Raw genomic sequence first — 57,671 nt, 5'->3', positions numbered from 1 at the left:
AGAGGAATGACATTGTCTATAACAACCTGCTGGCCGACTGCTGCAGCCAGGATCATGTAAGTGCCTGCCTCAATGCGGTCCGGAATAATGGAATGGCGGCAGCCATGCAGGTGATCGACACCATCGATCCGGATTACATCTGTACCCGCACCTTTTATTTTGGCTCCCATGCTTGTAAGCAAAGTGGCCACATCGATAATTTCCGGTTCCTTAGCCGCATTCTCAATAATCGTCTGTCCTTTAGCCCTTACAGCCGCCAGCATAATATTAATCGTTGCGCCAACACTCACCACATCTAAATAGATTCGTGCTCCAATAAGTTCATCTGCACGTAGGTAGATGGCTCCTTGTTCATTGGTCACTTTTGCGCCCAATGCTTCAAAACCTTTAATATGCTGGTCAATCGGTCTTGGCCCCAGGTTGCATCCTCCAGGCAGGCCGATAACCGCTTTTTTAAACCGGCCCAGCATCGCACCCATCAAATAATAAGAAGCCCTCAGCTTCTTTACCTTGCCATTGGGCAATGGCATGGCAATCATTTTTTCCGGATTGACCGTTAATGTATTATTCTCATCGAGTTCGGCTTCACCGCCGATTTCTTCAAGCAATGCTCTAAGTAAGTGAACATCTGATATATTAGGCAGCTGATCTATGATGACTTGGGATTCTGCAAGAATGGTAGCTGGGATTAACGCGACTGCACTGTTTTTGGCTCCGCTGATATGAACGGTTCCTTCTAGGGGATAACCCCCTTCTATCATAAGCTTTTGTTCCATGGTCTGCTCCCTTCTCCATCAAGCATATCTGACGGTGGTCTTTTGTTGTAGTATTCTCGGACAACTGGAATATCATGCTAATTAAATCTCATTTAATGGAAAAAACCAAAAACAAGCACCACAAAAGGTGGTGCTTGTATAGGTCTTATTCAGATCTATCCGCGGTTTTTAACAGCTTCCCAATCGCTAAGGAAACGCTCTATACCCTGATCTGTTAATGGGTGGTTAGTGAGGCTCTTAATAACTTTAAGCGGGATTGTAGCGATATGTGCACCGCCAAGAGCCGCTTGAGTTACATGGATCGGGTGACGAACGGATGCAGCGATGATCTGGGTCGGAAGTTCATGAATCGCGAAGATTTCTGAGATCTCAGTAATCAGCTTCAACCCATCTTGTCCAATATCATCAAGTCTTCCAAGGAATGGTGATACATAAGTTGCTCCAGCTCGTGCTGCAAGCAATGCTTGGTTTGCATTGAAGATCAATGTAACGTTTGTTTTGATGTTCATGTCGCTGAAAGCTTTTACTGCTTTTAGACCTTCAGTCGTCATGGGCACTTTAACAGTAACGTTTGGAGCAATTGCAGCAAGTTCTTTACCTTCTGCAACCATTTCCTCAGCATTTAAAGATACGACTTCCGCACTTACAGAACCCGGAACAAGCTCAGCAATTTCTTTGATTCGGCTGTGGAAATCCACGCCTTCTCTTGCTACAAGTGTCGGGTTGGTTGTAACCCCGGATAAAATACCAAGGTCATGTGCTTCCCGGATTTCATCAATATTTGCTGTATCAATAAAAAATTTCATGATTTAATTCACTCCTAAAAATTTAAGTGTTGGGCAGACGTTAGTCTAAAATCTTCTTTAGTCTTTTCCACACAACAACTTTCATACCCGAATTTAATGCTTTTAACACTTTTTATTGTAAATGAAACCGCCTATCATGTATAGGCGGTTTCATAGCAGTCAGCAAAAAAAGCGAATACCATTTTTGCTTCTGTATATTACTTACGCCTTGTTTGAAGAACCGAACTCGCGCATTTTACCTTTAACTGTTTCCTGGATCGCATCACGGGCTGCAGTAAGGTATTTACGAGGATCGTATTTGTTTGGGTTAGCAGCAATAAATTCTTTTACTGCATTGAAAGACGCAATTTGGTTTTCAGTGTTTACATTGATTTTTGCTGTTCCCAAAGAAATCGCTTTTTGGATATCGTGGGTTGGGATGCCTGTCCCGCCGTGAAGCACAAGAGGCACACCAGTTAATTCGTTAACTTCTTTCATGCGGTCGAAACCAAGGTTTGGTTCCCCTTTGTAAGGACCATGTACACTTCCAAGTGCAGGAGCAAAGCAGTCCACACCAGTTTCACGAACAAGCTGATCACATTCAGAAGGAATGGCATAAGCAGCTTCAGCATCATCCACCACAAGGTCATCTTCCTGTCCGCCGATGCGGCCAAGTTCTGCTTCAACAGATACGCCGTGGAAGTGAGCAAGCTCAACTACTTTTTTAGTTAATTCGATGTTTTCTTCCAATGGGAAGTGAGATCCGTCGATCATGACAGAAGTAAATCCAGCATGGATTGCTTCTGCGCATTTTTGGTAGCTGGAACCATGGTCAAGATGGATAGCAACCGGAACGGTAATTTTATATTCTTCCATGAGTGCTTTAACCATGCTGACAACAAGCTTAAAACCACCCATGTAACGAGCAGCACCTTCTGATACCCCAAGAATAACTGGAGAGTTTTCTTCTTGAGCAGCTTTTAGGATCGCTTGGGTAAATTCAAGGTTGTTGATGTTGAATTGACCGACTGCATATCCTTCGGCTTTTCCTTTTTCGAGCATTTCCTTCATTGAAACTAAAGGCATCTTTCATGTCCTCCCTTTGCTTTTGGCACAAAAAAACGGAAAAGAACCATCTTCGTTCACTTTCCGAAAATGCCATATGTTAAACATGCATAGTATATTTTCAAATCCATTATAGCATACCAATAGCGCTTGAAAACCGCAATAAATCAGGCTTTTTGCGTGCAAGCGCTACCATTGCCGATATGTCAATGTTTAAAAGAATTTTGTATTACCCGGCATTAATTGGTAATTCTTTCCTTACAGCTGCCCGGATCTCATCAATGTCAAACGGCTTTGCAAAGTGAGTAATTGCCCCAAGCTTGATCGCTTCATGGATCATGTCCAGCTCACCGTATGCTGTCATGATGATGACTTGTATGGAAGCATCCAGCTTTTTAACTCTGCGAAGAATTTCCAACCCATCCATTCCCGGAATTTTCATATCCAAAATCACGAGATCAGGACTTTCTTTTTGAACGATCGCCAAAGCTTGCACGCCATTTGCTGCCTGAAATGTCTGATACCCTTCCTTTTGAAAAATTTCATTAAGAAGAATTCGAATCCCGTACTGGTCATCAACAATTAGTATTTTACCCAACCTGCTCACCTCTGCCTTATTTTTCGTTCAACATTCTTATTCTAAACCTTATTCGGCAAGGTTTGCCAAATTCCTGCTGCTTGAAGTGAAATAAAAAAATGAATGAGATATACTACATTCATACAAAAACCTGTAAAAAGGAGATTTTATGCAAAAAATATTTTCGACCCAGCTTAATGGTATATTCACAAAAATACAGCAAGAAAGCGAGTATGCGATTGAAGATGCAGCGCGTTTACTTGCCCAGACCCTAATCACCCGGGGTACCGTTTATTTTGCGACAAAAGATGAGATGAAAGCAATCGCTGCTGAAGGATTGAACGGAGCTGAAGCTTTTCCTGCTGCCAAAGAGCTATCAGATACGGATATTCCTGAGTTGACAAGTACAGATATTGTCTTGGCAGCAACAGGCTATCGGGACGATGAGGGACTGCTTGGTCTTATACGTAAAGTGAAAGACCAGACAGAAACTCCTGTCATCCTTCTTGCCACCCGAAAAAAAGAGGGAGCACCCCAAGAAGAGGAATGGGATTCCTATATTCCTTTACATTTGAGAGGCGGACTCGTTCCTTTTGAAAATGGCGGACGTTCCGGCATTCCCTCTGCCATGGCGGGCCTTTTTGCTTACCATGTGATCTGTTTAACGGCAAAAGAAATATTGGAGGAGTATGAATAAAAAAAAATTAAAAACTTTGAAGGATATTGTCGCTTATTCGCGAAATTTTGAATAGAGGTGGGACTAAGGTCCTAAACTTCCCCAGCCCTTTTGTGTATGGCACCTTTGTTTCCTCATAAGTCATAACCTCATACAAACTCCACCGAAACTCGTGCCTGCAACAGGATTCACCAAGCAGGTTGGCACAACCGAAGCACGTGGCCCTTTACCAACTGTAGTTTCCCCTCTCAAAAAACTGCAGCTTACCTCCAAAGGGCCAACGGGCTGATCAACAGATAAAAAACCCCCGGCTCTACAGTGGCCGGGGGTTTTTCGTATACGATTTCTTACTTCTTCTGTTGAAGCGCTGCTCCAATAAATTCACGGAATAAAGGCTGCGGACGGGTAGGACGTGAAATAAATTCAGGATGGAATTGGGATGCTACAAACCAAGGGTGATCCTTGAGCTCGACAATTTCCACCAAACGTCCATCAGGGCTTGTTCCGGAGAAGACAAAGCCTTGCTTTTCCATTTGCTCACGGTATTCGTTGTTAAATTCATAACGATGGCGGTGACGCTCGTAAACCACTTCATCCTGATACGCATCATAAGCTTTTGTTCCTTCATTCAGCTTGCAAGGGTAAAGTCCGAGGCGGAGCGTTCCTCCAAGATCCTCGATATCTTTTTGTTCAGGAAGCAAGTCAATAATAGGAAAATCAGTCGTTGGAAGCAGCTCTGTAGAATGAGCATTGTCCATTCCTAGCACATTACGGGCAAATTCTACAGAAGCAAGCTGCATGCCAAGACAAATTCCAAGATAAGGGACCTTGTTTTCGCGGGCAAACTGAATGGCAAGAATTTTCCCTTCAACACCACGATCACCAAATCCGCCAGGAACAAGGACTCCATCTACATCTTTTAGAATATCGTTGACGTTTTCTTTTGTCACATCTTCTGAATTGATCCATTCGATATCAATATCCGCATCATGATAGTATCCTGCATGCCGCAACGACTCTACAACCGAAATATAAGCGTCCTGAAGGGCTACATATTTACCTACCAGCGCAATCTTCGCTTTTCCGGAAAGGTTCAGCACACGGTCGATCAGCGCTTTCCATTCGCCCATATCGGCTTCCCGGCAATCCAGCTTCAAGTGCTCACATACAATCTGATCCATTTTCTGTTCCTGCAAATCCATTGGAACACGGTACAAGGTGTCTGCATCACGTGCTTCAATGACTGCTTTTGGATTGATGTCACAGAACAGCGCGATTTTTTCCTTCATATCATCGGAAACAGGCATTTCCGTGCGGACAACAATGATGTTTGGCTGAATTCCAAGGCTGCGAAGCTCTTTAACACTGTGTTGTGTTGGCTTGGTTTTCAGTTCACCTGCCGCTTTAATATAAGGAATGAGCGTACAATGGATATACATGACATTCTCAGAACCTACGTCACTTTTGATTTGGCGGATGGCTTCCAAAAAAGGCAAGCTTTCGATGTCGCCGACGGTTCCGCCGATTTCGGTAATCACAACATCAGCGTTTGTTTCCCGTCCGGCACGGAAAACGCGCTCTTTAATTTCATTGGTGACATGAGGGATAACCTGAACCGTACCACCCAAATACTCTCCTCGTCGTTCCTTACGCAAAACGGTAGAGTAAATTTTTCCAGTTGTAACGGAGCTGAATTTATTCAAATTGATATCGATAAAACGCTCGTAATGGCCAAGGTCAAGGTCCGTTTCCGCACCATCATCCGTTACAAACACTTCTCCATGCTGATAAGGACTCATCGTTCCAGGATCGACGTTAATGTACGGGTCAAACTTTTGAGTTGTAACCTTGACGCCTCTATTTTTTAGCAAGCGGCCCAACGATGCCGCTGTAATTCCCTTTCCAAGAGACGAAACCACTCCGCCTGTTACAAAAATATACTTTGCCATTCTTTATTCCCCCTCTGGATAATCACTAGTAAGTATTTCCTTCCGCCTCTGTTTCAAGCAGAATAAACGAATAAGAAAAAAAGAAGCTATAAAATAAAAAAAAAACAAAAGTGACTCCTCCCCAATTAATGGGGGCACTTTTGTTTTTATCTGCAATAATCGAATTATATATACGTTTAGCCCAAAAATGATTCTATCGACTTTCGCGAAACTTGTCAAGAACTAATAAAGAAAACCGGCGTGCATCTGCACAGCCGGTTCTGCTAACTAGCGGTCTTCTTCGTCTTCCTCTTCTACTTCGTATAATTCCTCTTCAGCGGCTTGGTCTTCCTCGTCCTCTATATCTTCATCCAGCTCTTCATCGCTGTCTGCGATATCGCCGAAGTCCTCATCCAAGTCTTCATCTTCATCTTCATCTTCATCGTCGTCATCGCTGCTGCTTGCTTTGGCAAACTCATCATCCACCTCAAGTGCATCAAAGTCTTCATCTTCGAAATCTTCATCGTATTCATCGAAGTCCTCATCTTCAGCAACGACTTTTTTGCGCTTGGTCGGCTTGTTTGTATTCCCCAGTTCTTCCTCACTGCTTTCGATCGGATACCAGGCTTTGAGGCCCCACTTATTATCTCCAAGTGAAACAAATCGCCCATCGATGTTCATATCCGTATAAAAATGAGAAAGACGACGCTGCACTGCAGCGTCAGAAATACCTTTCAAATCTTTAATGCGCTGTACAAGCTCATAAAAAGAAATGGTGTCTTTTTCCTCTTTCAAAATTTCAAAAGCAATTTCAACCATGGCCATTTCCATGATTTCTTCTTTTGAACGCGTTTTGATTAAACTCAAGTTGGCACTTCCTTTCAAATCAATAAATCTATTTATATTATGGATGCATACGTTTAGTTCTAGAAGAATTATACTCTTCATTATAAACAAATCTTCCAAGGATATGCTAGATGAATGATATCTTTTTTTCCAAATCAGTGCAACTGGTTAAAAAAATAGAAAAAGAGGATGCTATTGTCCTCTTTTTCCGATATTCGTTTACATATTTCTACGGTATTTGCCGCCTACTTCATATAGTGCACTGGTGATTTGGCCAAGGGAGGCTGCTTTGACGGTCTCCATCAGCTCTTCAAAGATGTTTCCGCCGTTGAGTGCGGTTGTCTGAAGCTTGCGAAGCGCCTCTTCCGAGCGGTCTGCATTTTTCTGTTTAAAATCATTTAAATGAGCGATTTGCTGCTCTTTTTCTTCTTTTGTGGCCCTCGCCAGCTGCATGTTAAACTCTTCATCTTTCGGCGGGTTAGGGTTCAGGTACGTATTCACACCGATAATCGGAAGCTCTCCGTTATGTTTTTTCATTTCGTAGTACATGGATTCTTCCTGAATTTTTCCGCGCTGATACTGGGTTTCCATGGAGCCCAAAACGCCGCCCCTCGTATTGAGCCGTTCAAACTCCTGCAAGACGGCTTCTTCTACGAGGTCTGTCAGCTCTTCGATGATAAAGGAGCCCTGAAGGGAGTTTTCATTGCGGGCAAGCCCAAGTTCCTTTGTAATAATGAGCTGGATAGCCATAGCTCTTCGCACCGATTCTTCCGTTGGCGTCGTAATCGCTTCATCATAGGAATTGGTGTGAAGCGAATTACAATTGTCGTACAACGCCATCAAGGCCTGCAGCGTCGTACGGATATCGTTAAAGTCAATTTCCTGGGCATGAAGCGATCTACCGGAGGTTTGCACATGATACTTCAGCTTTTGGCTTCGTTCGTTTGCTCCGTATTTATTCTTCATGACAGTGGCCCAAATTCTTCGGGCTACGCGGCCGATGACTGCATATTCCGGATCCAGTCCGTTGGAGAAGAAGAAAGAGAGATTTGGCGCAAAATCATCGATCTTCATGCCGCGGCTGAGGTAGTATTCCACGTACGTGAACCCGTTGGCAAGTGTAAAGGCCAGCTGGGTAATCGGGTTCGCTCCCGCTTCCGCAATGTGATAACCCGAAATGGAAACGGAATAATAGTTTCGTACGTTATGATCAATAAAGTACTGCTGTATATCCCCCATCATCCGAAGGGCAAATTCCGTTGAAAAAATACACGTATTCTGTCCCTGGTCTTCTTTCAGGATATCCGCCTGCACGGTCCCGCGGACGCTTGCTAGTGTTCTCTCTTTTACGTCCAACAGTTCCTTTTCATCCGGCTTGCGTCCATGCTCTTCCTCAAATTTTCGCAGCTGCTGTTCAATGGCTGTATTCATGAACATGGCCAAAATAATGGGTGCCGGCCCGTTGATGGTCATTGAAACGGACGTGCTCGGTGCCGTCAAATCAAAACCGTCATACAGCTTTTTCATGTCGTCCAGTGTACAGATGCTGACCCCGCTTTCGCCTACTTTTCCGTAAATATCCGGGCGGTAATCCGGGTCCTCCCCATACAGGGTCACTGAGTCAAACGCCGTGCTCAACCGTTTGGCGTCATCGTCCTTGGATAGATAATGGAAGCGGCGGTTCGTCCGCTCGGGCGTTCCTTCTCCGGCAAACTGCCGCTTCGGATCCTCCCCTTTTCGTTTGAACGGGAATACACCTGCTGTATATGGAAAAGCGCCAGGTACATTTTCCTTCATGGTCCACTTGAGGATCTCTCCCCAGTCTTCATACTTGGGAAGGGAGACTTTCGGGATGTTTAAGCCAGAAAGACTTTTAGTCGTAAGCTCCGTTACGATTTCTTTGTCTCTGATCTTCGTTACAAATTCCGTGCCGCTGTACTGTTCCTTCAGTTTTGGCCAATTTTCAAGCGTCTTTTTAGAAAACGGAAGAAGGTTTTCTTCCACTTGCCTTCTTGTTTCCTCCAGTACCGGGATCACTTCACCATCGCTGTTGATTTCCTGAATGGTTTCAATGGAGCCTTTCAGCTGATAGCTCTTGCGGGCATATTTCACCTGTTCATCCATTGTTTTGTAATAATCCCTGATCGTATAAACCAGGTCATTTAAGTACTGGCTCCGTTCGCCGGGAATGATGACATTTCGTTTAGCGACGATTTCTTCTGCCAACGGCTTCAACTGCCAGCCCAATGAGCATTTTTCATTCAACGTTTCAATTAACGCCCGGAATAATGTGTTTGTCCCCTGGTCATTGAACTGGCTGGCGATCGTCCCATAGACCGGCATGTCATCCAGTTCTTTTTCAAACCACTGGCGGGAGCGCTGGTACTGTTTTCTCACATCCCGAAGCGCATCCTCTGAGCCTTTGCGCTCATATTTATTAATCGCAATAAGATCGGCATAATCAATCATATCGATTTTTTCCAGCTGGGAAGGTGCACCAAATTCACTGGTCATCACATACATGGATACGTCTGAAATATCGACAATCCCTGCATCCCCCTGGCCGATACCGCTGGTTTCCACGATCACGAGGTCATACCCTGCAGCCTTGACGATCGACAGCGCATCCCTTATGGCTGCCGACAGTTCGGAGCGTGAACCACGGGTTGCCAGACTCCGCATATAAACCCTTGGATTGTAAATGGAGTTCATGCGGATACGGTCACCCAGCAAAGCACCCCCTGTTTTTTGCTTGGTCGGATCGATGGAGATAATGGCCACTGTCTTGTCTTCAAATTCATTCACAAAACGGCGGACCAGTTCATCCGTCAAGGAGCTCTTACCGGCCCCTCCTGTTCCGGTAATCCCGAGGACAGGTGCGTTTTGCTGTGAGGTTTTCACCTGCTGAAGCACTTCTTCAGCCGTGGCTGCCGTTTCTTTCGGAGCCATTTCGCTGTTTTCAGCCACTGTGATCAAACGGGCAACTGCCCTGCTCTCTTTTTCAGGAAGCTTCTCCAGTTCATCCGTAATCTCGGTAACCGTCTGAAAATCGCATTCCTGCAGCATCAAATTAATCATGCCCTGCAGACCGTTGATTCTGCCGTCTTCTGGCGAGAAGAGGCGGGTCACACCATAGCTGTGCAGCTCTTTTATTTCCGGCGGAATAATGACACCGCCTCCTCCGCCAAACACCTTAATGTGGCTTGCTCCCCGTTCTTTCAAAAGGTCGATCATGTATTTGAAGTACTCCACATGCCCCCCTTGATAGGAGGAGATCGCAATGCCCTGGGCATCTTCCTGAATGGCTGCGCTTACGACTTCATCCACCGAACGGTTATGCCCCAGATGAATAACTTCGGCACCGCTCGACTGCAAAATGCGCCTCATGATGTTAATGGACGCATCATGCCCGTCAAACAGGCTGGAAGCGGTTACAAAACGGATATGGTTTTTTGGCTGATATACTTCCGGACTACTCATTTACCCCTGCTCCTCTCTGACACTTTATACCCACTCAAGTGAAACTTTTATTTTTGACTCCATTTAACAGCAGATGGGTCTGCATTTTTGTGTACTCTTCCAAACTATATTCTTTTCTGAGGCTCCAGCGGCGGAACGTCCACATTTGGCCATGGACCAATATGTTGTGAGCCAATAGTTTGACTTCCTCTTCGCACAGATCAAGCTCCCCCTGCTCCACAGTCTGCTTGATGAGCTCCTCAAAAATCTCCGTCATTTCCAGCTCTTTTTTCAATACATAAGGCAATGCTTCCCGTGACAGTGATTTGACTTCCTGATACATGACCAGCACTTCATCCTGCATTTCATCCACCACGTTAAAATAAACAGCGATCGCTTTTTTTACATGATCAATGCTGCCTTCTGTCATTCCGATCTGCTCGTTGAGCTTTTCCCTGACCCCTTCATAGATGCTGTCACAAACCAAGTATAAAATATCTTCCTTTGACCGGATATATTCATAAAGCGTGCCGATGCTGAAACCGGATGCTTTTGCAATTTCCCTTGTTGTCGTCCGGTGAAAGCCATTTTCTTTAAACAGATTGACCGCTGCTTTGACCATTTCACCCCGCCTCTTTTGGATGAGTTTTTCATCCTTAACCAGCGAAGGTACTTCCTTTCTTGCCAATGGGGTCACTCCTTTCCGTCCTGGTTTTTATCCCATCGTTCAAGGATCTTCCCTGCGGCTGTATACGGATCGAGCCTTCCATCCTGCACGTCTGCTAGCCACCGGTAACCATCCGCCTCTTCTTTTAAAAGAAGAGTCCGCATCAGTTCATAGTGAACGACTTCAATCACTTCCTGTTTCAGGCGGCGCGCCCGCCTCTCTTCTCCCTCACCGCTCGTCTCCAGATAGGTACGATGTGCTTTCAGCTCGCCCCATACCTCTTCAAGGCCTTTGTTCTGTACGGAAATGGTCTGGACCACAGGAGGCCGGTAAGGCGCATCATGCTTAACCAGATCAAGCATGGCATCAAGTTCGGATAGCAGTTTGGGCACACCAGGAAGGTCCGCTTTGTTCACAATGAACAAGTCGGCAATTTCCATAATCCCTGCTTTAAAGACCTGGACCACATCCCCGCTTCCCGGGTTTAAAACGACGGCAATACTGTCAGCAATCTTCATGATATCAAGCTCTGATTGGCCGACTCCGACCGTCTCAATCAAAATGACATCAAAGCCGAATGCATCCATCAGCCGAACGGTTTCCTTTGTCGTTCTCGCGAGGCCGCCGAGGCTGCCCCGTGTCCCCATGCTGCGAATAAAAACATCAGGATCTGTAAAGTGCTCACTCATGCGAACCCGGTCTCCCAAAATCGCACCTCCGCTGAACGGGCTGGTCGGATCAACCGCCACAACCCCGACCGTCAGGTTTTGCCTGCGAAGATAAGTGATCAGCCGGTTGACCAGAGAGCTTTTGCCCGCACCAGGCGAGCCGGTCAGACCTACATAATGGGCCTTCTTTTGCATCGCATGAATATCTTTTAACAAATCCAGCTTTTCAGCGTGATCGTTTTCAACGTGGGAAATGGCTCTCGCAAGTGCCCGTTCATCTTTGTTTTTTATGCGTTCGGCCAAAGGATGCATGGTTTCCTCCTTAATCTTTCAGCAGCATTTTGGAAATGACCAGCCGCTGGATTTCCTGTGTTCCTTCATAGATTTGTGTAATTTTCGCATCACGCATATACCGTTCAACAGGATACTCTTTTGTATACCCGTATCCACCGAATACTTGTACAGCATCGGTTGTAACTTCCATCGCGATATCGCCGGCATACAGTTTGGACATGGCCGATTCTTTTCCATAAGGCAATCCCTGACTCTCACGCCATGCCGCCTGATAGGTCAGAAGTCTCGCAGCTTCCACCTTGGTGGCCATATCAGCCAGTTTGAAGCCAATCCCCTGGTTCTGGCCGATCGATTTGCCAAACTGCTTTCTTTCTTTGGCATAGTTGACTGCCGCGTCCAATGCCCCCTGTGCGATTCCGACAGCTTGTGCTGCGATGCCGTTGCGCCCGCCATCCAATGTCATCATGGCGATTTTAAAGCCCTCGCCTTCTTTGCCAAGCATGTTCTCTGCAGGGACTCTGCAGTCCTCCATGATCAATTCAAGTGTTGGCGAAGAGCGAATGCCGAGTTTCTTTTCCTTTTTGCCAAAAGAAAAACCTGGTGCTCCCTTTTCAATGATAAAAGCGGAGATACCGCGGTGCCCGGCAGTTGGATCTGTCATGGCAAACACCACATAAATCTCTGCCTCACCCGCATTGGTAATGAAAATTTTAGAACCGTTGATAATATAATCATCACCGTCTTTTTGGGCAGTGGTTTTCATGTTGGATGCATCGGACCCCGACCCTGGTTCAGTCAGGCCATAGGCCCCCATTTTCTTGCCTTCTGCCATCGGACGCAGAAACTTCTGCTTTTGTTCTTCTGATCCAAATTTAAAAATGGGCCATCCCGCAAGCGATGTATGGGCCGATAAAGTTACCCCTGTCGATGCGCATACTCGGGAAAGCTCCTCAACCGCAATCACATAGCCAAGATAGTCGCCGCCAATCCCGCCGTATTCTTCCGGCCAGGGAATGCCTGCCAGCCCAAGCTCCGCCATTTGGTCAAAAAGATGCCGGTCAAAACGCTCTTCTTCATCCCGCTCTGCCGCTGTTGGCTCTACTTCATTTTTCGCAAAGTCCCGCACCATTTTACGGATCATGTCGTGTTCTTCAGAAAGTTGAAACTGCATGTTCTCATGCCTCCCGGTTTAATCTGCTAATAGTTGCTTGCTCAGTACGATTCGTTGAATTTCACTCGTTCCTTCATAAATTTCACAGACCTTCGCATCTCGAAACAGCCGTTCTGCCGGATATTCCTTCGTATAGCCATAGCCTCCATGAACCTGTATGGCATCAATGGCTACTTTCATGGCCGTTTGTGAAGCGACAAGTTTGGCCATGGACGCTTCTTTTTTGCAAGGAATGCCGAGATTACGCAAGTGTGCTGCGCGATAGGTCAGCAGTTTGGCCGCTTCCACTTTTGTAGCCATATCTGCAAGCATAAAGGCGAGGCCTTGCTGGGCACCGATCGGTTTTCCAAACTGCTTGCGCTGTTTTGCATATTCAACGGAGTATTGAAGTCCTGCATCTGCAATTCCCAGCGACTGGGCAGCAATGCCGATTCTTCCTGCCTCCAGATTGCTCAGGGCTATTTTAAAACCTTCGCCCTCTTCTCCAAGACGGTTTTCCACAGGCACTTCTGCCTGCTCAAAGATAATTTCACAGGTATTGGACCCGTTCAGTCCCATTTTCTTTTCTTTTTTTCCTATGGAGAAGCCCGGGGTATTTTTTTCAACCACAAAGGCGGAGATTCCCCTTGATCCTGCCTCCGGTGAGGTGGAAGCGAATACGATATACGTATCTGCAGCCCCTGCGTTTGTAATGAAAATTTTGGAGCCATCCAGGATGTACTTATCGCCTTTTTTAACCGCTTTTGTTTTGAGAGCGGCCGCATCAGACCCTGCTCCCTGCTCGGTCAGGGCAAAAGCTCCGAGGTATTCACCTGTCGCAAGCTTTGGAATAAACCGCTGCTTTTGTTCTTCATTTCCGAAATAGAGAATCGGGTTGGTTCCGACACTTGTATGCACGGAAAGGATAACCCCAACCGAGGCACTTACCTTCGACAATTCATGAATGGCGATGATGTAAGAGGTGTAATCCATGCCTGCGCCGCCATATTCCTCGGGAATGGGAATGCCCATCAGGCCAAGACCTGCCATTTTTTTTATAATCGCTGTTGGAAACTGATCTTTTTCATCCATCTCATCGATGATGGGTGCAATTTCTTTCTGTGCAAAATCCCGCACCATCTTTTGCATCATTAGCTGTTCTTCTGTAAACGTGAGATTCACGTTTCATTCCCCCTGTCACGCTTTTCTGCCCTTAGTTATACGTGTAGAACCCCTTGCCGGTTTTCTTTCCGAGCCAGCCTGCCTTTACATATTTACGTAAAAGCGGACATGGGCGGTATTTATCGTCTCCAAACCCTTCATGAAGGGTTTCCATGATATAAAGACAGGTGTCGAGGCCGATGAAGTCAGCCAATGTGAGCGGTCCCATTGGATGGTTCATTCCGAGTTTCATAATTTCATCTATGGCTTCTGGTTCTGCCACACCTTCATATAGGGCAAAAATAGCCTCATTGATCATCGGCATTAAAATCCTGTTGGAGATAAAGCCGGGGAAATCCTGCACTTCCACTGGAACCTTGCCGATTTTTTTGGTGATGGATTCTATCGTTTCGTATACTTCATCGCTTGTTTGCAGCCCGCGGATAATCTCTATGAGTTTCATGACCGGTACCGGATTCATAAAGTGCATGCCGATGACTTTCTCCGGCCGCTTCGTAACCGCTGCAATTTCAGTAATCGGAAGGGAGGAGGTATTGCTCGCAAGGATCGCATGCTCCGGTGCCATCTCATCAAGCATTTTAAATACCTGCGTTTTCACATCCATGTTTTCCACAACAGCCTCAATGATCAAATCGGCTTCCGCAGCGTTTTGGATGCTGGTGGATGGAAGGAGACGGTCTAAAACACCGTCCCGGTCTTCCGGCGTCATCCGGCCTTTGTCCACCTGGCGCGACAGTTGGGCTGCGATCGATGCCACTCCCTTTTGGACGTATTCTTCCTTCAGGTCGTGAAGGTACACTTTAAAATTGGCCATGGCGCAAACCTGCGCAATGCCTGAGCCCATTTGTCCTGCTCCGATGACCATGATGGTTTGAACGTTCATGAATAAATCCCCCTTTTCATTAATTCACTTCAAGCAGGATAGCGTCGCCTTGCCCGCCTCCAGAACAGATCGATGCGATTCCGAGTCCGCCGCCCCGGCGTTTTAACTCATGAATCAATGAAACAATGATTCTTGCCCCGCTGGCGCCGATCGGGTGTCCAAGTGCCACCGCTCCGCCGTTTACATTCACCTTCTCCAAATCCAGTCCGGCAAGCTCCGCGCTTGTCAGCGCAACAGCCGCAAATGCTTCGTTAATCTCAAACAAATCAATATCATCCAGGGACTTCCCTGTTTTTTTCAACAATTCATTGATGACCAGACCCGGCGTTTTCGGGAAGTCCTTCGCTTCCACCGCAATGGCGGTGTGTCCAAGAATGGTGGCCATGATTTCTTTTTCCTCTTTTTCTGCCCTTTCCTCTGACATGAGAACGAGCGCCGCCGCTCCGTCATTTACGCCCGGTGCATTTCCGGCCGTAATGGATCCATCAGCAGAAAAAACTGGAGCAAGCTTGGATAACCGTTCAAGAGAGGTGTCCTTTCTTGGTGCCTCATCGGCTGAAACAACGACCGGATCTCCCTTTCGCTGAGGGACCTCCACTGAAATTATTTCTTCTGCAAAGGTTCCGTTGCCCGTAGCGGCAACAGCCCTTTGATGACTGCGCAGTGCCCACTCATCCTGTTTTTCTCGGGAAATTTCCATTTCCTTTGCCACGTCGTTTCCATAGGTACCCATGTGTACGCCTGTAAAAGAGCAGGTGAGGCCGTCATGCGTCATCAAGTCTTTCACCTGGCCATCCCCCATTCGGTAGCCCCAGCGCGCCTTTGGAAGAATGTACGGAGCATTGCTCATGGATTCCATTCCACCTGCAACAATCAGGTCTTCATCTCCCGCACGGATAATCTGATCTCCCATGGTGACACTTCGCATACCGGATGCACAAACTTTGTTGATGGTTTCTGTCTTTACTTCCCAGGGCAGTCCTGCTTTTTGAGCAGCCTGGCGTGAAGGAATTTGCCCCTGTCCGCCCTGAAGGACACAGCCCATGATCAGCTCACCGACCTGATCTGCCTTAACATCCGCTCTCTTTAGCGCCTCCTTAACGGCCACTGCGCCAAGATCGGAAGCCGACATGGTGCTTAATCCTCCTCCAAATTTTCCAACGGGTGTTCGGACACCACTGACAATTACTGTTTTCGCCATTCTGATTGCCTCCCTTATAGTAAACGCTTTCAACTTGTACTGAGCGAACGCTCGGTCGCCCCTTTTCCAAGGAGTAACCTGCAGCCCATAGGACAGCAGGTTTCTCTCTTTTTATAACTCGCTTCAAAAGCCTGGTGGATGGGAGGTTAATCTCCGTTTCAGGCTGCTCGCTTTCCTCGGGCGAGCGCTGAGCCTGGGCGGCGTAATCGCCTACTTCCCCGTCGCTTGATCCTGGGGACCGGCGAAACGCCTTCCTGGTCTCATCTATCCCGCTTTTCCCGTAGGACAAGGAAAGCTTCGGCAGCGAGACATCGCACGAAGTAAATGTGAAATTCATTTTCGAGGATCTCGCACCTTCCACTCCAATTAACTGATTCTTGAAGCTTCTTCATAAGAATGCTCCCCAAGCAAAGGACTACGAAAATTTATTGAACGACTGCTTTTTCAGGCTGGAAGAGGGAACGTTCGAGAATCTCAACGACATCAAGCGTTTGTACCTGGTCTTCCACTTCCTTGGCTTTGGTTCCGTCACTGAGCATGGTCAGGCAGTACGGGCAGCCGCTGCCAATCATGGTCGGGTTCACCTCAAGCGCCTGTTCGGTACGGGCCACGTTGACACGCTGGCCGGCTTTCTCTTCCATCCACATCATGCCTCCGCCCGCGCCACAGCACATGCCGTTTTGACGATTGCGGTTCATTTCAACGAGCTTTACGCCCGGGATGGCTTTTAAAATCTCACGTGGTGGTTCATAAACTTCGTTGTAGCGGCCGAGGTAGCAGGAATCATGGTACGTAATGACCTCATCGACCTCAAACTTCGGTGTAATTCTGCCTTCTTTGATCCACTCTGCCAAGAGCTCGGTATGATGATATACCTCTCCATCAAAACCGAATTCAGGGTACTCATTTTTAAACGTATTGTACGCGTGCGGATCAATCGTAATGATTTTCTTCACATTGTGCTTTTCAAACAGTGCAACATTGCTGGTGCAAATTTCCTGGAATAAGAACTCATTTCCGATTCGTCTTGGTGTGTCTCCTGAGTTTTTCTCCTTGTTGCCAAGGATGGCAAATTTCACACCTGCTTCATTCATGATTTTAGCGAAAGCAAGGGCAATCTTCTGGCTTCGGTTATCGTAAGCTCCCATTGAGCTGACCCAGAATAGGTATTCAAACTCTTCTCCGGCCTTCTCCACTTCTTTTACGGTCGGAATGACAACGTCTTCGCGAAGCTCCCGCCAGTTCTCTCTTTCTTTCTTCGAGATTCCCCACGGATTTCCTTGTTTTTCGATATTTTGAATGGCGCGTTTGGCGTCAGCATCCACTTTACCTTCCGTTAGAACAAGATAACGCCGCATATCAATAATCTTATCCACGTGCTCATTCATAACGGGACATTGATCTTCACAGTTTCTGCAGGTTGTACATGCCCAGATCTCTTCCTCGGTCATGACCTCCCCGATCAGTTCGATGTTGTAATCAAATTTAAAGGCTGAGCTGCCTTCAGTGGCTGCAGCCATTTCTTTCGCTGCAGCACCTTTTCCTGCTGCTTCAAAAGCAATTTGATTGCCTCTCGTATTTGAAAAAGCAAATGCAGGCATCCACGGTGTGCGTGAGGTGACAGCCGCTCCTTTTTCAGTAAGGTGATCTCTTATTTTTATAATCATATCCATCGGCGAAAGCATTTTGCCTGTCCCGGTCGCCGGACATACATTGGTACAGCGTCCACATTCCACACAGGCATACAGATCAACCAATTGTTTCTGGTTAAAGTCTTCCACTCGGTTAACCCCGAACACTTCCTGCGTTTCATCCTCAAAATTGATGGAGGACAGCTTTCCTACCTTATCCTTTCGCCCAAGCCACACATTGAGCGGGCCGGCGATCAAGTGAGCATGCTTTGATTGCGGAACATAGACGAGGAACGTCAGCAGGAACAGTAAGTGAACCCACCAGGCGATAAAAAACACAGTCACAACGGCAGGCTCCGGCAACCCTCCAAAAAGATACGCCAGGCCTGAAGCAATCGGTGCGGTCCAGTGAAGCTCGAGATTGTGCCAAAGAATTTCCATGGCATTGCCAAGAAGTACCGAAAGCATGAGACCGCCAATGAAAAGCAGTACAAGACCTGCCTTAAACCCGCGTTTCAGACGGACAAGCTTTTCCACATATCTGCGGTAAAACGCCCATACGACTGCAACCAGGATTACAAACGTAACGATTTCCTGGAAAAACGTGAAAGCAGGATAAACCGGTCCCAATGGCAGGTGCGATCCAGGAGCAAGCCCTTTCCAAATAAAATCAATCGCACCAAATTGAACGAGGAGAAATCCATAGAAAAACATGACATGGATCACGCCGCTCTTTTTATCTTTTAAAAGCTTTTTCTGACCGAACACATTGACCAGCACCGCTTTTATGCGTTCCTGGACAGTATGGTCGAATTCCACTTTTTTCCCCATTTTGATGAATTCGTACCGCGTTTTGACCACATAGGTAAATAAATAAATGGCGTAAGCGGTTACAAGAATAAAGGCAATCCAGTTTAAAATCAGCAGGCCGTTCATCATTATGCTCCCTTCACCTTTGTCTGTAGCTTTCCCCTTTTCCATGGTACATCTTGATTTATTATTCAAAAAGGGTTGAATTTTCTGAACCCATTATATCATAAAAAAAGAAATGAATGAGCATTCAGTCAATTTTATTTAAAAAATTTTTTCTCTTCCTTTTGGATAGACTAAACACCACTGATCCTATGAAAGGGAGGAAGGGTTATCGTGATTGCTGTTATTGTTCTTATCCTATTACTGCTTCTGGTCTTTTTTATCTGGCTCGATTTACACCTGGGAAGAAAAAACGTTCAGCGGCATGACATCAAAACGCCTTCCTCCTGCAGCGGGAAGGCGGCACTGCTGACCACAGGCACACAATTTTTCGATACATTGTTCGAGGAAATTGAAAAAGCCACCCATCATGTGCATGTTCAATTTTATATCTATCACGAGGACAGCATCGGTCAAGAGATGTCCTCTCTTCTGAAGAAAAAGGCAAAAGAAGGCGTCAATGTCCGGCTTCTGGTGGATTATATGGGCAGCTTTTTTCTTAAAAAGAAGGCAATTAAGGAACTAAAAAAAGCCGGTGTTCAATTTGCCTACAGCTTTACGCCGGGCTTTCCCTACTTTTTTTATAAACTGAACCGCAGGAATCACCGGAAAATTACAATTATCGACGGAAGCAGGGGGTTTATGGGCGGATTTAATGTGGGGGATGAATATTTGGGCAGGGATCCGAGGCTCGGCTATTGGCGGGATTATCATTTGCTGCTTAGCGGACCGGTCATCCATACCTTTCAACAACAATTTATCATGGACTGGGAGGCAGCCAGCGGAGAAAAATTCAACGGCAGCGAGTATTTTCCAGAGCTTGAAAAAGGTCCAGTCAAAATCACCACCCTTTTTTCAGCCAAGGCTATTTATTCTTTTTGGCTGCAGCACATTAATCAGGCTCAAACCAGCATCACCATCGGCTCTCCCTATTTTATTCCTGACCGACCGCTTCAAAATGCGCTTCTACAAGCCATCAAGCGAGGAGTAGAGGTTACGCTGCTTGTGCCCATGAAGTCAGATCATCTGCTGGTCAAGGAAGCTTCGTATTTTTATTTTAAAGATCTGCTGAACGCAGGCTGCAAAATTGAGGAATACTATGAAGGTTTTTTTCATGCGAAAGTATTTTTGGTGGATGACAAAATTTGCGATATTGGAACAACCAACTTTGATCAGCGAAGTTTTTTTACCAATTCAGAGGTCAATTGTATTTTTGAAGACCGACATCTGATCGAGGAGGCAAAAAAGGCGATCAAAGAAGATTTGGACCGTTCGGAAACCCTTACTATGACCGTCTGGGAGCGAATGTCCTATTGGAAAAAAACAAAAATCCTGTTTGCTAAAGTTTTTTCACCTTTTTTATAAGTTTTGTTTACTGTATTCGGATTAGGTGAATGAGTTAGTAATACTCGAGTTAAGGAGCTGCTCTAATGATCGCATCTTTCGGCTACGTATCTACCGCTCTTACCCTTTTTGATTCATCGCCATCCAAAACGATGACCTTTGCCACCTGGTCCAAACTGGAAAAAGAAGAACGAGAACAGCGGCTGATACAACTAACAAAAACCAACTTAAAAAATACACTGCGGATTGTTCATTATAATATCGCTTCCGAATTCCCTTTGTACCGGATGTCGTCTTCCATTGTTCCGCTCGCCACTCATCCCGAGGTTAATTGGGATTATTTGAAGTATACCCGTGAGGAATTCAGGGCCATTGGTGACCTTGTGAAAGCCAATGGTCTTCGGGTGAGCATGCATCCTAACCAGTTCACGCTGTTTACCAGTGAAAGAGAGCAGGTCACCAACAACGCCATAAAAGACATGGAATATCACTATGCCATGTTCGAAGCCATGGGACTGGAAAAGGAAGCACGGATCAATATTCATGTTGGCGGAACTTATGGAGATAAAGACTCATCCATCGCCCGATTCTATGAAAATATCAAAAAACTTCCGGCACCCGTAAAAAAAGCGATGACGCTTGAGAATGATGATAAAACCTATACCACTGCAGAAACTCTGGATATCTGTGAGAAGGAAGGCATTCCAATGATGTTTGATTATCATCATCATATGGCCAATCCAAGCTCTGTGCCTTTAGAGGAGCTCCTTCCGCGTTTTATCGACACGTGGAAGGGAACCGGACGCCCCCCAAAAGTTCATCTTTCCTCACCAAAAACAGAAAAGGCCTATCGCAGCCACCATGACTTCGTAGGCTCTGATTATGTGCTGCCCTTTTTTAAAATGGTGAAAGCCTATACCGATGAGCTCGATGTGATGATTGAAGCCAAACAAAAGGATCTGGCTCTCATTCAGCTGCTTCAGGATTTGAGCAAGGTGCGGGGCATCAAGCGGTTGACGGGCGGCACGCTCCTTATCTAATCTCTGTCAGCCATTGTGACAGCTCACGGTTGAAGTATTGGTGCTGCTTTACCGGGATTTGGTGAAACGCCCCTGGAACAATAATAGTTTTCACATTAGAGACAAGTTTTTGATACACCTTTCGATAAGGCAAAAAATAAAACGAACGTGATCCGTAAAATAACAGAAGCGGCATCTCTAAATGGGATAATCGCTTTGTGCAACTGTAATTCAGGCTTTCTTCATAAAGGCGGCTCCAAAGTTTGGGGCTGCCTTTTTTACTTTCAGCCTTAATTTCCCTGCCGTCCTGAGAAGTGACTTGATGGGTCCATGACAACCCGTTCACCAATATGCCGGGGTGGTGTTCTGCCAAGTAGATTCCAAGCCGGAATTCTTTTTGCAGCAGCCATGAAGCCACTTGGGGAAAGCCGCCTGAAAGTACAAGTCCCTTGACGCGTTCAGGATACCGCAAGGCAAATTCCTGAGCAATGGATCCTCCGGCCGAATATCCACAGATCACCGCTTTTTCCACACCGCATTGATCCATCAATGCCAGCAAATCCTCCGCCAGCATAGGGATGGTTACCATATCACTCGGGCATGGCGTGTTTCCGTGTCCCCGCAAATCGTACGTAATCACCCGTGAAGAACAGCTAAAAAATTGATGCTGATACTTGAAGATCCGTGAAGTGAGCGCCGGAGGGTGAATAAAGACTACCGGCTGGCCCGATCCTGATTCTTCATAAAAGGTACGCACTCGTTGTTCCATTGCCGTCTCCTCCTTGGTCTTACCTTATGAAATGGGAAAGAGCCCATTGGTACAGCTGATATCCAATGTAAATTCCAACAATACCGGCGATGCCTGAAAGTGCAGGCGGTGCAGGAATCGGCAGTTTGAACAAAGCAAAAATGATGCCAACAGCCGCTCCGGTAATGAGTGATAAAATGACAAGTTTCACGTTCCATTCCTCCTCTGTTTTATCGTGCACTCTCAGCAGAGGGTTTATCCCCATTCCCGAATGCGGGCAATAAAAAACCGGCTGCGATGACAGCCGGTTTATAGCATTTATGGTTTACATTTTTTCCGGTGCGGAAACCCCAACAATGCGAAGAGCATTTTCAATCGCAATTTGCGTAGCTTTCATCAGGGCATACCGGGCAGTTGATTTTTCTTTGTTATCGGCATCCAGCACACGTTCTGCATTATAGAAGCTATGCAGGGCGGAAGCCAGTTCGAAAACATAATTGGTCATTCGGTGTGTCAGCATTTTTTCGGCTGCTTCTTCAATCGCTGCCGGAAATTCTCCAAGCTTTTTCAGAAGTTCAAACTCTTTTTCAGAAGAAATCTGGGAGAGGTCGAGCTCTCCATCATAGGATAAGCCCATTTCTGCTCCTTGGCGCAGCATGCTGCATACGCGGGCATGTGCATATTGAACGTAAAACACAGGGTTTTCGTTCGATTTTGAAACGGCAAGGTCCATGTCAAAATCAAGATGCGTATCAGAGCTTCTCATCGCGAAGAAGTAACGGGTCGCATCAACGCCAACTTCTTCCATTAAGTCTTTCAGCGTAACGGCTTTACCTGTCCGCTTGCTCATTTTCACTTTTTCCCCGTTTTGGAAGAGGGATACAAGCTGAATGATCAATACTTCAAGCTGTTCACGGTTATACCCCAGCGCTTCAATCGCTGCTTTCATACGCGGAATATAGCCATGGTGGTCGGCTCCCCAAATATTGATCAATTTTTCGAATCCGCGGTCAAGTTTGTCCTGATGGTACGAAATATCAGGCGTCAAGTAGGTATAAGATCCATCATTCTTAATCAATACACGGTCTTTGTCATCTCCGAAATCGGTCGTTCTGAACCAGGTTGCACCGTCTTTTTCATAGACCACACCTGCTTCTTTCAGCTTCGTGAGTGCTTTGTCAATTTTGCCGGACTCGTACAATGAGGTTTCAGAATACCAGACATCAAAGTTCACCCGAAATTCACCGAGGTCGATTTTGATTTTCTCCAGCTCTTTTTCGAGACCATACTTGCGGAAGAAATTAAACCGTTCCTTCTCGTCCGCAGTTGCCCACTTATCTCCGTATTCCGCAGCCAGGTCCTTCCCAAATTCAATGATGTCTTTTCCAAAATAACCATCCTGAGGCATTTCCTTTTCCTGCCCCAGCGCCTGAAAATATCTCGCTTCGATGGAATAGGCCAGGTTATTGATCTGGTTTCCTGCATCATTGATATAAAATTCACGGGAAACTTCAAACCCGGCAGTATCTAGAATATTGCACAGGGAATCACCTACAGCCGCTCCACGCGCATGGCCAAGGTGAAGGTTGCCCGTCGGATTCGCCGATACAAACTCGACCTGTACCTTTTTGCCTTGCCCGTAATCCGTTCTTCCGTAATTCTCTCCTGCTGCAAGGATTGCAGGGATCAAATCAGTTAAATAGGCATTGTCCATATAAAAGTTGATGAATCCAGGTCCCGCAATTTCCAGCTTGCTGATGGACGCTTTGCTTTTATCGAAGTTTTGAAGAATTTCCTCCGCGATCACTCTTGGCGCTTTTTTTGCGATGCGCGCCAGCTGCATGGCCATATTGGTCGCATAGTCCCCGTGTGATTTATCCTTTGGCGTCTCCAAAACAACTTCAGGAAGCTGCTCTCTTTCGGCCAATCCGGCTTTTATTACCGCTTCCTCAATCTCCTTCTTTAAAAGGAGCTTTACCTGATCTACAACGTTCATACTTCTGCCTCCTGAAATTTTATTTTTATTGTATATCTTCCTGTATCCTCTCCCTGTAATACAAGCCCGTAAATCAGGGTTAAGTCGCCTTTTTTTGCCTGCTGATTCCAGCGGAAATTCATCTGATGTGTGGTGGTCTCCATCCACAGCTGGCCATAAGGCGTATCATACATTCCCTGGGTGGTCTGTCCGATCAGAAACTTCTGCTTCATGGTTACACTGCCGCTTCTCAGGATCACAATGCCTTCATGATTCAATTTAATCACATTGTTGACCGATCCAGCCCCCTCTATAACTTCGGAATACCTGAGATAGGTGTTGTCTCCTTTTTTATACAGCGTCCCTTCAGCCTCCCCTGTATGTACGTCTTTTTCATGAGCATGCTGTATGACGGTTTCAAGTGTTAAATTGACCGCAATACCTGCACCTTGTCCATCCATATCGGATCCGTCCTTTTAATTTAAAATCTATTACAAAAAGAGAGCTTTCAATAGCCTCTGCATCACGCTTCATTATATATAACTCAACTATTATAAAGGATTCTTCCCTAATTCTTCAACCTTACCCTGCCATTTAAAAAGAAAAAATGCACTTCTCTATACGAAAAGTGCATTAAGCGGCCGGAAGTATGATCCTTACGATCGTCCCTTTGCCCGAATGACTTTGAATATCAATTTTTCCCTGATGCTCCTGGATGATTTTAAAGCTGGTCATTAACCCGAGCCCGGTTCCTTTTTCTTTCGTGGAATAAAACGGTTCACCGAGCTTTTCAAGGCTCTCCGGCGGTATGCCGCATCCCTGGTCCTGGATTGTCACTTCAATTTCTGCTCCTTTTTGCACGCAGTCGATATGAATAATGCCACCATCCGGCATCGCCTCTATTGCGTTTTTCACAAGATTGATGAAAACCTGCTTCAGCTCATTTTCCACGCACTGAACGAGGGACATCCTTTCCTCCAATTCGCAAACAATATGCACGTTATGAATGAGCGCCTGGCGGTCGAGCAGTGCGACAACGTAATGGATCAGCTCTTTAATGTCTTTATTCTCTACTGTCTTTGACTGGGGTTTAGCAAGAATCAAAAGCTCCGTAATTATCTGTTCAATGCGGTTCAGTTCATCGAGCATAATCCGGTAGTATTTGTCACAGTCCACGATGCCTTTTGATTGGAAAAGCTGTATAAATCCTTTCAACGCGGTGAGCGGATTGCGGATCTCATGGGCGACCGAAGCCGCCAGCTGGCCAACGATGGAAAGCTTATCAGAGTTTCTCAACAGTTCTTCCGCTGCCAGCCGCTCGGAAATGTCACGGGTAACCGCGATGATTTCAATCACTTCTCCTGTTTTCTCATCCTTGATTCCGCGGCAGGCAGCTTCCACCCATCGGAATTCACCATTTTTATGTTTCAGCCTTAATTGATAGTTGCCAATCTCTTTGCCATCAAGCAGCTGCTTATGAGCTTCCAGTGAACGGCGTATATCATCCGGATGAAAGAGGGCAAACGCTTTCTTCTTCAACAGTTCCTGTGGTGTATATCCAAGCAACTGCTCGCAGGCAGGGGAAACATACTGCATATTTCCATCAATCGTATGTGTGGAAATCATGTCTGTCGAATTCTCTGCGAGCAATCTGTATCGCGATTCGCTTTCCAGCAATTTTTCGTGGGAAGAAACCTGGTCTGTGATTTCCCGTCCAAAGACCAGCAGATTTTTTCTTTTTCCTTCCTCAGTAAACATAGGTATTTTGTACACGTCAAATACCCGGTCACCTGAAGGCATCCGGATTTTTTCGAGACACCGCTTCAATTTCCGTTCCTGCCACACGGTTTCGTCGGTTTGAATGCAATTGTCAAATACAGGTTTAAAGCAGGGAATCAATCGTCCAAGGTCAGCATCTGTTTTTCCGATAAATTCGACATGGGAGTAGCCAAACAGTTCACCTGCAAATTTATTGGCATAGACAAACTTGCCCTTTCCATCCTTTATCCCGATAAAATCGGGCACGACATGGGTCAGGCTGACAAGCAAATCTTTTTGGGGATCGCACTGGGTTTCCAGATCGTCATCCTGCATGCAGGGTTTGAGAATGCAAACCAGATAGTCGCTGTCCATACCAAGCTCATCAAGTTTGACAACCACCTGCTGCAAATTTTCCGGTATGACAACCCGTTGTTCCTGTAATTGCCGATTAAAGTCTGGAAGGAGTTTCGAAATCGGAAGGCCTTCCATCTCTGTTTTGGATTTTCCGGTCAATTGCTGTGCTGCCACATTCATCTCCTGTATCAAATAGTCCCTGGTTAATACCAACACGGCATCGGACAATTGATCAATAAATGGCATTGGAGATTGTATAAGCTTGTTTTCCATTCTTCCCATTCCTTTCCACGTCCGGCGTTCATTGGTTTAACTATACCAAAATTGACACAATTCTGTAACTTTTTTCGACAAAAAAAGACGAAAGCCCGGTCATCCGGTTTTTCGTCTTTTATCGAAACGTTACTTTTTATTCACCCATCCCAGCAGGATTTCACGAAGGAATTTGCTGGCTGCGATTGGGGTTTGCTCGGAAGGATCGTAAATCGGAGCGACTTCGACCAGATCCGCTCCAATGACCTTTACATCCGATTCAGAAATCAGCTGAATGGCTTCAAGAAGTTCTTTTGACGTAATTCCACCTGCTTCTGCTGTTCCTGTTCCCGGTGCATGAGCGGGATCAAGGACATCTATATCAATGGTGACATAAACATTGCGGCCCGCCAGTGTCGGCAATACCTTACGTAACGGCTCTGCCACATCAAACTTGTACATGTGCATGCCTGACTCTTTGGCAAACTGGAATTCTTCTCTCATTCCGGAACGAATGCCAAACGAATAAACATTCTCAGCTCCAATCAGGCCGCACGCCTTGCGGATCGGGGTAGAGTGAGAAAGCGGCTCGCCTTCATATTGTTCACGAAGGTCAGCATGTGCATCAATGTGGATGATAGCAAAATCATCGTATTTTTTGTTCAATGCTTTAAAAATCGGCCAGGATACAAGATGTTCCCCGCCCATTCCCAGAGGAAATTTTCCGGCATCCAGCAGGGTTGTGATGTATTCCTCAATAAGATCCAGGCTTCGCTGCGGATTTCCGAACGGAAGCGGAATATCTCCTGCATCAAAATAGTTCACTTCTTCCAAGTGCTTGTCCGCATAAGGACTATACTCTTCAAGCCCAAGGGAAGCTTCGCGGATTCTTGCCGGACCAAAGCGTGAACCAGGTCGGAACGATACCGTCCAATCCATAGGCATTCCATAAAGTACAGCATCAGCTGTTTCAAAATGGGGTTTGCTTAAAATAAATACGTTGCCGGAATAGGCTTCGTCAAATCTCATGGCGTGATATGCCCCTTTCTCATTCTGCAGACCTTTGTTGCTCTTGTGAGTAGTTGATTTTTATTTAATAAGATCTGCAACGAACTTTGGAAGTGCGAAGGCTGCTTTGTGAAGTTCTTTTGTCCAGTACTTCGTCTCGATGTCATGGAAACGTTCTTCGTTAACTTCTAGTGGATCGTATTGCTTTGAACCAATCGTAAATGTCCAAAGGCCGCTTGGATACGTTGGGATGTTCGCAGTATAAAGACGGGTAATCGGGAAAATCTCGCTTACGTCTTTGAATACTTTAGAGATCAGTTCAGGCGTAAACCAAGGGTTGTCCGTTTGCGCTACGAAAATTCCGTCCTCTTTCAACGCTTTGGAGATTCCTTCATAAAATCCTTTTTCAAACAGCTTTGCTGCAGGTCCTACGGGCTCGGTGGAATCAACCATGATGACATCGTATTGATTTTCACTCATTGCGATATGCATGAAACCGTCATCCACTTTAACTTCCACTCGGGAGTTTTCCAGCTCACCCGCAATTTCAGGAAGATATTGCTTGGAATACTCGATCACTTTTCCATCGATTTCAACCAGTGTCGCTTTTTCAACAGAAGGATGCTTCAATACTTCGCGGATTACGCCGCCATCTCCGCCACCAACAACCAACACCTGTCTTGGGTTTGGATGGGTGAACAAAGGTACATGGGCAACCATTTCATGATAAACAAACTCGTCTTTCTGGGTGGTCATAACCATGCCGTCCAGAATAAGCATGTTGCCGAATTCTTCTGTTTCTACCATATCAAGCTTTTGGAATTCTGTTTGCTCCGTCACATATGTACGTTTGATCTTAGCAGTAATTCCAAAGTTTTTCGTCTGTTTTTCCGTGAACCATAGTTCCACAGTCATCACTCCTCTATTTGAAATGCCAGGCATCGTTGTTCTTTTAACAAACATTACGATTATAGCATTTCCTTTTTTGTTATTCCACACGCAATTTATGCTAAACCCTGTATGAGCCTATGAAAGGCCGCCTACTTTGTTCCTGTTGTAGGATTGCCTGATTCAAAGGGCTTGATCAGTGCGTGCAGTGTTTCGATATGCGGAAGGCTGAGCCCGCTTTGTTTGGCCAGACGGAGCGCTCCTCCCTGTAGATGGTCGACTTCAAGATTCAAGCCCTTTCTCCTGTCCTGATGCATGGAGGAAGTTGCTTCAAAGGAGAGACCACTCACCCGGCTCATCGTTTCCTCGATATCCTCGTCCCTTAAATCGATATCAAACGTGTTTGCCAGGGTTGCCATTTCATGAAGCACCGAACGGAACAGCAGCAGCGTATCCTCCTGTTCTCTTATTCTTCCGATTGGCAGGTTGGCTGCCGTTGTTACTCCTGAAAAAGCAGTGATGAACATATATTTTTGCCAAAGACTTTTACTGATCATGCGGCTCAGGTTCCCCTTCATGTTGCTGTTTTGCATCACTTGCTCCAGTTGTGCGCACAGATTTTCCTGAGATGGATGGAGCGGCCCGTAAACAATGTCATGCGACTCACTCGTATGTACGACATGCCCTTTTTCATCAAGGGTAGCAATGATAAATGCCAATCCGCCAAGCACCGCCTCTTCACCTAGCTCCTCCTGCAATCTGTAAATGTGTTCGATCCCGTTTAATAATGGCAGTACACGCGCTCCACTGGCAACAAACTTTTTTAAAATGGGAAGTGTTTCATTTAAATGATAGCCTTTCACCGAAAGCACCAGAAGATCACATGCTTCTGCCTCGTCTGGATCGACGATCAGCTTGGGGTGGTCCAGTTGATAATCCCCGGCTACACTATGGATGATCAGCCCTTGCTCCTCAATTTGCTTTTTCCTTTTTTCCCGTACCAAAAAAGAGACGTTTTGCCCCGCCTCGGCCCATCGGCCACCATAATAAGCTCCAAGCGCTCCTGCTCCAAACATTACAATATTCATATTATCACCCTGCCTTTGTTATAGTCAGAAATTTCTCTCTTTCATAGTAACGCAAAAAACCTGCGATACCCAAAAGAACCGCCCGGCCGGCAGCTATCTTTTTCCCATTCTTTTTGGAAGTTGAATGCACCCCCTCACAAGTTGGCATAATGGGAAGACAATAGTAAAAGGTCCTTTGGGTGGTCGGCGCACTCTCTTTAGCAAGCTGCAATCAATCGTGCACAGGCTTTGCACGAAAGGGGGTGATGCCTCTGACGATATTTGAAGCGCTGATGTTTGCCGTCGCTTTTGCGTCGCTGATCGTTTCTGTTTTGTCGCATAAAAAATAGACCGCCCTCGAGCCCCAACTCACGGAAACGGTCTATCTTTTTTCGTTTGATTAAAATGGTAGCCGATCATCCTGGGGAAAACCGACTATTGCCCGCCGCTGGCCTGCATGCCAGCGGTTTTATTTTGCGGCATTTCTGCTTTTCTCATACTACTTTTTTCAAAATTTCCCGGCGGGAGTCCGTTTTATATGCGGCTGATCAGGTCTTCCGCACGGCGCTTCGCTTCAAACATCACTTTTTCTTCATCCATTGTCAGCAGTTCACGATGCTTCATGATCAATTTTCCATCTATCATGACCGAATCCACATCCTGTCCTGCGGCTGCGTACACCAAAAGGGAAGGATCCTGGTGGGCAGGCACAAGGTGGGGCTGGTTCATGTTCATAAACAGCAGGTCAGCTTTTTTACCAACCTCAATGCTTCCGGTTTCTTGCCCGATTCCAAGAATTTCTGCTCCATTTCTCGTCGCCATTGTCAATATTTCATGGGCGTTCAGTGCGGAAGCATCTTCCTGCAGCAGCTTCTGCATCCAGGCGGCAGCTTTCATCTCCATAAACATGTCCAGTGTACTCGCACTGCCCGGTCCATCTGTTCCGAGACCCACTTTGATTCCTCTTTTGGTGAGCTCCACAAGATCTGCTGTGCCGCAGGCGAGCTTTGCATTGCTCACCGGATTATGAATAACTCCGCCTGTGAGCCCTTCCAGTATGGACAGGTCGTCTTCTGTAAAATGCACACCATGAGCGAGGTTGACACTGGTGTTTTCAAAAAAGCCAGCCTCCTGCAAATATTGGACCGGACTCATGCCATGGCGCTCCTGGATCATGTTCCGCTCATCTGCCGTTTCTGCGAGGTGGGTGTGCAGTGGTACATTTTGTTCTTTTGCCAGTATTACTGCATCCCGCAGAAAGTCCGGCGGACACATATAAGGAGAATGAGGCGCAATCATGACGGTGATTCTTCCTTCGACCTTTCCGTGCCATTTCTTCACAAGATTGCGAGACTCCTCGATGCGGTCACTGTAATTGGAATCCATGGCGATCATGCCCCGGGAAAGAGAAGCGCGAATGCCTGTTTCCTGCACAGCGGCTGCAATGGTATCCATATCGATGTACATGTCCGCATACGCCGTTGTTCCGCTTTTTACCATTTCAGCCATGGCCAGCATCGCACCCCAGTAGCGGTCATCACTTGTCATTTTCATTTCCGCAGGGAGCATTTTTTTATTCAGCCACTCCATTAACGGAAGGTCATCACTATAACAGCGAAGCAGCGACATCGGCGTATGCTGATGCCCGTTGACAAGGCCTGGGAGGATCAAATAATCTTTCACATCCCATACTTCATGCTGGTCATATAACGGTTCAAGGTTTCCGATGTCTTGAATCGTATTTCCTTCGATGAGCAAATCCTCCTGCCGTTCGCTCCACGTTCCGTTGTTTTCTATTAAATAGCGCGCATTCTTCAGAATCAATGTATAACCCTCCTGCTTTCCTTCGTTCGTTATGGAACTAGTATAACATTTCCCCCTCTTCCCACGTTTAGAAGAGCTCTCGTTATCCCATACTAGAAACAGATAATCATAAGGAGGGGTTTCCGTGTCCTGGCTTAAACACTGGAAGGAGTACAGCAGATTACAAAAAGTAAAATTGGCGGGCAAACTGGCTGCCATTTTGTGCGCGGCCATGGCTGTTTGTCTGACGGGTGTACTTCTTTTGGCTAAATGGATGGGGCCTCCTCCTTTGCTCGTGCCGCAAACCACTGTGATTCATTCGAGCAGCGGGGAAGAAATCGGCGAAATCAGCAACTCCGGGCAAAAACGGACATGGGTGCCGCTGAATAAGATGAGCCCTGCTTTGATTGAAGCCACGCTTTCCATTGAAGACAAAAATTTTTATGAACATCACGGATTTGATTTTAAACGGATTGCGGCAGCCCTTTTGGCGGACCTGAGGGCAGGAGCAAAAGTACAGGGAGCAAGCACCATCACCCAGCAATTCGCACGGAATCTCTTTTTAACACATGAGAAGACCTGGCTCCGAAAAGGGATGGAGGCGTTTTATACCATCCGGCTGGAGATGAATTATTCCAAGAATCAAATCCTTGAAGGCTATTTAAATACCATCTATTACGGTCATGGCACCTATGGAATCCAGAGCGCCTCCGCCTTTTATTTTGGAAAGGATGCGAGCCACCTCAGTATTTCCGAGGCTGCCATGCTGGCCGGAGTGCCAAAAGGTCCCGGCTATTACTCACCGCTTTATCATGAGGACCGGGCCAAAGAGCGGCAGGCGATCATTTTAAAGGCGATGGAGAACAATCGCTACCTGTCCAAAAAAGAAGTACAGGAAGCTGCCGCTGCGCCGCTTACCATAGTGGCCGAAAAAGAGGTGCAAAAACCTAAAATTGCGCCGTACTTCCAAGCCGAAGTGATGAAAGTCCTGAAAAAAGAGTTAAAAATGGATCCCAAACAGATCGAGCTTGGCGGCCTTCACATCTATACAACGCTCGATGTCTCCATGCAAACGGCGGCTGAAAAGGAGATTGAAGAGAGGATCGATCCAGATTCCTCAATCCAAACGGCTCTGGTGTCCATGGATCCTAGAAATGGTGATGTGAAAGCGCTGGTGGGAGGAAGGAATTATGCCGAAAGCCCGTTTGACCGGGCCATCCAGGCCAAACGCGCCCCCGGCTCTACGTTTAAGCCATTTTTGTACTATACGGCGCTGAAAAACGGCTATACACCGTCGACTGCCATTAAAAGTGAGCCCACCTCTTTTGCCATGGGAGACGGGCAGCAGGATTATGAACCGAAAAACTACAATAACCTGTATGCCTACGACTTTATTACCTTGTCTGAAGCACTCGCTCTATCGGACAACATCTATGCGGTAAAAACCAACCTTTTTCTCGGGCCGAAAAAGCTGGTCAAGGCAGCACGTCAGTTTGGCATCAAAAGTCCGCTGGCCAGTGTGCCGTCCCTTGCGCTTGGCACAAAAAACGTAAGCGTGATGGAAATGACCAATGCGTACAATCTTTTTGCCAATGGCGGCAAAAGGGTGGAACCTGTTTTTATCAAGGAAATTACCGACAACAAAGGCCGCGTTCTTTATGAGCATCATTACAAACAAAAACAAGTGCTCGACAAAAAAGCGGCATTCGTTATGACCGATCTGATGAAAGGCATGTTTGATGAAAAGCTGAATGATTACGCCAAGGTTACCGGCGCGAGCATTGATCAATATTTAACCCGCCCGGCTGCGGGAAAATCGGGCTCCACACCGACCGACAGCTGGATGGTCGGGTTTACGCCACAGTTGACGACAGGTGTATGGATTGGATACGACCAGGGGAAAGAGATCAACCGGATCAATGACGGCAGCTATTCGAAGAAAATTTGGGTGCATTATATGGAAGATGCTTTAAAGGATGAACCCTCCATGGCGTTCAAGAAGCCAAAAGGGGTAGTAGGGGTGATGGTCAACCCGAAAAACGGGAAGCTTGCGACGAAAAATTGCCCGATCAAAAGAAAAACGTACTATATTAAGGGAACAGAACCCACCGAATACTGCAATGAACATGCCGGCGACCTTCCCATTGGCTCAGACGGACTCGATCATAAACGAAAAGGCTGGTTCCAGAAAGTCTTCCCTTGGTGGCATTAAGGGGTGGAGTTCAAGTGATTAATACGGTGCGTGGCTGATTAGTTGCGGTGTTGGCCCAATTAGTTGCGGTTCGACACGATTTACTTGCATATAAAATGCAAACACAAAATAAACAGCCCGGGTGCTCACGAAGAGCTCCCGGGCTGCTTATTGTCCTAGCAACATTGTGTGTGCAATGCTAGCTTCAGTTTACTGTATGAACGAGAATTGTCACAAGTTATTTATAAAATGTTCAAAAAGAGTTCATAACTCTTCCAATTTTATGGCAATAATTTCCTGACTTCGGCAGAAGAGCGGTTGAATATTCCTTCATCGTGGTTCTTTAGAAATTCTCCAAGCAATCTTTTGGACTTGTCATCCATATCGTCCACGATCACATGGCCTTTCAACGATTTATCCATGCGGTTCACGTGCTCCGGCAGGCTTTTATAGCCCCTGCGCGCCTCCGCATCAATCTGCATTTCACAAGCGGTCACACCATAGTAGTATGGGCCTTCTTCATTTCTGTTGATCGTTACCCATACGAGCCAGTATGGACGCGGGTTTGGCGTATTGGCGCGGTCAGGCGTAAATTTAATCCGCTTTTCAATATCACTTCTGGCATGCATGGCACCCATATCAACATAGGCGTCTCCATCTACAGGATCGACGATGACCGGAGTCATATGGTCCAGGCTTAACGCACCTACACCGTAGCCGCCATGGCCACTGGTGGAATCACCGCTTAAAATGGTAAATCCCATTCCTTTTTTATTTTTATCTGGATTAGATCCGAAAATATCTTTCATCATAAACCTCCCGAGATCATATCAGTTCTGTTTTTATTTTACCACAAATCTCTCCATTTTAAGTCCTTGAGCCGTTCCCGCCTGGTATCACAGACCTTAAAAGGGGTAAGAATACATAAGGATAAAGAGTATAAATGGGTTGCATCGAAACCTAAAAACGAATAATATAATTAAGTATTTAAAAATCGTTCGTATTTTTGGAGGTACTTCCATGTTTTCATCTTTCTTTAAACTAAAAGAACGCGGAACCACCGCAAAGCAAGAAGTGATTGCCGGGATCACAACTTTTTTGACCATGGTCTATATCGTTGTCGTCAATCCGATCGTGCTTCATTCAGCGGGTGTTCCGTTTAATACAGTCTTTATGGCAACCATCATCGCTACTGTGGTCGGAACATTGTGGATGGCCCTGTTCGCCAACCTGCCGATCGCCATTGCTCCCGGTATGGGGCTGAATGCCTATTTCGCTTTTTCCGTGGTAGGAACGCACACCAACATTTCCTATCAGACGGCTTTTGGAGCGGTTTTTGTCGCCGGAATTATCTTTGTTATTTTGTCGCTGACACCGTTTCGCGAAAAATTGATTGAAGCCATTCCCGCTAATTTAAAATACGGGATTACCGCAGGAATCGGCCTTTTTATCGCGTTTATCGGCATGCGAATGACCGGTATCATTACCGCCCATAAGGAAAATCTGGTGGCGCTCGGTGACCTTCATTCACCATCTGTCATGCTTGCTTTGGCAGGTTTGGCGATTACGCTCATTCTGATGGCACTTAATGTAAACGGCGCTCTTTTCTTCGGAATGATCATTACTGGAATTATTGCATATTTTACGCATCAGTTAAAATTTAATGGTTTTATGTCTGTCCCTGCAATGCCGAAAGAATTATTTATCTTCGGCAACCCGGTGACCGCTTTTGCCGATGTGTTTCAGTATGGACTGTTTGCAGTGGTTTTCTCCTTCCTTCTCGTTACCATTTTTGATACGACAGGAACGATGGTAGGTGTCGCTGAACAGGCTGGTTTGATGAAAAATAACAAAATGCCCAAAGCACGTGAAGCACTTCTTGCCGATTCTGTAGCAACAACAGTAGGGGCCGCGCTCGGGACAAGCCCGACAAGTGCCTATATTGAATCAACTTCAGGTGTTGCAGTCGGCGGCCGTACTGGATTAACTTCGGTAACCGTTGCTGTACTGTTTATCATTGCCGCCTTTTTCTCGCCGCTGGTAAGTGCCATTTCCGGCCTTTCAGCCATCACAGCACCGACATTGATTATTGTTGGCAGCCTGATGCTCGGAGCGCTTGGTAAAATTAATTGGGAGCAGCTGGACGAAGCGTTCCCAGCGTTTATCATTATTTTGACCATGCCGCTGACATCAAGTATCGCAACTGGAATTGCGTTTGGCTTCATTTCTTACCCGCTGCTAAAAATTGCCCGCGGAAAATGGCGTGAAGTTCCATTCCTCGTTTATTTATTTGCTGTTTTGTTTTTCTATCAGCTCGCATTTTTACCACATTAAGAGAAAAGCTGAAACGGCCGTTCAGCCACAAGTGCTGGAGCGCTTCCCACGCAGTCCCTTTGCCGGCCACAAACATAAAAAGAAGCCTGCTGATCACCATTCGGCAGGCTTTCTTTTTATGCAAAAATGCTAGTTGATATTCAGTTTTCCTTTGGCTATCTCACTTGCCGTGTTGCCGTAATCGTCTTGCGCACTGACTTCCACCGTTGCTCCCGTCGCCCTTACGTTGGACGTTGCTGTGTAGTACCTCTCATAGTGGCCAGGGGACGTTTCGCGCATTGGAAGCTCAGCGGCGTACCTTGTAGCTGCCTTTGTGTTTGTCAAAGGCATGTGGATCACAAATGCCATCGTCAAAAGGAATAAAGAGCTATTGCATGATACAACCTTCAAGTTGGCTGATAAACTTGTAGCCTTCCTGAATTTCCTCTTTCGTATATTTTTGCTTGGCTTTTAACGTATGAATCTTGTCTGTAACTTCCTCTACAGGCAGATGGTAAAAGAACAGAATCGTAGAAACCAATTCCAGGAACCGGGAAGATTGTTTGTTCATCGTCCTGATGCATTCTCCGAGCTTTGGTATGGATGTTCCGTAGCTTGCCAAAAAGCCTTCTCCCTCTTCATTCAGGGAATAGCGGTATTGCGAATATCCGCTCACCTTTTCTTTTTTCTCTAAAAGATAGCCCAGATTGCAGAGCTCCTCTACGCGCAGTGTAAGCTCCTCGGAATAGGGTCCGTAAAAGTGAAACTCGTATTTTTCCTGAAAAGGAAAGTTAAGCTTCTTTGCAATATAAATCATTTTTTGCAGCTTTTTTCGGCCAACGACTTCTCCTGCTTCCTTAATAACGGTTATGACCTTTAAATGATCATCAAACACATTTTTTCCCCCTAACGTAAATCCTTATCATCCATTTTTCAGTATGTGTTTTATTTTTTTCTTTAATTGGCTGTCATCTATTTGCTCAATCAGATCTGCCGGATAATACAGCTTGTGGTCGGTTCTTCTTTTTCCGGAAATGGCTTCCACCACATCCGATTCCCTGGAAAGTTCACGTACTTCACCATTGGCTTTTAAAAGGTTAATAGGCAGCCTTTCCTCTTTTTCCCCCGGACGGTAAAAGTCATAAGGCAAATCGGAGGAAGAGTCGATCACAAGGTAGTATTTTGGGTCAATTCCTGCCTCTTCCAGAAAGTCGGACAGCTTAAGAACTTCCGAGACAGAAACCATCTCCGAGTATTTGAAAAGCTTTCGGTCAAGGAATCGTCGGCACAAATCACGAAGAATGCCGTCTTCCTCCTCCAGCCATATCTGGAAATAATACTGCATGACTCCCTCATCCAGCTTTATGTAATCTTCTAATGTAATTTCCCCTTCAAACAGAGAGCGGAAATGAGTGAGATTTTGCTTGAACGTGTAGCCTTCCTGATATAAATCTTTTGCCCGGTGAAGGATTTTGCTTAAAATGACCTCAGCGCTCCGTGTAACCGGATGAAAATAAACCTGCCAGTACATTTGGTAGCGGCTCATGATGTAATCCTCAACGGCATGCATGCCGCTCGCCTTGATGACCGCTCCGTCTTCCATTGGCCTCATCACCCGCAGAATCCGTTCCAGGTCAAAATTCCCGTAACTCACACCGGTAAAATAGGCATCACGAAGAAGATAGTCCATCCGGTCGGCATCGATTTGACTGGAAATCATGCTTACCACAAGCTTATCATGATAGGTCTTTTCTATGACTTCCGCTACTTTTTTCGGAAAATCACTGCCTTGCAGACGGAGTACCTCATTCACTTCCGTGTCGCCCAGCAGAATCGCTCTTGTGTAATCTTCATGGTCCACCCCGAACACTTTTTCAAAGGAGTGTGAAAAGGGACCATGTCCGATATCATGCAGCAGGGCTGCACTGAGCACCAGCATCCGTTCTTCCTCATTCCAATGTGGACGATTATGAAACACTTCGATGATGCGTCTTGTAATCTCATATACACCTAAAGAGTGGCTGAACCGGCTGTGCTCAGCCCCGTGAAACGTCAGGTAGGTCGTGCCGAGCTGGCGAATCCGGCGAAGCCGCTGAAATTCGCTCGTTCCGATCAGTTTCCAGATCAGTTCATCCCTTACGTGTATATAACGGTGAACCGGATCCTTGAACACCTTTTCTTCATTTAATTGACCCATTTCTTTCGCCATATTTTAATAAATGCTCCTTCAGCCGCAATTAGTTTATATTTAAATTTCTGCTAAAAATAGAAAATCCCTTCTCAGGAAAAATTGTCGAAAGAAGGATAATCGTGTAGGTTATTAGAATGTTTTCATGTGAAGTATACCCTATTCTACGTGGTTTCGAACCATGAAACAACAAACAAAAGAAGCGGTTTGTGACATCTTTATTTCTTTTTCGCTTGCATGCTTTCTTTTTCTTCTGTAATCAAAAAAGAAAGCTATTTACGATTAGTCGTTGTTGTTCTTGGAGGTGGTTGATTTCCGTTTCGGGATGCTCGCTTTCCGTGGGGCGTGCGCTGAGCCCACCAGGCGCAAGCGCCTTATTGGTCTCACCTGTCACGCTAGTCCCACTGGAGTCTCGCACCCTTCACTACTATCAACTTGTCAGAGAAGCTTTGTTACAAAATTCTTTTAGAACAAATAAAAAAAGAAGGCATGGGCGCCTTCTTTTTATTGGGTATCTACGACTTGGTCATCGATGTCTTCTTGTTTGTAGGCGTCGACCATTAGCAGGATGGCGGTGATAATGTGCATGATCATTCCGACGAAGGGGATCCAGGCGATGCAGGAGGTGACAATTCCCGTGATGCTTCCGTGTTTTGCCGTTCCTTCTTTTGAAGCGAAGATCAGGGTTACGATATGGAGGGCGAGAGCAAGGGCAAGCGGCGTCCAGGCAAAGGAAAGGACAATTGTCCCGCCGACAAACGGAATGCCAAGCAATGCTTCATATCCCCCCGAGATCCATTTTAACGTTTTCGATAAGTTTCTATTCAAAGAATTTTCCTCCCATTCTCTTCATTCGCTCCATTCACTATACCTATGCATACGTAATTACATTCCAAAAAGTTGCAATAAAATAGTATGACATGGAAGCATGGCTCACTGTTGCGTTATACTAAGGAGTGAACGATAGAATCAGGAGGTTAACTCGTGGATCAATTTCAGAATGACCAAAATGGGCAGGCATGGAACGAAAAGTCGTACGAAGCCTGGACCCATCGATTTGGCGAGCCGGCAAAAGCAGCCGCAAAAATAAAAAAAGACCCTCTTAAGCGGTTGAACCCGCTTGAATCATACATTGGAAATGTTAAAGGCAAAAAAGTCTGCAACCTGCTCGGTTCTCACGGCAGCAAAGCGGTAGCCATGGCCTTGCTGGGCGCCGAGGCAACCGTGATCGATCTGTCAGAGCCGAACGAACGATATGCGAAAGAGCTGGCAGAGGAGGCAGGAGTGCCGCTCAGGTATGTACGAAGCGATGTTCTGGCGCTGCCAAAAGAAGAACTGACCGGGGATTATGATCTGGTATTAACGGAAAACGGAATTCTGCACTATTTTACAGATCTTGTACCGTTTTTTACAACCGTCCATGGCCTGCTTGCTCCCGGAGGCAAATTTATACTGCAGGACTTTCATCCAGTATCTACCAAACTGATCACCTCACAAGGGAAAAGCCAGGCGGTCAGAAAGCATAAAGTAACCGGTGATTATTTCAGTGCAGAACTTGAAACAGTGGATGTTTCCTATTCCAAGTTCCTTCCCGAACTTCGTTATGCGACAGAAGAAGAACGTAAGCCGTATCAAGTGGCGATCCGGAAATGGACGATCGGTGAAATTGTCACCGCGCTCGGGGCTTCCGGTCTGTTTATTACCGAGCTGAAGGAAGAGCCGCATCCCGGCGATTTTGACCATGGTATTCCCAAAACATTTATCATTGAAGCGGAGAAAAGATGAAACATGATCACATCACTGTTATTTCAGCCAAAATGGCGTATTATCGACCAATCAAGTCTGGGGCCTTCCTTTGACGCATTGTCTTCCTTTGCAATGGATGACACCCTGTGCACGACCGTTGGGAATGAGGAATCCTCTCCCACTGTCCGCACGTGGGTTCACCATCACACGATTGTTCTCGGAATCCAGGATACGCGGCTTCCTCATCTGGAAGAGGGAGTAGCCGCACTTAAATCTAAAGGCTATCGGGTCATTGTCCGCAATTCCGGCGGCCTTGCCGTTGTTCTTGATGAAGGCGTATTGAACATCTCCATTATTCTGCCCGAAAAGGACAGCAGCATCGAAATCAATAAAGGCTATGACACGATGGTGGAACTGATTCAAAAAATGCTGCTTCCATATCACGTTTCATTTGAAGCGAGGGAAATTGTCCATTCTTATTGCCCCGGAAGCTATGATCTAAGTGTGGACGGCAAGAAGTTTGCAGGCATCTCGCAGCGCCGGATCCGCAATGGAGCAGCCGTTCAAATCTACTTGTGTGTCAATGGCAGCGGGTCTGAACGAGCGGAAGCGATCCGGAAATTTTACGAACGGGGCCTACAGGGGGAAACAACGAAATTCACGTACCCTGACATACATCCTGAAGTGATGGCATCCCTGTCCGAGCTCACCGGCCAGCCTTTAACGGTCAGCGATTTGATGACCCGCCTTCTCTATGTTCTGCAGGAGGAGAGCAGCCATCTCGTTTCCTCACCGCTGTCCGTTAATGAAATTCAGCTTTACGATTATAATTATCAGCGTGTCTGGGAACGAAACGAAAAGGCACTGGAGATGTAAATCATCTCACAGTGCTTTTTTGTTATAGCGCCTGCATTGCAGTAATCAATGCGAGCTTATATACATCTTCTTCATTACAGCCGCGGGACAGGTCGTTCACCGGCATGTTCAGTCCTTGAAGGATCGGACCGATCGCTTCATAGCCGCCAAGGCGCTGAACCATTTTGTAGCCGATATTTCCTGTTTCAAGGCCAGGGAAGATGAAAACATTCGCTTCTCCTTTTAGTACGGAATCCGGAGCTTTCTTTTGAGCAACGGAAGGAACAAAGGCAGCGTCAAATTGCAGTTCGCCGTCAAATGGAAAATCAGGGTTTTTCTCTTTCAACAATTGCGTAGCTTCCACCACTTTTTCTGTTTCCGGAGATTTCGCAGATCCCTTGGTTGAAAAGCTTAGAAGTCCAACCTTGGGTTCAATGCCAAATACGCGTGCCGTATGGGCGCTGACAATAGCGGATTCCGCCAAGTCTTCACTTGTTGGAGCAATATTGATCGCACAATCGGCAAACACATATTTTTCATCGCCTTTAACCATGATGAATGCACCTGAAGTTTTTTTAATGCCTTCTTTTGTTTTGATGATCTGCAGCGCCGGACGGACGGTATCTGCCGTTGAGTGTGCCGCTCCACTCACTAGTCCGTGTGCTTTGTCTGCATAAACAAGCATCGTTCCGAAGTAGTTTTCATCCAAAAGAATTTGACGGGCCTGTTCCTCCGTGGCTTTCCCTTTGCGGCGTTCAACGAAAGAAGATACTAGGCTTTCAAATTCGGAATAATCTTTTGGGTCGATCAGCTGAATTTCACCGAGCTTCACACCGAGTTCTTCAGCCTTTGCCGCAATCTCACCTGTATTGCCAATCAGGATAGGGCGGAGGACATTTTCTTCTGCCAGCCTGGCTGCAGCTTTCAAAATACGCTCATCCGTTCCTTCCGGAAAAACAATGGCCGGATTCTCCTGTTGTACTTTTTCTCTTAGTTCTTTAAATAAATCGCTCATGCGGGTAGCCTCCTGTTCCTATGCAATCCATACTAGGGTACTCTACTTTGGGTGGGTTTTAAACCTATACCCAAAATTGAAAGCGTTTCTGCCAAAAAGTTGTTATTTTTCGAAAATTGACGTGTTGGAAAAGAGGTTAATTTTGTAAATTTTTTTGAATCCTTTTACGCTAAATCACGTATAACGTACTATCAAATCAAGGGAGATGTTGGATTTGTCATTCATGAATAAAATGCTGGCCAGCATAGGGATCGGAGCGGCAACGGTGGATACCATTCTAAACTCAAACCGTTTTATTCCGGGTGAGGAAATCACAGGTACCGTACAGATTATTGGAGGCAAAGTAGCACAGCCTATTGATTCCGTTTCACTGTTTTTGATGACCGAGTACATAAGAGAAACCGACGGAAAAAAAATTCATGAGCATGCAGCAGTCGCCCGCCAGAAAGTAACAGATCACTTGATCATTCAGCCCGGCGAAAAGAAAAGAATTCCTTTTGTCTTTCGTCTTCCTATGGATGTGCCGCTTAGCATCGGACTTACACCGGTCTGGCTGAAAACAGGGGTGGATATCAAAAATGCTGTTGACCCGGAAGACAAGGATTACATTACTGTTAATCCCGACCCGCTTGTCAGCAAAGCGATGGAAGCGATCGAAGGGCTGGATTTCGTACTTCGCAAAGCAAAGTGTGAAGCTGCTTCCAGGTATAACAGGGGACGCCTTCCATTCGTCCAGGAGTTTGAGTATGTTCCGACAGGCATGTTCAGGGGCAAACTAGATGAGCTGGAAGCCGTATTCTTCAGCGACGGATCAACATTGGATATCCTGCTTGAAATTGACAAGAAAGCAAATGGTCTCTTTGGACTGCTTGAAGAGGCAATGGATATGGATGAAAAACATATCCGCCTTTCCTTTACGGAACATGAACTGCAGAATACGTCCCATTTAACCGGAAAACTTACTGCTGCCATTCAGCAATTTGCGTAACTCGCACGGTATTTTCCCCCGTCATTTCCATAGAGACGGGGATTTTTTTTTATTGCATCCGGTATGGTATATTGGTTAAGAGTAAACGCACTATTATATTCCAAGGAGTGACAATACATGAGTGAAGCTGCACAAACACTGGAAGGCTGGTATTGCCTGCATGATTTCCGCAAAATTGACTGGATTGCGTGGAAAGCCATTTCGGGTAATGAACGCGAAGCTGCCATCAAGGAATTTACGGCATTTTTGGAAAAATGGGAAGGTGCTGAAGCCAGGAAAGAAGGCAGCCATGCTCTTTATTCCATCGTTGGCCAAAAGGCTGACTTTATGCTGATGCTTCTGCGTCCCACACTGGAAGATTTGAATGAAATTGAAAATGCCTTTAATAAAACCACCTTTGCCCAATTCACAACTCCGGCTTATTCCTACGTATCAGTCGTTGAATTGAGCAACTACAACCCATCCAATAATGTAGATCCAGAAACGGATCCCATGATTCAGGGAAGATTGAAACCTGAGCTTCCAAAATGGAAGTATGTATGCTTCTATCCAATGGACAAGCGCCGCGAAGGAAATGACAACTGGTATATGCTTCCGATGGAAGAACGAAAGAAAATGATGTACAGCCACGGCATGATTGGCCGCAGCTATGCAGGGAAAGTGAAGCAGATCATTACCGGTTCCGTTGGTTTCGATGACTGGGAATGGGGAGTTACCCTTTTCGCAAATGACGCGCTTCAATTTAAGAAACTCGTATACGAAATGAGATTTGATGAAGTGAGTGCCCGATACGGTGAATTTGGTTCATTCTATGTAGGGAACCAATTGACCCGCGAGGCAGTGCCGGGCTATTTGCACGTATAATTTCTATCACAAAATAACGTAAGCTGGTTCTAATGCTGTGAATTTGTCTGCAGCAGAGAGCCAGCTTTTTTTGGTCTAAGCTTCTGCATGTTTACATATGATAAATTGTAGTTTTTGTGGCGCCTTCCTGATTATTTTTCGCGTAAAAAGTTATGCAATTATACAGGCAAGGAAGGAAAACAACACTGTTTCGGATACCAAAACCTTTTTACAAGGGGGATCTACACCATGAGTAATTACAGGCAAACGCAAGGACAGCAGGGACAAATGGGCGGCGGCATGCCACCCTATTACGGGATGCCGCCATCCGGCCAGATGGGACAGCAGGGGCAAATGCCGCAGGGACAACAGCAGGGACAGAGCGGAGGTTACAGCGGCCCTGGCATGTCCATGGGCATGCCTCCACAGGGGTTTGGACTTGGCTCAGCCATGGGGCAGGCTCCTACGGATATTGCCGCTCCCGGCCAGCTTCCGCTTGAGCAGTCGTACATTGAGAACATTTTGCGGCTGAATAAAGGCAAAGTAGCTACGATCTATCAAACCTTTGAAGGCAGTGACAAGTGGAATTCTAAGGTCTTCAGAGGAACCATCGAGGCTGCAGGACGCGACCATATCATCTTAAGCGATCCCCAGAGCGGAAAACGCTATCTTCTCTTGATGGTCTTTGTCAATTACATTACGTTTGATGAACCGATTGAATACACCTATCCGTTTGGAGGCCAATCAAGCCAGCAGCAGGGACAGTCACAGGGACAAGGGCAAGGACAATCACAAGGCATGGCTACGTATAGCCCAAGGTAACGATATACAAAAAAGAGCTTTGTATGACGCAAAGCTCTTTTCCTATTAAAGTCCTTTTGCTGCAGCTACAATAAATAGCACCCATCCGGCGATAAACGCAACGCCGCCAAATGGTGTAACGATGCCAAGCTTGGAGATGCCTGTTGTGCTTAATGCGTACAAGCTACCCGAGAACAGAATGATTCCGATGAACATCAGCCACCCTGCCCAGTGCAACTGCCCGGATCCTGTTAATTTTCCTGCGAGAAGACCAACCGCCAGCAGACCAATCGCATGATACATGTGATATTGAACACCTGTTTTATACACTTCGAGCATGCGTTCTGACAGCTTGCCTTCCAGCCCATGTGCGCCGAACGCACCCAGCATAACCGCAACCGCCGCGTTGGCTGCCCCCAAAATCAAAAACAGCTTCATGTTAAACCCACTCCTCTGGTTTTCTTTTATCATACCAGAAACGGAAGGAAGTTATGAAACATCGGTTTTTTTCGACTCTTCTTTTTCCTTCAGCTTTTTTCCGTAATGCTCTATCTTTTTTTCCAATTCTTCCTTATCCACCAGTTCATCCCGCAATCCTTTGACGACCCCTTCGAGACTTTGAATCCTCTTTTCAAACTGTAGCATTAAATAACCAGCAAGCAAGACCGGAAAACCTACGTTCCCTAGGAGATTAACAAGCCCTAGCCAATCATTAGCTGTATTCATTTTGGATCTCCCTCACTTCACCATGTATTTTTACGAACAAATGTTCGTAAAAATAGTATAAACCCGAACAGAAAAATTTACCATCATACCTTATACCGTTTTTAAAAACAGGTCGAAAGACCCAGGAACTGCTTGCTCTTTTCTTCTCAGGCATTGGTCGTTTTTGCCTTGTCATCAGGTACATCTTTGACGAAAAAGGAGAAGATGAGAAGGATTGCCAAAAAGATAATGGGAAGATTGAAACCCGCTGCGGATCCGAATTTTTCGGAAACCGCGCCAACGAGCCAGCCTGCAAATGCTCCGCCGATACCTGAAGCAACGTATACAAGTCCCAATGCAGAGCCTCCCGTTTCGGAAAGCTTCGTTCCGATGGCTGTTGCGGTAGGAAACAAAACAGAGAAGAAAAGTCCCGCTGCTGCAAACAGGTAGACCCATTGATCTGCAAAAAACTTGCTGATCAAGACTGTTGCTACCGATAGAAAGGCAAAGATTAAAATGGTCTTTTTCTCGCCGATCTTTTCGGCAATCCAGCCCCCGCCGAGCCTTCCAATCGTGAAAAGAAGCGAAAAAATGGAGAGGATCGATGTGGCCAGCTTCCCTTTATCCGACATGCTCATTCCACTTAAATTCAGTGACTTTAAATAGCTTGGAAAGAAGTTTAAAAATGAGACCTCAGAAGATACATAGAAGATAAGTATAAACATCACAAAAATGAACTGAGCATTTTTCAACATGACCTTAAACGCTGACAAGCTTGCACGTTCAGCTTTTCCATCCGGTACCTTATTCAGCAATACAAAGAGGATCAAGCCGATAAGAAGGATCAAAATTCCAATATAGAACACCCGCCAGGAAATATTGGAGGAGAACATCCAACGGAGAATCAGAGGGGTAGCAAACATGCCCAAGCCGTAAACACCCATCGTCAGGTTAAACATCAGCCCCTGCTTGTCCGGGTAGACAGAAGGAACAATCGCATTCGAGGCAACTGTCATTGCCCCGAGCCCAAACCCAACAATCATATAAAAGCCGAGAAAAAACAGAATGGTTTGAGCCGAACCTGTTCCAAACAGGCCTGCACCCATAATAATCGAGCCGATGATAATCATCAGTTTCAGCCCTTTTTTATCGACAAGGTAACCGATAACAACACTGGCAAGGGTGAACCCCCATTGAAAAATAAATACAACCAGACCAAATTGATTCAAGTCCAGTCCGATATCCTTTTTCACCTCATCAAGCACAATGCCCTTGGTACTTGAAAGCCCTCCCAAAACAAACATCGTAAACCCCATAATAATTAATGCCGTGATATTGCCGCTTCTTTTCATGATTTATCACGTCCCTTGTTTAATAGAATGCTTGCTTTAAGCTTTCCCTAAAACATTCGCGTTAAATCCAGACCCCGGTCCCCCTTTGTCCTTTCAAGTAATGAAGACTTGCTTCTTAATAAAAGAAAAAAGAGAGGTTGGAGCACATGAAACGAACATGGTGGAAAGAAGCAGTCGTTTACCAGGTTTACTGGAGAAGCTTTTATGACACAGACGATGATGGATTTGGTGATTTGGAGGGTGTAATCGCCAAGCTTGATTATATAAAAAAACTGGGCGTGGATGTCATCTGGCTGAATCCGGTCTATGAATCACCCGATCTGGACAATGGCTATGATATTTCAGACTATGGGTCTATTATGAAAAAGGCAGGCGCCATGGAAACGTGGGAACGGCTGCTCGACGAAGCCCATCAACGCGGGTTAAAACTGATTATGGATCTGGTGGTTAACCATACATCAGATCAGCATTCATGGTTTCTGGAGTCCCGCTCCTCTAAAGATAACCCCAAACGGGATTGGTATATCTGGAAAGAACCTGTCAATGGCGGGAAGCCGAACAACTGGCGCTCCTATTTCACCCCATCTGTGTGGGAATGGGACGAGCCTACCGGCCAATATTATATGCATTCCTTTGCGGTTCAGCAGCCTGATTTAAACTGGGAGAACAAAGAGGTACGGGAAGCGATATACAGCATGATGAGGTTTTGGCTTGATAAAGGAATCGATGGCTTCCGTATGGATGTGATCAATCTTTTGGCCAAACAAGAGGGATTCCCAAACTCCGAACACCCTGAAAAGATCGATTACCTGGGAAATAATCCGGGCATTCATGAGTATCTTCAAGAAATGAATGAAAAGGTATTGAGCCATTATGATGTGATGACAGTCGGGGAAATTCCATTTGTGACGCCTGAAGACGGCTTAAAGTACGTAGGAGAGGGCCGACATGAATTAAATACGCTATTTCATTTTCAGGTGGCCGATGATATGCCATCTTGGGATATGCTGCGATACAAAGCAATTCAGGAAACCTGGTATGAGGGATTGCACGGAAAAGGATGGAACTCACAATTTCTGAATAACCACGATCATACACGCCAGGTCACCCGATACGGAAATGACAAGGAGTACCTACCGCCGCGAATCGGCAAAGCTTCTTGCCACTATGCTGCATACACTTCCTGGCATGCCTTACATTTTCCAAGGTGAAGAAATCGGGATGACATGCGTCAAATTTTCATCGATCGACGACTACCAGGATATTGCCATGAAAAACAAATATGAGGAAGAAACCCAAAAGGGGAGCGAGCCTTCAGAAGTATTGGCCGAATTGCAGCCGTTAAGCCGTGATAATTCACGTACTCCCATGCAATGGGATGCAAGCACCAATGCAGGGTTTTCGAATGGAGAACCATGGATTGCCGTCAATCCGAACCATACAAAAATCAATGTGGAAGACGCGTTAAAGGATCCTGACTCCGTTTTTTACTTTTATCAAAAACTCATTTCTCTCCGTAAAGAGCATGATGTGATCGTTTATGGCGACTATCATGATCATTCTAAAGGGGACCCGCACATCTATGCCTATACGAGAAGCCTTGGGGATGTAACCTGGCTGATTCTACTGAACCACAGCAATGAGCCGAATACCGTACCGCTGCCCGATACATTGTCCATCAGCGGCAAGAAGCTTATTCTTGGAAACTATCAGGCCATTCAGAAGCTTACTGCGTTGCAGCCTCACGAGGCGAGAATTTATCAGCTTTAAAGAAAAAGCTCATCCCTTTTTAATTTAGGGAATGAGCTTTTTTAAAAATCAAAGATCGATTCACCATTGCCGTCCTCATCATCATCCATTTTCTGTGGTTTTTTAGGCAACGTTCCGGAAAAACCTGGAGGGGCGGAAATTTGAGAGGGTGGTGTCCACTGGTTCTCTTCAGTCGTTTCACCGGCATCCAGCATAAGGTCACTCAGCGCACGAATCGCGGCTGCATGCTCTTTCACTTTGGAAGACCGTTCCGGCAGCTGTTTTAATTCATTCACATGCTTTTCCATCTGATTAATAATGTGACGGAGAGAAATACTCATAGCGTGTTCTCCTTTTTTAGTAGCCTTTAATGGTATTTTTATTCTACCATATTTTTTGCACACGAAAAAAAGACAGCCCTAAAGAGACTGCCCGACATACTCCGCGCATAATTATTTAATTCATAGAGGCTCACGGTGATCCAGGCCGCAAAACAATATGAATTATTCGTTTTATAAGACGTTTGGATCTGCCAGCAGAATGCCCTTTTTGTTGATCAAACTCCTTAAGTATTACTAAATAATATCTAGCCATCCTAAGTAATATCATTTGCCATTTACCCTCTCCCCTCATATTTCATTCACTTTTATGTTAGTTAAGAGGTATCCACCCACTGCACATTGCGTCGTTCGCGAGCAAAGACATTGATCTTAGTCAGGAAAGGCCGTTCCTTCTTTTTCACCATCTTGGCCAGTAAGCCCGTCAGTTTGAATTTTTGCTCATTCACCAGAACCGCTTGTTCCACTCTTGTCACCATCAAAGCAACCGCTTTTTGAAACATCACATTCACCGTAAATAGAATAATAGCAAGTAAATACATGGATTCCATATCCGTTATCCCCCTTTTAATTGGTCCATCTATTTTAAATGGATGATCTTCCGTCTTCCTTCTGCCTGTCCCCCTTCCTTCCTGACATGATGTTGGAGTAACCTATATGCTTATGTTCTTGATAGTTTGATTATACGAAGAGACAATGGAAATGTTTGTCACAATGTGCTTGGTTTGCTTGTTTTTTTCCTACATATGTTTTCGTTGTCCTACAAAAAACGAAGGATTTTAATGACCAGCCTGCAAACACGCGTTCCAACTCCCTGTTTTTTTATCGATAACAGGCTTGTTTCGTCTAATAAAAACAATAGAAATTTTGATTTTTGCGGGAAATTCGCTAAAATAGATAACAGTATAATAAAATGGAGGGAAAACAGACGTGGCAATTCTAAATGAAATCCTATCGTTTAACGAGAAATTCGTGGCGAATAAAGAGTATGAAAAATATGAAGCAACCAAGTATCCAGAGAAAAAGCTGGTCATTATTTCATGTATGGATACCAGGCTTACGGAGCTGCTTCCTCAAGCTATGAATGTAAAAAACGGCGACGTAAAAATTATTAAAACGGCGGGAGCTATTATCGCCCATCCATTCGGAAGCGTTATGAGAAGCATCCTGGTTGCCATTTACGCCTTAAAAGCGTCTGAGGTGTGTGTCATCGGCCACCATGACTGTGGTATGAGCGCCATGAACCCGGACGATTTCATGGAAAAAATGAAAGGCAAGGGCATCACCGAAGAAACGCTTAACACGTTGAAATATTCAGGTATGGACCTCAACCAGTGGCTCAGAGGATTTGATAAGGTAGAGGATGCGGTGGAAAGCAGCGTTAATCTTGTAAAACACCACCCATTGCTTCCCGAATCAGTCCCCGTCCATGGCCTTGTTATCGACCCTGAGACAGGAAAGCTTGATGTGGTCATCGATGGCTACAAAAACAACGGATAATAAAGGAAAAGGAACAGCCTGCATATGCAGCTGTTCCTTTTTTACTTGTTTTTATTGAGCTCAGGGAGCATAACGGAAAAGATGGTGCCTGTATTGGGTTCACTCGTCACTGTAATTTCTCCTTGATGCAGTTCGATAATTTTAAAGCTCACCATCAAACCGAGACCAGTCCCGGTTTCTTTTTTTGTAAAGAACGGCTCTCCCAGTCTTTTTAAGTCTTCATGAGCAAGCCCCTGTCCCTCGTCCTTTACTTCAATGGTGGCATAACCGTTCGTCCGTTTAACGATAACCTCAATCTTGCTTCCCTGCTCGGAGGCTTCAACCGCATTTTTTATCAGATTGATTAATACCTGCTTCAGGGAATTGGCATCTCCTTTTATCATGCAGTTATCCGCCTGCATTGTATAATGGATGGATATATTTGAAAGGCTTGCGAAAGCTTCCATTAATACAAGCGTTTCTTTAACAAGAGCGGTGAGATCCAGCTCGCTTGTGGTAAACGGTTTCGCCTTGGCCAGCTGCATATATTCTTCAAGTATTTGATTCATCCGGTTGATTTCTGTCAGCATGATTCCGGTGTACTCTTCAGAGATTTTTTCCTCCCGCATAAATTGCACAAATCCTGACAAGATCGCCAACGGGTTCCTGATTTCGTGTGCCACACCTGCCGCCAGCTGGCCGATCACCGATAATTTTTCAGATTGTATAATTAATTCTTCTGTCCTTTTTGCTTCCGTAATGTCCCGGTATATCCCTGCAATGGCCCTGATTGAGCCATCCACATTCCGAATCGGGGAAAAGGTGACTGAAACAGGGAACAGCTCGCCTGATTTTTTTTGATTGACCATTTCATACCCCGAAACGGCTTCTCCATTTACAATTTTGCTTAACACCTCATTGAACACCGTCTTTTGCGTGGCAGGAATATGCTGAAAAGGAATATTTCTCATTTCCTCCTCATTCCATCCATACAGCTCGAGAAATGCTCTGTTCACTGTCATTACATCGCCATTTTTACTTTGCACCAGAATGGCATCCGCGGTTTGCGAGATGATGGAATGAAAATATTCTCTTGTTTCTGTCAGCTTACTTGCCGTCTGTTTTTCGCGTTTCTCGGAATTCAGACGGAGCGTTTCCGTGAACTGGGAAGACAGGCTGAAAAAAAGCGTTACAAATACAAAAAACAGGATGATAAAAATAAGATCAAAGTCTTCCACATTGGCAAAAAGCTCTCTATCGGCCAAAAAGAAATAGGAAGACATGGCAATCGACAGAACTCCGGCATAGACAATCACACGGTACTGATGATAAATGGTGCTCAATATAAAACAAAACCATATATAGAGGTAATTCACCATAATGGGCTGCACCCATAAAAGGCAAAACAGAAAAAAGTAAAAACTCGAAACGGTAAAATACATGGTGAAGACAGGATGCCTGTTACTGATAGCCAGATATGTAACGATACCAAAGACAACAGCACCAAGCGGCAGCATAAATAAGGCGATCTCTGGATCAACCCAAAAATCGATAAGAAGATCCACGATAAAGAAGCCCCACAGCACCTTATACAAAAGATGATTTCTTCCTTTTATTACATCGATTTGCTCTGAACGGTATTCATTCACAATCATGACTCCTTTGTACGAAAAGTGCGCCAATAACTGGATTATATCACAAGTTACAGAGCGTACTTACAGCACGGACAAGAAAAAACCAGCTCGGGTGCTGAGCTGGTTTCAATGTTTGATGCAAATTACTTGTTAAGCTTTGTGATTCTTCCTTCGATTTTTGGATCAACGCTTCCTTTGGCTTTGATGTATTTGACGAGAGCATCTAGGTCCACAATGTTTACACTTGAGTTTTTACCATCAAGTAACGTTGTGTACCCATCTCCGCCGCCAGCCATAAAATTATTCACCGTAACAGAATACGTTTTGGCTGCATCCACAGCCGTTCCATCTGGAAGCGTAATGCTCACAATCCGTTCACCTGCAGGTTTTGAATCGTCATAGGTGAACTTCAATCCAGAGATCTGCAAAATTTTAGCACGGGTTGGATCCGCCCATTGTTCTTCCAGCAGGCTTTTTACCTGGGCGCCGGTCAAATCCATAGTTACGAGATCATTGCCGAAAGGCTGCACGGTGAAAGCTTCCTTCCATGTAATTTCTCCCGCATCAATATCAGCCCGTACGCCTCCCGGGTTCATAAAGGCAAAATCCGTTCCGGTTTGGGCCTTCATTGAATCTGCGATCAGGTTCCCCATTGTGGATTCCCCGTCTGCATTAATGTCTTTGCTGATATAGTTTGGAGTGGTTCCAATCACTTCATTCAAAATAGGAGCCACGTCTGCCACATAATGGTCTACAAATGCCTTAATTTCAGGATCTGGCGCAATCTTGCTGCGGTCTACATTAACGACTTCCGCTTTTTTCTTAACAATATCCTGAGTTACAGGATCAATTTCCAAATCCACATCCGAGAAAGCCGTTCCTGACGAATAGGACTGAACAAGAAGCTTGTTGTCGACGACAGCATTAGTCAGCGCATGATTATGGCCGCCGAACATCACATCCACTTCATCATCTACTTTATTGGCGATATCAACCAGCTCACCCGTAGCGTTTTGCCCGTCTGCTGTAGAGTTTGCCGGGTTATGGGCAAGCACAACAATGGATTTCACACCTTTATTTTCAAGTTCCTTCGCGTACTTATTAATGGCTTCCGCTTCATCTGTAAAGACTACACCTTCTACCCCGCTCGGGATCACAATGCTTGGCGTATCAGACAAAACAACCCCGATAATTCCGATTTTAGCTCCGCCAACTTCTTTAATCACATACGGATCAAGGATCGGCTGGCCTGTCTTCGAATCCAAAACATTTGCTGCAACATACGGGAAGTTGGCTCCTTCAAACGGTCCGTACTTCGCTTCGGTTTTGGGGTGGCTTCCCCCTTTGATGAGGCGGAGCATTTCTTTTACACCTTCATCAAATTCATGGTTTCCGAGGGTCCCTGCATCAAATCCAAGCTTGTTTAAAAAGCGGATCGTAGGCTCATCCTGAAGCAATGCGGATACCGGGGAACTTGCGCCAACCGCATCACCCGCATGGAGAAGAAGAGTGTTCGGGTTCGTGGCTTCACGCTGCTTTAAGTAGGCAGCCAAATATTCCGCTCCTCCGGCATTCAGTTTTGCATTGAAGGTGTCGAGCTGTCCATGAAAATCATTAATGCCCAAAAGCTGTACACTGATGTTTTGCAGCTTTTTCAATTTATACGAATATTTAGCGAACCCTTCTGCAGCGGCTCCCTCGTATTTGATGGACCCATCTGCCGGAACAGCGTTCTGTGCATCCGGTGCAGACTCAAATGTTACACTTGGTTCTCCTGCAACAGGCGCGAACTTCCAGTTTTGGTCGGCTGAAGGGTCGATTGTGCCAAGATCGCGGATATAATCGATGATCACTTGCCGGTTTTCATCCGGATACAGATTTACTTCGGATTTGTTTTTCACGCCCGGGAACAGACCGCTCGCACGATAGTTATTAGTTGCCACGATAAATTCCTGGTTGTTGTCGATTGGTTTGCCGTTGTACTGAAGATTTTTGATACGGCTGCTGTCTCCATGAATGACATTTCCGTCTTTATCATATCTCGCCGGCTGTGTCACATCGATATCATAAGTTACGCCATCAATGACATCAAAATTGTAGGTTGGGAAATCATTGTTAACAAGCTGTTGTTCCTCTTTTTTGGATGCATCAATGGTATTGAACTGTCCCGCAGACATTTCAAGCCATTCTTTTACGTCTGATCCTTTTACCTTAACGGTCGCAACCGTATTCGGATACAAATACAAGTCAGAAACGTTTTTAATCGCAATGGTTCCTTTTGGAATATTGGTATAATAGCTGGCTCCGTTTCGGCCGCCTGCTTTAAATGGCGCTCCTGCAGAAAGAACTGGAAGGCCTTCATCCTTTGTTCCTTTTAATTGCTTTTCAACGTACCACTTTTGCGCGTTGGTTACGATTTGAATCGATGGATCATCTTGTACGAGTGCAAAGTAGCTGTTAATGTCTGCCGTCGTTTGTCCGACTGGCTGGCGGACATAATCAATCGTTCCCTGATGGTCCTTTTTGATCGCCCTTATGATGCTTTCATCGGTTTTCGCAAGACTTTTCTTCGTATTTTTGTCGTAGACTGCTCTAAGCTGCGTCTTCGCTCTGGCAACCATCCACTTTCCTTTAGCCTTAACGAGACTGAGATCCATTACGCCAAGCTGGTTGCCCCAGTTACCAGGCATGATGACAGGCTTGCCGTTAATGGTTCCGTTCTTCTCATCCACCCCTGGTAGGTCTGCAAAATCACCTGGGAAGGTTTTATGGTTGTGACCCGAAATAATGGCATCGATGCCTTTGACCTTTGTCAGATCATAAGCCGCATCCTCTTCCATTTGCTTTCGGTCGGCATCGCCGATTCCGGAGTGGGCCAGAACCACTATGAGGTCGGCACCGTCTTTTTTCATTTTAGGAATATTGGCTTTGACGCTGTCCACTATATCCTTTGTGATGACTTTTCCATCAAGGTTAGCCTTGTCCCACAAAGTAATCTGCGGAGCAACAGCACCGATTACACCTACCTTAATGACTTGTTTTCTTCCGTGCTGGTCGGTGACTTTTTTCTTGATGATTTTATAGGGTTTGAAATAGTTTTTATCGTTGTTGGGATTCTTGTCATGGTCATCTTTATAGACATTGGCATTTACATAAGGAAACGGAGCATCATTAAGGACTTCCTGAAGATAGTCAAGTCCATAGTTGAATTCGTGGTTTCCAACCGTTGCAGCATCATAATCCAAAAGCTTCATCGCTTTGTAGACCGGGTGCACCTCACCGGGTTTCAGCTTGTCAACCTTTGCTTTGTAATCGCCAAGAGGGTTACCCTGAATCAGGTCTCCGTTGTCAAAAAGCATATTGTTTTTGGATTCGCTTCTTGCCTTCTTGATCAGAGTCGCGGTTTTGGCCAAGCCGAACTCTTCGGTTTCAGCATCTTTATAGTAATCGTAATTGGCGATGTGGGTGTGAATATCCGTGGTTCCTAAAATTCTTAGCTGAACGGCTTCCGTTTTGCTTTGCTTTTGGCTTTTGGCTGCTGCCTGCACTGAATCAAACGTTAACGGCGAGGCCAGCACAGATAATGCCATCGTTGATGCCAGTAATGTGCGCCCCATTGCTGAAAAGGACTTTTTCCCCATATGTATCCCCCTAAAGTCTTTTAGTTATTTTGCTGCCAATCTCATTATATATTTTGAAAATAAAAATAAAAGACTTTATTGATAAAATAAAGGTAAATGTGTTAATTTTTTGTAAAAAATAAGGAAAAACACCTAAGTAAATCGGTACGTTTCACCTATGTTTTGTTTTATCGTTCACTTTTAAACAAAGAAAATGGCACTAAAAAACTGCCGGCTGAATAGGCCGGCAGTTTCTTTTTGATTATTCTTTGTTAAATTTTGTCACTAATGTCTCGTTGCTCGTCCTTTGATGAATTTAAAGATCAGAACGATAACCGCTGCGATCAGGAGAATATGAATAAGGCCGCCCGCAATTTTGAATACAAGGCCTAATATCCAAAGCAGGATCAGTATTCCAATAATGGTCCATAACATTTGTCTCTCATCCTTTCTTACTGTTTTATATGCATTATTTTCCCCTAAACAAAGGCGACTCAAACACCAAGGAGGATTCTTCCATGTTTATCACATCCGGAAAACGTGTATTGAACAACTGTAACGAATTATAAGGAGGTATTTTACCCATGGCAAAACCATTAGTACGTGAATTTACAACGGACCAGGAAGTCATTACTGCTGTTCAGGAACTTGAAACAAGAGGAATTGACCAGGAAGACGTCTATGTACTTGCTCATGAAAAGGATGATACCAGGGCGATCGCTGATGCAGCAGATGCCAACACCATTGGTACTCCTGAACAAGGACTCGGAACTGCCATTAAAAATGTCTTCCGAAAACGTGGAGATGAGCTTCGCAGTAAATTAGAAGAGATCGGCTTAAGCTCTTTGGAAGCCGATGAATACGAAAAGAAGCTTGATCAGGGAAAAGTGCTTGTACTCGTTAAAGGTGAAAACAACTTGGATACTTGGGTTTAATCATAGGTAAAAGAGGCGGACTTCTTTCATGAAGTCTGCCTCCTTTTTGTTTTATTGAGGATTCACTCGGATAACCTTTTCGCCCTAGACAATCCACTCGTAAATTGGTCTCTTTTGATAGGATTCATCATTATCGCAAGGGCCCCCGTTATATTTTTACAGGATTTTGTCAAAACTATGGTCAGCTAATATAATATGAGTATAGAAGATTGATAGATTACATAAAGGAGGCGGATCGATTGAGTAAAGAAAGCTCATTTGACATTGTTTCAAAGGTTGACCTTTCCGAGGTGGACAATGCGATTAACATCGCGATGAAAGAAATTAAAAACCGCTATGATTTTAAGGGAAGCAAAAGTGACATTTCCCTGGACAAAAGCAGCGAGGAGCTCACACTGGTTTCCGATGATGAATACAAAATGGAGCAGTTGAAGGACGTATTGATCAGCAAACTGATCAAGCGTGAAGTTCCCATTAAAAACCTGGATTATTCCAAAATCGAGCAGGCGTCAGGTGGAACGGTGCGCCAGCGTGCCAAGCTTGTACAGGGCATTGACAAAGATAATGCCAAAAAGATCAACACGATCATCAAAAATTCCGGTGTTAAGGTAAAAAGCCAGGTCCAGGATGACCAAGTGCGGGTATCGGGCAAAAGCCGGGACGATCTTCAGCAGATCATCTCGGCCATCCGCCAGGCAGATTTGCCGATTGATGTACAGTTCATTAACTATCGATAAAAATCGGGCTGTCTAAGAAGTCTGGAAGCCGTTGATTTTCGTTCCAGGCCGCTCGCTTTTACCGCGCGAGCGCCTAATTTCTCGGGGCGTGCGGTGAGCCTTACCGGCGTGAACGCCTACCTTACCGGCGTGAACGCCTACCTTACCGGCGTGAACGCCTACCTTACGGCGTGAACGCCTGCGGTACCGGTGCTAGCACCTCCTTAGTCTCACCTGTCACGCTAGTCCCGCAGGACAAGGAAGGCTTCGGCAGCGATACATCGCACGAAGAAAATGCGGTGTTCATTTTCGAGGATCTCGCACCTTCCACTAAGCTTTTTTACGCAAAAAGGGGATCCCTGTAGGTCAATTTTTGACTTTCAGGCATCCCCTTTTCTATTTAAAATCCAGCTTGCCGCCAGTATGAGCAGGTTCCTTATGAATCAAGGCTTTAGGAAATATAAAGGTCCAGGGCATGCTGGTTTGGGGAGGCAGTTGAACCTGCGGAGTGGTAAATGCCATTTCCGCGATCAACGCACCGTCTTCCTTATACGTTAGCTCTGTATCTTCGATGGAGAACGGTTCGCTGCCAAAGTTATGAATGAGGCACGTAACGAGAAGATCTCCTTTATGGTTCAATGCGGAGCGTATGAGCGGGAACGCAACGTTTTGTCCGTTCTCCTCTAACGTCTCATTAAAGATTTCCTCGATCATTTTCCGATCTTGTGCTGCGATGGTCTTGTCCCATGCACTTTCATAGATAAGACGCTGCATACGATCACCTCCTTCTGTTTACCATTCAGGCCTTTAAGCGTTTATACAGGGCATGAGTGCCGCTGTTCTCTTCGCCCATTTCGGCCAGCTCCTCGTACAAATCCTTGGCCAGCTGCAATCCGGGTGTCAAAATCCCCATCTCACCTGCTGATTCGAGCGCAATCTTCATATCTTTAATAAAATGTTTCACGTAAAATCCAGGTTCAAAGTTTCCGTTGATGATCCGCGGGGCCAAATTGGAAAGTGACCAGCTTCCTGCTGCTCCAGATTCAATGCTTTTCAATACTGTGTTTGGATCCAAACCGGCTTTTTCGGCGTAAATGACAGCTTCGCAAACACCAATCATGCCCGATGCGATGGCGATTTGGTTGCACATTTTTGTATGCTGGCCCGCACCCGCTTTTCCCTGATAAACGATATTTTGCCCCATTAACTCAAAAACAGGAAAAA

The 57,671-nt window shown here is 45.6% G+C and carries 52 protein-coding genes and 1 pseudogene (1 of these 53 running past the window's edge); 14 read left to right on the top strand and 39 right to left on the bottom strand.

The genetic code is table 11. The features are described 5' to 3' along the window. The 4 genes from DMO16_RS17080 to DMO16_RS17065 all read right to left on the bottom strand — a co-directional run. Nucleotides 1-776, bottom strand: the 5' portion of a protein-coding gene (locus DMO16_RS17080; protein WP_061973446.1) for a UDP-N-acetylglucosamine 1-carboxyvinyltransferase. 517 nt of this gene lie to the left of the window's left edge; only the first 776 of its 1,293 coding nucleotides appear in the window; its start codon is at nt 774-776; its stop codon lies off the left edge, out of view. Between the two features lie 155 nt (nt 777-931). Beyond that, nucleotides 932-1,582 carry a fructose-6-phosphate aldolase gene (gene fsa, locus DMO16_RS17075; protein WP_129478793.1) on the bottom strand — a complete coding sequence of 217 codons (651 nt, stop codon included), beginning with the start codon at nt 1,580-1,582 and terminating at the stop codon, nt 932-934. 201 nt (nt 1,583-1,783) lie between these two features. Beyond that, the gene (gene fba, locus DMO16_RS17070; protein ID WP_129478791.1) at nt 1,784-2,647 is read right to left on the bottom strand and encodes a class II fructose-1,6-bisphosphate aldolase; all 864 of its coding nucleotides are present in this window, start codon (nt 2,645-2,647) and stop codon (nt 1,784-1,786) included. A gap of 208 nt (nt 2,648-2,855) precedes the next feature. Beyond that, nucleotides 2,856-3,224, bottom strand: a complete 369-nt coding sequence (locus DMO16_RS17065) for a response regulator (RefSeq protein WP_129478789.1) — start codon at nt 3,222-3,224, stop codon at nt 2,856-2,858. 148 nt (nt 3,225-3,372) lie between these two features. Between DMO16_RS17065 and DMO16_RS17060 the strand changes: the two genes are divergently transcribed. After that, nucleotides 3,373-3,900 (top strand): DUF2529 family protein, encoded by a 528-nt coding sequence (locus DMO16_RS17060; RefSeq protein WP_129478787.1) that lies wholly within the window; start codon nt 3,373-3,375, stop codon nt 3,898-3,900. 326 nt (nt 3,901-4,226) lie between these two features. On the opposite strand, the gene DMO16_RS17055 is transcribed toward DMO16_RS17060, so the two are convergent. From DMO16_RS17055 to DMO16_RS17010, 10 genes are all read right to left on the bottom strand, one after another. Continuing rightward, nucleotides 4,227-5,828, bottom strand: coding sequence for a CTP synthase (locus DMO16_RS17055; protein WP_129478785.1), 1,602 nt, complete (start codon nt 5,826-5,828; stop codon nt 4,227-4,229). Between the two features lie 267 nt (nt 5,829-6,095). After that, nucleotides 6,096-6,674 carry a DNA-directed RNA polymerase subunit delta gene (rpoE, locus tag DMO16_RS17050; protein WP_164988946.1) on the bottom strand — a complete coding sequence of 193 codons (579 nt, stop codon included), beginning with the start codon at nt 6,672-6,674 and terminating at the stop codon, nt 6,096-6,098. Between the two features lie 198 nt (nt 6,675-6,872). Then, a complete protein-coding gene (gene icmF, locus DMO16_RS17045; protein ID WP_129478779.1) occupies nt 6,873-10,133 on the bottom strand; it encodes a fused isobutyryl-CoA mutase/GTPase IcmF in 3,261 nt (1,086 codons plus the stop codon). 34 nt (nt 10,134-10,167) lie between these two features. Beyond that, nucleotides 10,168-10,800, bottom strand: coding sequence for a TetR/AcrR family transcriptional regulator (locus tag DMO16_RS17040; RefSeq protein WP_061973426.1), 633 nt, complete (start codon nt 10,798-10,800; stop codon nt 10,168-10,170). 5 nt (nt 10,801-10,805) lie between these two features. Then, entirely contained in the window at nt 10,806-11,759 is a 954-nt protein-coding gene (meaB, locus tag DMO16_RS17035; protein ID WP_129478777.1) for a methylmalonyl Co-A mutase-associated GTPase MeaB, read from the bottom strand. Nucleotides 11,760-11,769: 10 nt separating this feature from the next. Continuing rightward, nucleotides 11,770-12,912 carry an acyl-CoA dehydrogenase gene (locus tag DMO16_RS17030; protein WP_061973421.1) on the bottom strand — a complete coding sequence of 381 codons (1,143 nt, stop codon included), beginning with the start codon at nt 12,910-12,912 and terminating at the stop codon, nt 11,770-11,772. 18 nt (nt 12,913-12,930) lie between these two features. Continuing rightward, the gene (locus tag DMO16_RS17025; protein ID WP_129478775.1) at nt 12,931-14,073 is read right to left on the bottom strand and encodes an acyl-CoA dehydrogenase; all 1,143 of its coding nucleotides are present in this window, start codon (nt 14,071-14,073) and stop codon (nt 12,931-12,933) included. A gap of 31 nt (nt 14,074-14,104) precedes the next feature. Further along, nucleotides 14,105-14,956, bottom strand: coding sequence for a 3-hydroxybutyryl-CoA dehydrogenase (locus DMO16_RS17020; RefSeq protein ID WP_129478772.1), 852 nt, complete (start codon nt 14,954-14,956; stop codon nt 14,105-14,107). A gap of 19 nt (nt 14,957-14,975) precedes the next feature. Continuing rightward, complete coding sequence (locus tag DMO16_RS17015) at nt 14,976-16,157, bottom strand: acetyl-CoA C-acetyltransferase (RefSeq protein WP_129478770.1); 1,182 nt, start codon at nt 16,155-16,157, stop codon at nt 14,976-14,978. Nucleotides 16,158-16,582: 425 nt separating this feature from the next. After that, entirely contained in the window at nt 16,583-18,724 is a 2,142-nt protein-coding gene (locus DMO16_RS17010; RefSeq protein ID WP_129480415.1) for a heterodisulfide reductase-related iron-sulfur binding cluster, read from the bottom strand. A gap of 210 nt (nt 18,725-18,934) precedes the next feature. Between DMO16_RS17010 and cls the strand changes: the two genes are divergently transcribed. Then, a complete protein-coding gene (cls, locus tag DMO16_RS17005; RefSeq protein ID WP_241840585.1) occupies nt 18,935-20,125 on the top strand; it encodes a cardiolipin synthase in 1,191 nt (396 codons plus the stop codon). 65 nt (nt 20,126-20,190) lie between these two features. Next, nucleotides 20,191-21,144: a UV DNA damage repair endonuclease UvsE gene (uvsE, locus tag DMO16_RS17000; protein ID WP_129478766.1), complete on the top strand. Its 954-nt coding sequence runs from the start codon at nt 20,191-20,193 to the stop codon at nt 21,142-21,144. Here uvsE and DMO16_RS16995 read toward each other — a convergent pair. The 9 genes from DMO16_RS16995 to DMO16_RS16955 form a co-directional block, all read right to left on the bottom strand. Further along, nucleotides 21,137-21,892, bottom strand: coding sequence for an alpha/beta fold hydrolase (locus DMO16_RS16995; RefSeq protein WP_129478764.1), 756 nt, complete (start codon nt 21,890-21,892; stop codon nt 21,137-21,139). The two genes, uvsE and DMO16_RS16995, sit on opposite strands and share 8 nt — an antisense overlap. Before the next feature lie 19 nt (nt 21,893-21,911). Continuing rightward, nucleotides 21,912-22,082 (bottom strand): XapX domain-containing protein, encoded by a 171-nt coding sequence (locus tag DMO16_RS16990; protein ID WP_061973405.1) that lies wholly within the window; start codon nt 22,080-22,082, stop codon nt 21,912-21,914. A gap of 114 nt (nt 22,083-22,196) precedes the next feature. Then, a complete protein-coding gene (gene argS, locus DMO16_RS16985) occupies nt 22,197-23,867 on the bottom strand; it encodes an arginine--tRNA ligase (protein WP_061973402.1) in 1,671 nt (556 codons plus the stop codon). Continuing rightward, complete coding sequence (locus tag DMO16_RS16980) at nt 23,864-24,307, bottom strand: DUF1934 domain-containing protein (protein WP_129478762.1); 444 nt, start codon at nt 24,305-24,307, stop codon at nt 23,864-23,866. The genes argS and DMO16_RS16980 overlap by 4 nt, the downstream gene beginning before the upstream one ends. Before the next feature lie 172 nt (nt 24,308-24,479). Beyond that, nucleotides 24,480-26,234 (bottom strand): PAS domain-containing sensor histidine kinase, encoded by a 1,755-nt coding sequence (locus DMO16_RS16975; protein ID WP_164988945.1) that lies wholly within the window; start codon nt 26,232-26,234, stop codon nt 24,480-24,482. A 129-nt stretch (nt 26,235-26,363) separates the two neighbouring features. Then, entirely contained in the window at nt 26,364-27,242 is an 879-nt protein-coding gene (speB, locus tag DMO16_RS16970) for an agmatinase (protein WP_061973394.1), read from the bottom strand. Nucleotides 27,243-27,302: 60 nt separating this feature from the next. After that, complete coding sequence (speE, locus tag DMO16_RS16965; RefSeq protein WP_061973392.1) at nt 27,303-28,130, bottom strand: polyamine aminopropyltransferase; 828 nt, start codon at nt 28,128-28,130, stop codon at nt 27,303-27,305. 131 nt (nt 28,131-28,261) lie between these two features. Continuing rightward, nucleotides 28,262-29,197 (bottom strand): ketopantoate reductase family protein, encoded by a 936-nt coding sequence (locus DMO16_RS16960; protein ID WP_061973390.1) that lies wholly within the window; start codon nt 29,195-29,197, stop codon nt 28,262-28,264. A gap of 513 nt (nt 29,198-29,710) precedes the next feature. After that, complete coding sequence (locus DMO16_RS16955; RefSeq protein ID WP_061973388.1) at nt 29,711-31,000, bottom strand: amidohydrolase; 1,290 nt, start codon at nt 30,998-31,000, stop codon at nt 29,711-29,713. Nucleotides 31,001-31,124: 124 nt separating this feature from the next. Here DMO16_RS16955 and DMO16_RS16950 point away from each other — a divergent pair, with 124 nt between their 5' ends. After that, nucleotides 31,125-33,191 (top strand): transglycosylase domain-containing protein, encoded by a 2,067-nt coding sequence (locus tag DMO16_RS16950; protein WP_241840584.1) that lies wholly within the window; start codon nt 31,125-31,127, stop codon nt 33,189-33,191. A 260-nt stretch (nt 33,192-33,451) separates the two neighbouring features. Here the strand turns inward: DMO16_RS16950 and DMO16_RS16945 are convergent, their stop codons facing one another. Next, nucleotides 33,452-33,979, bottom strand: a complete 528-nt coding sequence (locus DMO16_RS16945) for a YwhD family protein (protein WP_061973382.1) — start codon at nt 33,977-33,979, stop codon at nt 33,452-33,454. A 211-nt stretch (nt 33,980-34,190) separates the two neighbouring features. Between DMO16_RS16945 and DMO16_RS16940 the strand changes: the two genes are divergently transcribed. Continuing rightward, complete coding sequence (locus tag DMO16_RS16940) at nt 34,191-35,504, top strand: NCS2 family permease (RefSeq protein WP_129478757.1); 1,314 nt, start codon at nt 34,191-34,193, stop codon at nt 35,502-35,504. A 129-nt stretch (nt 35,505-35,633) separates the two neighbouring features. Here the strand turns inward: DMO16_RS16940 and DMO16_RS16935 are convergent, their stop codons facing one another. The 4 genes from DMO16_RS16935 to DMO16_RS16920 form a co-directional block, all read right to left on the bottom strand. Next, nucleotides 35,634-35,783, bottom strand: a complete 150-nt coding sequence (locus DMO16_RS16935) for a hypothetical protein (protein WP_206738117.1) — start codon at nt 35,781-35,783, stop codon at nt 35,634-35,636. Between the two features lie 88 nt (nt 35,784-35,871). After that, the gene (locus DMO16_RS16930) at nt 35,872-36,378 is read right to left on the bottom strand and encodes a YwgA family protein (protein ID WP_129478753.1); all 507 of its coding nucleotides are present in this window, start codon (nt 36,376-36,378) and stop codon (nt 35,872-35,874) included. A 27-nt stretch (nt 36,379-36,405) separates the two neighbouring features. Next, nucleotides 36,406-37,692, bottom strand: a complete 1,287-nt coding sequence (locus DMO16_RS16925) for an HD domain-containing protein (RefSeq protein WP_061973372.1) — start codon at nt 37,690-37,692, stop codon at nt 36,406-36,408. A 483-nt stretch (nt 37,693-38,175) separates the two neighbouring features. After that, on the bottom strand, nt 38,176-38,499 hold the full coding sequence (locus DMO16_RS16920) for a hypothetical protein (RefSeq protein WP_061973369.1): 324 nt from the start codon (nt 38,497-38,499) through the stop codon (nt 38,176-38,178). Nucleotides 38,500-38,655: 156 nt separating this feature from the next. Between DMO16_RS16920 and DMO16_RS16915 the strand changes: the two genes are divergently transcribed. After that, complete coding sequence (locus DMO16_RS16915; RefSeq protein ID WP_061973367.1) at nt 38,656-39,456, top strand: class I SAM-dependent methyltransferase; 801 nt, start codon at nt 38,656-38,658, stop codon at nt 39,454-39,456. A 3-nt stretch (nt 39,457-39,459) separates the two neighbouring features. Beyond that, on the top strand, nt 39,460-40,293 hold the full coding sequence (locus tag DMO16_RS16910; RefSeq protein WP_061973366.1) for a lipoate--protein ligase family protein: 834 nt from the start codon (nt 39,460-39,462) through the stop codon (nt 40,291-40,293). Nucleotides 40,294-40,315: 22 nt separating this feature from the next. Here the strand turns inward: DMO16_RS16910 and pta are convergent, their stop codons facing one another. Beyond that, nucleotides 40,316-41,287, bottom strand: coding sequence for a phosphate acetyltransferase (gene pta, locus DMO16_RS16905; RefSeq protein ID WP_129478751.1), 972 nt, complete (start codon nt 41,285-41,287; stop codon nt 40,316-40,318). A gap of 223 nt (nt 41,288-41,510) precedes the next feature. Here pta and DMO16_RS16900 point away from each other — a divergent pair, with 223 nt between their 5' ends. From DMO16_RS16900 to gerQ, 3 genes are all read left to right on the top strand, one after another. Then, nucleotides 41,511-42,275 (top strand): sporulation protein, encoded by a 765-nt coding sequence (locus DMO16_RS16900; protein WP_129480413.1) that lies wholly within the window; start codon nt 41,511-41,513, stop codon nt 42,273-42,275. 117 nt (nt 42,276-42,392) lie between these two features. Further along, nucleotides 42,393-43,139: a hydrogen peroxide-dependent heme synthase gene (gene hemQ / locus DMO16_RS16895; RefSeq protein WP_129478749.1), complete on the top strand. Its 747-nt coding sequence runs from the start codon at nt 42,393-42,395 to the stop codon at nt 43,137-43,139. A gap of 228 nt (nt 43,140-43,367) precedes the next feature. Continuing rightward, the gene (gerQ, locus tag DMO16_RS16890) at nt 43,368-43,940 is read left to right on the top strand and encodes a spore coat protein GerQ (RefSeq protein ID WP_420889656.1); all 573 of its coding nucleotides are present in this window, start codon (nt 43,368-43,370) and stop codon (nt 43,938-43,940) included. Between the two features lie 45 nt (nt 43,941-43,985). Here the strand turns inward: gerQ and DMO16_RS16885 are convergent, their stop codons facing one another. From DMO16_RS16885 to DMO16_RS16875, 3 genes are all read right to left on the bottom strand, one after another. Continuing rightward, nucleotides 43,986-44,357 (bottom strand): DUF423 domain-containing protein, encoded by a 372-nt coding sequence (locus DMO16_RS16885; RefSeq protein ID WP_061973363.1) that lies wholly within the window; start codon nt 44,355-44,357, stop codon nt 43,986-43,988. 51 nt (nt 44,358-44,408) lie between these two features. Then, on the bottom strand, nt 44,409-44,645 hold the full coding sequence (locus DMO16_RS16880; RefSeq protein ID WP_061973362.1) for a YvrJ family protein: 237 nt from the start codon (nt 44,643-44,645) through the stop codon (nt 44,409-44,411). Between the two features lie 146 nt (nt 44,646-44,791). Then, nucleotides 44,792-45,976, bottom strand: a complete 1,185-nt coding sequence (locus tag DMO16_RS16875; RefSeq protein WP_129478747.1) for an MFS transporter — start codon at nt 45,974-45,976, stop codon at nt 44,792-44,794. 146 nt (nt 45,977-46,122) lie between these two features. Between DMO16_RS16875 and DMO16_RS16870 the strand changes: the two are divergent. Continuing rightward, nucleotides 46,123-47,746: pseudogene (locus DMO16_RS16870) on the top strand (glycoside hydrolase family 13 protein). Between the two features lie 41 nt (nt 47,747-47,787). Here the strand turns inward: DMO16_RS16870 and DMO16_RS16865 are convergent. Together DMO16_RS16865 and DMO16_RS16860 are read right to left on the bottom strand one after the other, a co-directional pair. Next, nucleotides 47,788-48,066 carry a YwdI family protein gene (locus DMO16_RS16865; RefSeq protein ID WP_061973353.1) on the bottom strand — a complete coding sequence of 93 codons (279 nt, stop codon included), beginning with the start codon at nt 48,064-48,066 and terminating at the stop codon, nt 47,788-47,790. A gap of 314 nt (nt 48,067-48,380) precedes the next feature. Further along, on the bottom strand, nt 48,381-48,614 hold the full coding sequence (locus DMO16_RS16860) for a hypothetical protein (protein ID WP_061973350.1): 234 nt from the start codon (nt 48,612-48,614) through the stop codon (nt 48,381-48,383). Between the two features lie 379 nt (nt 48,615-48,993). Between DMO16_RS16860 and DMO16_RS16855 the strand changes: the two genes are divergently transcribed. After that, on the top strand, nt 48,994-49,563 hold the full coding sequence (locus tag DMO16_RS16855) for a beta-class carbonic anhydrase (protein ID WP_129478745.1): 570 nt from the start codon (nt 48,994-48,996) through the stop codon (nt 49,561-49,563). Nucleotides 49,564-49,604: 41 nt separating this feature from the next. On the opposite strand, the gene DMO16_RS16850 is transcribed toward DMO16_RS16855, so the two are convergent. From DMO16_RS16850 to DMO16_RS16840, 3 genes are all read right to left on the bottom strand, one after another. Then, a complete protein-coding gene (locus tag DMO16_RS16850) occupies nt 49,605-51,191 on the bottom strand; it encodes a two-component system sensor histidine kinase NtrB (protein WP_061973345.1) in 1,587 nt (528 codons plus the stop codon). Between the two features lie 128 nt (nt 51,192-51,319). Next, nucleotides 51,320-54,817, bottom strand: coding sequence for a bifunctional 2',3'-cyclic-nucleotide 2'-phosphodiesterase/3'-nucleotidase (locus DMO16_RS16845; protein ID WP_129478743.1), 3,498 nt, complete (start codon nt 54,815-54,817; stop codon nt 51,320-51,322). A gap of 264 nt (nt 54,818-55,081) precedes the next feature. Beyond that, the gene (locus DMO16_RS16840; RefSeq protein WP_129478741.1) at nt 55,082-55,231 is read right to left on the bottom strand and encodes a lmo0937 family membrane protein; all 150 of its coding nucleotides are present in this window, start codon (nt 55,229-55,231) and stop codon (nt 55,082-55,084) included. Nucleotides 55,232-55,380: 149 nt separating this feature from the next. On the opposite strand from DMO16_RS16840, the gene DMO16_RS16835 reads away from it, so the two are divergent. Together DMO16_RS16835 and DMO16_RS16830 are read left to right on the top strand one after the other, a co-directional pair. Next, entirely contained in the window at nt 55,381-55,731 is a 351-nt protein-coding gene (locus tag DMO16_RS16835) for a general stress protein (protein WP_061973339.1), read from the top strand. Between the two features lie 239 nt (nt 55,732-55,970). After that, a complete protein-coding gene (locus DMO16_RS16830) occupies nt 55,971-56,468 on the top strand; it encodes a YajQ family cyclic di-GMP-binding protein (protein WP_061973336.1) in 498 nt (165 codons plus the stop codon). A 375-nt stretch (nt 56,469-56,843) separates the two neighbouring features. On the opposite strand, the gene DMO16_RS16825 is transcribed toward DMO16_RS16830, so the two are convergent. Both DMO16_RS16825 and DMO16_RS16820 read right to left on the bottom strand, forming a co-directional pair. Further along, nucleotides 56,844-57,221, bottom strand: a complete 378-nt coding sequence (locus DMO16_RS16825) for an SLAP domain-containing protein (protein ID WP_129478738.1) — start codon at nt 57,219-57,221, stop codon at nt 56,844-56,846. A 25-nt stretch (nt 57,222-57,246) separates the two neighbouring features. After that, on the bottom strand, nt 57,247-57,671 hold a 425-nt coding region (locus DMO16_RS16820; RefSeq protein ID WP_164989021.1), incomplete at its 5' end, for an NAD(P)-dependent oxidoreductase.

This window comes from Fictibacillus sp. S7 (assembly GCF_004127935.1).
Classification (GTDB): domain Bacteria; phylum Bacillota; class Bacilli; order Bacillales; family Fictibacillaceae; genus Fictibacillus_C; species Fictibacillus_C enclensis.
The sequence above is the reverse complement of the archived record's forward strand: the minus strand, read 5'-3'. Positions and strand labels throughout refer to the sequence as shown.

What these genes read in the sequence shown, in the direction of transcription:
- fsa (WP_129478793.1), bottom strand. Translation starts at nt 1,582, where the DNA reads ATGAAATTTTTTATTGATACAGCAAATATTGATGAAATCCGGGAAGCA.
- fba (WP_129478791.1), bottom strand. Translation starts at nt 2,647, where the DNA reads ATGCCTTTAGTTTCAATGAAGGAAATGCTCGAAAAAGGAAAAGCCGAA.
- DMO16_RS17060 (WP_129478787.1), top strand. Translation starts at nt 3,373, where the DNA reads ATGCAAAAAATATTTTCGACCCAGCTTAATGGTATATTCACAAAAATA.
- DMO16_RS17055 (WP_129478785.1), bottom strand. Translation starts at nt 5,828, where the DNA reads ATGGCAAAGTATATTTTTGTAACAGGCGGAGTGGTTTCGTCTCTTGGA.
- icmF (WP_129478779.1), bottom strand. Translation starts at nt 10,133, where the DNA reads ATGAGTAGTCCGGAAGTATATCAGCCAAAAAACCATATCCGTTTTGTA.
- meaB (WP_129478777.1), bottom strand. Translation starts at nt 11,759, where the DNA reads ATGCATCCTTTGGCCGAACGCATAAAAAACAAAGATGAACGGGCACTT.
- DMO16_RS17030 (WP_061973421.1), bottom strand. Translation starts at nt 12,912, where the DNA reads ATGCAGTTTCAACTTTCTGAAGAACACGACATGATCCGTAAAATGGTG.
- DMO16_RS17020 (WP_129478772.1), bottom strand. Translation starts at nt 14,956, where the DNA reads ATGAACGTTCAAACCATCATGGTCATCGGAGCAGGACAAATGGGCTCA.
- DMO16_RS17015 (WP_129478770.1), bottom strand. Translation starts at nt 16,157, where the DNA reads ATGGCGAAAACAGTAATTGTCAGTGGTGTCCGAACACCCGTTGGAAAA.
- DMO16_RS17010 (WP_129480415.1), bottom strand. Translation starts at nt 18,724, where the DNA reads ATGAACGGCCTGCTGATTTTAAACTGGATTGCCTTTATTCTTGTAACC.
- uvsE (WP_129478766.1), top strand. Translation starts at nt 20,191, where the DNA reads ATGATCGCATCTTTCGGCTACGTATCTACCGCTCTTACCCTTTTTGAT.
- DMO16_RS16995 (WP_129478764.1), bottom strand. Translation starts at nt 21,892, where the DNA reads ATGGAACAACGAGTGCGTACCTTTTATGAAGAATCAGGATCGGGCCAG.
- argS (WP_061973402.1), bottom strand. Translation starts at nt 23,867, where the DNA reads ATGAACGTTGTAGATCAGGTAAAGCTCCTTTTAAAGAAGGAGATTGAG.
- DMO16_RS16980 (WP_129478762.1), bottom strand. Translation starts at nt 24,307, where the DNA reads ATGGATGGACAAGGTGCAGGTATTGCGGTCAATTTAACACTTGAAACC.
- DMO16_RS16975 (WP_164988945.1), bottom strand. Translation starts at nt 26,234, where the DNA reads ATGGAAAACAAGCTTATACAATCTCCAATGCCATTTATTGATCAATTG.
- speB (WP_061973394.1), bottom strand. Translation starts at nt 27,242, where the DNA reads ATGAGATTTGACGAAGCCTATTCCGGCAACGTATTTATTTTAAGCAAA.
- DMO16_RS16960 (WP_061973390.1), bottom strand. Translation starts at nt 29,197, where the DNA reads ATGAATATTGTAATGTTTGGAGCAGGAGCGCTTGGAGCTTATTATGGT.
- DMO16_RS16945 (WP_061973382.1), bottom strand. Translation starts at nt 33,979, where the DNA reads ATGAAAGATATTTTCGGATCTAATCCAGATAAAAATAAAAAAGGAATG.
- DMO16_RS16940 (WP_129478757.1), top strand. Translation starts at nt 34,191, where the DNA reads ATGTTTTCATCTTTCTTTAAACTAAAAGAACGCGGAACCACCGCAAAG.
- DMO16_RS16935 (WP_206738117.1), bottom strand. Translation starts at nt 35,783, where the DNA reads ATGCGCGAAACGTCCCCTGGCCACTATGAGAGGTACTACACAGCAACG.
- DMO16_RS16925 (WP_061973372.1), bottom strand. Translation starts at nt 37,692, where the DNA reads ATGGCGAAAGAAATGGGTCAATTAAATGAAGAAAAGGTGTTCAAGGAT.
- DMO16_RS16910 (WP_061973366.1), top strand. Translation starts at nt 39,460, where the DNA reads ATGATCACATCACTGTTATTTCAGCCAAAATGGCGTATTATCGACCAA.
- pta (WP_129478751.1), bottom strand. Translation starts at nt 41,287, where the DNA reads ATGAGCGATTTATTTAAAGAACTAAGAGAAAAAGTACAACAGGAGAAT.
- DMO16_RS16900 (WP_129480413.1), top strand. Translation starts at nt 41,511, where the DNA reads ATGAATAAAATGCTGGCCAGCATAGGGATCGGAGCGGCAACGGTGGAT.
- hemQ (WP_129478749.1), top strand. Translation starts at nt 42,393, where the DNA reads ATGAGTGAAGCTGCACAAACACTGGAAGGCTGGTATTGCCTGCATGAT.
- gerQ (WP_420889656.1), top strand. Translation starts at nt 43,368, where the DNA reads ATGAGTAATTACAGGCAAACGCAAGGACAGCAGGGACAAATGGGCGGC.
- DMO16_RS16885 (WP_061973363.1), bottom strand. Translation starts at nt 44,357, where the DNA reads ATGAAGCTGTTTTTGATTTTGGGGGCAGCCAACGCGGCGGTTGCGGTT.
- DMO16_RS16880 (WP_061973362.1), bottom strand. Translation starts at nt 44,645, where the DNA reads ATGAATACAGCTAATGATTGGCTAGGGCTTGTTAATCTCCTAGGGAAC.
- DMO16_RS16875 (WP_129478747.1), bottom strand. Translation starts at nt 45,976, where the DNA reads ATGAAAAGAAGCGGCAATATCACGGCATTAATTATTATGGGGTTTACG.
- DMO16_RS16865 (WP_061973353.1), bottom strand. Translation starts at nt 48,066, where the DNA reads ATGAGTATTTCTCTCCGTCACATTATTAATCAGATGGAAAAGCATGTG.
- DMO16_RS16860 (WP_061973350.1), bottom strand. Translation starts at nt 48,614, where the DNA reads ATGGAATCCATGTATTTACTTGCTATTATTCTATTTACGGTGAATGTG.
- DMO16_RS16845 (WP_129478743.1), bottom strand. Translation starts at nt 54,817, where the DNA reads ATGGGGAAAAAGTCCTTTTCAGCAATGGGGCGCACATTACTGGCATCA.
- DMO16_RS16840 (WP_129478741.1), bottom strand. Translation starts at nt 55,231, where the DNA reads ATGTTATGGACCATTATTGGAATACTGATCCTGCTTTGGATATTAGGC.
- DMO16_RS16835 (WP_061973339.1), top strand. Translation starts at nt 55,381, where the DNA reads ATGGCAAAACCATTAGTACGTGAATTTACAACGGACCAGGAAGTCATT.
- DMO16_RS16825 (WP_129478738.1), bottom strand. Translation starts at nt 57,221, where the DNA reads ATGCAGCGTCTTATCTATGAAAGTGCATGGGACAAGACCATCGCAGCA.